We start from the raw sequence: 54,387 nt of genomic DNA on the forward strand, positions 1-54,387 counted from the left end.
CTCAGGCCGGTTTTTCGTTCGATCTCGGAACCGATGTCCTCGAACGAGAGCCCTTGGGCGAGAAGCGCGTCGTGAATCTGGACGGCTTGGGGATTCTCCCTGGCCTTCTTGGTGAGGACCTTGATGCCAGGGCGGATCTTTCCAATGACGGGCGGCCGCAGGGGCCGCTCCTCAATTATGCTGCGCGGGGTCGCGAAGCCTGGGTGGGTTGGGATTGCGTGCATGAAACGCTCCTGTTGTTCAGGTACTGAACGACTTTGGAACGAAGGGTCTCAGCACGGTCCCCAAGATGCAGGGCGGCGTCGGCCCCGCGTTGGGTCGTTACTTCGTTGAGATATGCCGCTCGCGCGGCGTCGGAAAGGCTGGCAACGTGCGCCGCCTCGCAAAAATTTTTCCAGCTGTACGGCTGGTCCTTGTACTTCGGTCGACGGGCGTGGATCAGTTCGGCGATCTGCGCCTTGATCTGGGATTGCAACGTCATTTCGAGTGCCATGGTCAGCTCCTCCGTGTGGGGTCTCTCACTTAAAAGCAAAAAAAGCCCGCTCCGGTAACCGGAAGCGGGCTTCTTGTGAGAAACCTGCTGCCACGCCCCTTTCGGGGGCGTGGCTCACAGGGAGCGTCGTGCCAATGCACTTCGCTCAGGGGGGAGAACGTAAAGTCGTTCTCGTGCAGCATGTTCACGCCGCACAACAACCCATTTAGGACTTTCGTCCACCGCAGGTTCACGGATCAGTCGACGACAACCGTCCTGCACCCGGAGGCGCTGGAGAGAGAGACCACACATTTCCGGGGCTCAGACGGTGTTCACAGGCATGACCTAGGGTCATACACACGGGAACGCGTATTACGGCTGATAGATGGGGAGTGTCTGGCTAAGCACTCATCACAAGGGGGGATTTCCACACCAGTTGCCAACTGGTCGGCGCATGCGCAAGGCACGACTTTTTTAAGGAGATGGACTCGCTAGGGAGTCAGTTCGATGCGTCGATGACGCGAGGAGTGATTGCAGTATGCACCAGACAATCCATTAGGAATCCCGGAAAGCTCGCCAAAATAGCGTGGCTTTTGTAAGCAGCCACCGTGTTCACGTGCCGGAAAATTTCGAGTGAGAGATGAGATACCACACATGAACCATGGTCGCTGCCCAACACCCCCAGGAACTTGAGGCGCCATTAGGCGCGCCACAGCCGAGTACATCCAACTCCGGACTCAAGCCGATCGCGCGGCTGGTCGGAGAAAACAGGATTAAGCGGATCGTCCCCGAGACGGCCGCCAGTGCTCAAGTCACCTATTCCTCTGTGTACGTTCGCGATTTCCTGCGCTCCGCGTACAACTTCTGCTCTTCCAAGTTCTCAGTCGCCAGGTCAGGCAAGACCCGAGCGCTCGACGAAAAATTCCGCGAAGCCGAGCTTTGGTTCGAAAAAGCCATCGCGTGGCACGCGAACAAAAGCCAAACCCCCATCCCCATCGAGACCGATACCGTTGAGGTCCAGGTCACACATCCGCTGTCTGGGCGCCTCATTCGCCTCCTGAACCAGCACGACAGGCTGTTCGCGCTCGCCATCTTCGCCCGCGTCGCCAACTCCATATCGGCGCTCGAATTCGAGGGCACGATGAAAGTGGCCGGCAGCAAGATCGCTTCAATCCACCAGAGCTGCATCCCCGACAACGACCGTTTCGCTGCTGACGGCGCACAAGACGGCGACACCCCTGCGGGATAGCCAACCACACCACCCAACGCACCCATCGGGATGGCAGCCGGCATGGCGCCATATCCGACCTAGCAGCCAACACGGCGCCCGAAACAGTGGCCGGTACGAAGGCCAGAGGGGATTGTCGTCCCGCGCGAAGGCATCGCGGACCGAATAAACGACCTCTCAGGCGCCCCCCTCACCCCAACCGCTGGAGAGAGCCATGGATATTCGCGAAATCTACCGATTGCACCAGCAGTACTCGCACTCCCCTGTCACGATCGACATGGGCACGGCGGAAGATCATGCGGCCGCACCGGCCCTTACCTACGCCGCCGGCGGCAAGCGCCGGTGGGACCAGCACAAGCCTGCCTTGAAGGTTACTGCGATCTGCTGCGCGTTCATCGTGCTGGCCACGATTGCTGGCCTGGGGCTTGGGGACCTGTACGCCAAGAAGGGCCGGGCGGGTTCGGCGGCAGCGGCCGGGCCCGAGCAAGTCACGCACGCAGTACAGACGCAAGCGCCGGCCGCCCCTGCCTCGGCGCCGGAACCTGCAGTCGCCGCAAACCAAGCCACGCCGGCAGCCATCGGAAGCTCGACGCCCTCAGCGCCGGTTGCAGCATCTGTCACGGCCGCGCCCACTGCACCGGTGGCTCAACCACAGCGAGCCGCCCTTTCCGCAGCCGAGGTGGCGCCCCGCGAGCGCGTTCCTGCGCCGGAGAAGGTCGAAACAGCCCCGGCTCAGCCCGCTGCTCGGCGTACCGAGCGCACCGCACCCGATCAAGCCCCTGTTACGCGGCCCGCGCCGGCACCCCAACCAACCGCCACGGCACCGCGCGCCGCTACACCACCGGCACGCACCACGGAAGCGAATCGTCCGTCCGGCGACGTGAAGATGTTCTGAGGAGCAAACCATGAAAGAGCAGATGGAAATCAGCATCATCAACGAGGGCATGGCGATTCACGGCAATGTCGACATGGACCATGGCGGCTCCATCCTGGGTCTCGTCAATGGCAACGTCGTCTCGTCAGGCGGCCTTCTCCACATCGGCCCGGCCGCCGTCATCAAGGGGTCGGTCACCGGGCAGTTCGTATTGATCCAGGGCGCAGTCGAAGGCGACGTCAATGCCCAGGTCTCTCTCAAGGTGGAAGGTGCGGTCAAAGGCGAGATCCGCTACGCCGGCACGATTCGGCTCGGCCCGCACGCCAACCTGGAGGGTCGCATCACGCGCATTCCGCGCCTTTCAGCGGCGGCGCCCGCGCCTCCTGTCGAAGATGCGCTCGAATCGAGTACCTGACGCTGGCCTCTCGCCACAGCATGGCGGCAATGCGAAATCGACACGACGCAAACACCATGAAAATCACCGACGGCGTGATGGATCGACACGAGATGCCGCGCTTCCAGCTCTTTGGCTGTCTGACCAGCCGCACCAACAAACCCAACTGACAGGTCGATCATGCACCTTGCATCCAGATACGCCGCCCTCATTCCGGTCGCCGCACTCTGCCTTGGCTTGGCCGCCTGCAGCGACAAGACAACCGATACAGCCAAGCAGATCAACCGGGAGATCGAGACAACCAAGACCATCTCCGACCCGGTTTCTGCTCTGGCCAAGCTCGATCCGCTGCAGGGTAGTGGTCGAGATGCCCTGACTGGTTGCGAAGTCGTCTGTGGCGATATTGTGCAAGCCATGGCCAACCTGGACGACGCACGCACGGCGCGGATCAAGCAAGCGATGGACCGGCTCACGCCGGCAAAGCTGGCGGAATACTTCGAGGGCGACTCGATGCTGCCCCTACGCGACGACATGGCGCCCCGCATTCTCGCGGCGGCCCAGGCTTCCACGGGTACCGCAGTCAATAGTCGGCTCCTGCGTGTTGCTGGCCAGATCGTGCGCGATGGAAAATACGTGATTCGTAGCTCCGACAAGGCGGCAGAGTTGTTCGCGCGCGCCTGGTTGGCGGGCGACCCGACCGCAGCGGCGAACAACGCGCAGCTCTACGATTCGTTGCATGACCTGAACAACGCCTACCTTTGGGCGTTACGCTGCCGAGCCGAGTGCCATCCTGATGACGGCTACCGCCCGGTCAACGCGGAATCGCTACGCAGCCGCCTATCCACGGCGGCGATCCGGCAGGCCGAACAGGCGGCACTCGACCCCACCGTGCTGTCTCTCGCTGGGCGCTAGGGGAACCACCATGCGCAAGATCTCGACCCTGACCGTTGCCCTCGTGCTTTTGAGCGCGGCACAGGTCGCAGACGCCGGCCGCGGTGGCGCTGGCGGTAGCTCGACAGCAAGTCGTAGTGCCGGAGGCATTTCGCGGTCTGCCGGCGCCAGCAAGCCCGGCACCTACCGACCAGCGACCAACAGCCTTGCGCAGACTAGCACGCCAGGCGCGCGGGCGCGCGGCACACGCCGCAGTCTGCTGGAAGGTGGCGCACAGCCCTCCGCTCATTTGGCGCAGGTTATCCGCGAGCGTGAAAGCAGCGGCCCGGGATGGCTTGGCACCGCGTTCCTGGTGGCGCTGCTCAGCCGCCACGATCTCTCCGACAGTGACCGCCACTGGCTGCAGGCCAAGATCGACGCGCTCGCCGACGACGAGGCTGATGACCAATCTGGTCTCGAACCCCCGCTCGTACCCACTGTCACGTTCCTGTATGCCGGCCTGCAGGGCAATTTCATGACCGGTCGCGGGTCTACGATCCGCGTGACTGCGCACGGGACGCCTGTGAATCCGATTCCGGTGAGTTGCACCATGCCCGAGGCACGCATCAGCACGGAAGGACCCGCTGCGGTGATCGTCTGGGAACCGCGCGCGCCAGCGGCCTATGTGCTCACATGCCAAGCGGGCGGGCAGCGCGATCGACGCCTGCTCAAGGCCGGGTAGCAACCTGGCGCCGGATGGACTCGTCCTACAAGACACACCGTACATCGCTCCGTGCATCGTTTTTTGCTCGGAAAACAGGGCCAGTCGGAATATCGTGTTGAACAAATCATTGGAGACGCCGTGGAACCCGTGAGCACCTTGATCGACTGGATTGATTGTCGTGAACGCAAGCCTTCCCCGCCTGAAACACCCTATAAGGAGTACCTGGTCTGGGTGGTGCAGTTGCTACCGAATGCCGCCGGCGGCATGTACTTGCTGCAATTCAGCCGTGAACGCAACGACTGGATGCCGCTACCGTATGGTCCTGCCGGTGCACCCATGGTCGTCACGCACTACAGTGAAGTTCTTGACGTATTGGGTTCCCCTGACCCCAAACCCTATGGCCCTCGAGGGCGTGAGTACCTTTGAGGCGGGCGCTGCCGCACTTGCTCTTCAGGATAGAAAAAGAAAAAGGGGGCACTTGGCCCCCTTGGTTTGCACCCCCACCATCGGGTGGGTTCTGACACACGCGTTTACCGCGTTCAGGATAAATCCACAGAAAGCCGCTTCGCGCATCAGCCCTTTCGCCATGCCTAGCGCAAATCAGGCCGCTGGTCCGGGCACCAGGATGAGCGTGTGCAACTCTTCAGCCGTGAACAGCCGGCTGATCGAGATCCAGGGCCGGCGCTCTGCGTCGCCATCACCATAGAAGGACACAAACGGTACGTGTCCATCCATGAGGCAGTGGAAGCGCCGCTTCGCGCTGCCGCCCTGCTCGATCTCGAAATCCGCGCCGTGCTGCAGTTCGAAGATCACTGATCCCTGTCGATACTGCACCGGCTGGCCATCGCGGCCACCGGCCGCGCCGATCAGTGCGGATTCGAACCAGTCGTCAAACCCGAGATCCGTACCACCCTCTTCTACAGCCTGTTTCCAGCGGCCAATCCACCCGAGGTCGGCCGCGCGAGGAAGAGACTCGATGTCGATCGGCTCTTCTTTGTCCATCATGATGTTGCTCCTCCGGGCACAGGACTAGATATGTCGAGTGCCACAAAAATTTTGATCGATTTCGGCACGCGGTCAAATTGGGCGGAACACCCACCAACCGATGCCGGAGCAAAGAAATGCCCCGGGATGGCCCGGGGCAATGGTCAGACGATGACCTCGATGCAATCGCCGAATGGCGGGGTATGGATTCTGCGCAACGGTGTGGTTGAGGCCCACAGCACCGGATACTCCGGCGGCACTTCGGGGAACGTGCCATACATGTCCGTCAGATAGGCGAGAAACGCCGGCCGAAAGCCCTGTTCCTCCACCCACTCGAACGGCGGTGCGAAGCAGGTACCGCCGCCGCCTTTCACAGGCGCCAGTTCAAGCGCATCACCGGGCTCGAACACCTGCACCTGCGTGACACGCGCGTCACAGTCGATGACGATCAGCCGCGATGGCTTCACTTCATCGAAAACGCGGTGGATCTCGGATGCGAACTGGCGTTGCGTTTCATCGAACACCGAGCCACTCGAATCGCGCACAAACACGGCGTCCCCCACCCGCCGGCTATGAAGCGCCGGCAAATAGAGACCAAGGTGCGTGAAGCGGCGGTTCGGTATCGACCAGCTGTAGTCGGCTTGGGCCGACTCGCTTGCAAAGCGCGCGAGGGCCGCACGCCAATCGACCGCCGGCGTAACCAGTTGGTCAACCACGGTCTGCAGATCCGCACCGAACTTGCCGCGCATCTTGGCCACCTGCGCAGCCTTCATCGCCGCGACTTTCCACTGCGTCTCCGTCGAGGCCTGGTCATTGCCGCGATCCTTGCGGATGTCGCCGGGCTCATACGTCGGGCTGCCGTCGGCGTTGCCACCTTCGGCAGCGCCCTGCCCTTGTGCCGCATCGGATGCGTTCGGGTCGCGCGATGGCAGCCCAGCGCCCGTACCGCGAGCGCCCTGGGCCTGAGGCTCTTGGGGAGCCTCAGGTGGCCGTTCCTGGCGGAGCACCGCATAAATCTCCTCTGCTGACTTGCCAGTGAAGCGTTCCTCCAGCAGTGCGCCTTTCGGGAGCTTCAAGTTGGCAGCGAGCACAACCGGATTGACCGCATAGTCACAGGCCGCGTTCCACAGCTTCTGATCGCGATTGCCACGCCGCCAGCAATGCCCGCTGGCGGGGTGCAGCACCTCATGAGCGAGACACCCACGCAGTTCAAGATCGTCCAAGGTGGCCACGAACTGCGCGTTGTAGCCAAGCGCCCGGCCGTCAACCCAGAACGTGTGGCACGTGGGGTCTTCGACAGGCTTCAGACGAAGCGCCAGCGCCCCGAAGAAAGGGTGGTTCAGCACCAGTTGACCACGCTGCTTGATGATCCGTTCGAGCATGGCCACACCTCACGAGGCAAGGAGGAAACTGAGCGCAGACGAATCGCCAAGTGCCGGTGCTGCCGGCGTGCTGAGCGCGCCGGTCATGTACACCGCCATCTGCGCCTCGATCTCCATCGCCTTCTCCGCCACCTTCTGGCGAAGATCGGCCGAATCCTTCAATTCGGCGCCCGTGTAGCAAGCCAGGTGATTGCGCGTCTCGTTCAGGATGTCCGTCAATGCCGGATCCTGTGTGAAGTTCAACGTCGGAAGCAGGTCACACAGTTCGCGCACCTTGTCGACAACGCCCAGCCGGACGTTGCGTCCCGCGTACAGACGGTTGGCGAAGTGCTGCACAGCGTCGTAGAGGCGGCCGACGATGTCTTCGTTGGCCGTCTTGACCGCGCTGAACACCCGCTCGTCCATATCCGCCTTGATGCCGTCCAGCACGTTGGCCGGCAAGTTGATGCCGAACTGGCTTGCGTCCGGAAACGGCAAGGGAGACAGGCGTATACCGAACTTGGTCGACAGCGCTTCGAGGGTCGGGTAGTCCGCCTCGGTATAGAGCCCGTTGAGAGCACCCTTGGCCTGCTCCTTCAACGCTGGGTATTCGGCGAGAAAGGCTGACGTGGCTTCACGGAACTCGTCTTGAAACTCGCGCAGCCGGTCAGCGACCTTTAGGTAAACAGCCGTGGGCAGCAAACGCACGCCAAGCTGGTCGTATTCGAGGGTGTGCGCATTGAAGAAGGCACGTGCTTGCGTGGCGATGCTGCACACGCTCTTGTAAGAAATGGCATCGTCGGTCAGGAGCTTCTTGTTGAAGCGCCCGATGTCTTTGGTGGCGTGGTTCTTTTCCACCTCTTCCGTGGCGCGGGTATCGAAGCGACGTGCGCGCCAAACGGAGATGCCAAGGGATGCGAGCATGACACGCTCGTGAACGTTGAGGATGTTCATGGAAATAGCCTCTTGAAATGAAAAGCGGCGAGCCAAAGCTCGCCGCATGGGATGTACTGCTTGAAAGGGAACCGGTTTACCGGCCGTCCATCGCGGCACCGATCCAGCCGGATTGCGCTGCAATGAAAGCCGGCACGGAAACGATAGACTCGTCACGGCGGATCGCGTCGCTGATCATCATCGTTGCGCAGTCACCGTCACCGCCCGCTTGCATGCGGTCGGCGTAGACGAGGACGCGATCGATGTTCGCGACCGTGGTTTGACTCGCAACTGCCGTCGCAATCCCGATGCGCGCCGAGGGCTCCTCCGGGATGGAGGCAGTGTCCGGCGCAAACAGAACGCTTGCCACAGAGGGGAGACTGCGAAAGGTCTCGCGAAACGCCTGGAACTCGGTCGCGGCACCAGCGCCGACAGCACCGGTGAACACGATTGCTTCCAAGCCAGCTGGCACCACGGGCATCTGCTTCCCAACCGCGCCCCAGCCTCGCGGCGACGGCAGGTTCTCGATATCACGCGTGCGCTCCTTCGCCACCAGCAGATCCGGCTTGAAGCGCAGGAACGCGATCAGTTCAGCGGGAAGCTGCGACTTCACAGCCCATGCCGCCCAGGCATCAACGTTTGGCACAAGCTCGACGATGGTCGCAAACCGCGACTTCACCGGATCGAGAATGCCAGACACGCCGGCGTTGTCGGTCCGGCGATTCGTCGCCGCCAAGAACGTCACATGCTCGGGAAGCTTGTGCTCGCCGATGCGGCGCGCGAGCAGCAGTTGCATCTTGGCGGCTTGAACCGCCTGAGACGCTTGACCGAGGTCGTCGAAGAACCAGACCAACGGCTCTTTCGCGTGTAACACCCTCTCCAGATCCCCGAACGGCAGGAACCTGGCGGATTGGCCATCCGCGCCGGGGAACGGCAGGCCCTTGGAGTCTGTCGGGTCCTCGACCACCGGATGCGAGATCAGCAGGTCGTAGCCGGCGCGCTCTGCAGCCGCGGCTGCGATGTCGGATTTCCCGACACCTGGCGCGCCAGTCACGAGCACGGGCAGGTGTGCCGGAATGTAGGCAGCCAACAGGGTCTCCAGTTGCGACGGGGAAACCTGATTGGTGAGGGGCGTAACTTGATCGGTAAGGGTATTGTCCATGGGGTATCACTTGACGAAAACCCACGGAATCCACGCCCACAGGGAGTAGACCCCTGTGGGATGGTTGAAGAAACGGCCGATGCTGCCGGCGTTGGATCGATGCGTCGGAGACGCGAGGAAAAACAGTGTTTGGGTTGGCTCAGGCCAGTCCGAACAGCGCTTTTCAGCAAGGAGAGGTTAGCAGGTTGCGCGGCGCGGCGCCACACGCGCAAGGGGGTAGAAACGGCCGCCCTGCCCCCGTGATGGAGGGGCAGGGACTGGCGCGTGAAAGAGATTGGCGTCAGGCGTACGCCGGCACACGCTCTGCCGGTGTACTCAAGCAAGCGCGTGCATAGTCCAGGGTGCCGTCCTTCACCTTCAGTGGCCTGCCCAGGTCGCGCTTCGGATCGACGAAGAGGTAGCTGACAGCATTGCCGCGCCGCGAAGGAACAATCTGCGAGAAGCCTTCCGCGATGCACAGGTCGACGTACTGCTTGCCGGTCATGACCTGCCCACCGCCGACGGAATAGCGTACCGACTCAGCAGTCTTCTTTGCCTGCTCCATGGCCTCAATGCGGCGCTTCTCCGCCTTGGCCTCGGCCGCATGCTGCTCCCACACGTCCTGCTCCTGCTGGGCGAACCCGCACATGCTGAAGATGGCGCGCCGGCGCGCTGCTCCCGTTACCGTCAGCAGGTTGACCCCGATGACTTCACGAATGGCGCGCTTGCTCGATTTGTTGTTGGGCTGGTCCAGAATCTCGAGCAGCCCAGCGACATTACGCTCCAACAACAGCGAGGCAATCATGTTGCCGTAGTGGTAGTTTCTGCAATTGCGTTGGCGCTCGGCCATCATCATCTGCAGCTCGAAACGGCGCTTCGAAAGGTTACCGTCCTCCCGCTCCTGCCGAAGCCGCGCCACCGTCTTCTCATACACGCTCTCGTTGACGCACTCCGTCACGCGCTTGGCCAACGGCGAAAGCGGCTCTGCGTCAGGCCCCTCTGCGAGCTGAAGTGTCGGCGCCGTGAGTGGGCCGAGGATCTTCGCGTCGTAGAACGCGTCGTCGATGTCGATATAGGAGCTACCGACCGGCAAGGCCCGAACGATGGCGAGCAGCTTCGACACGTTTTGCTCGGTCATCGCCATCTTCTCGCGTCTGAGCACATCACACAGGTCCCGCAGCGTCTCCGCCGGCAGCGCGCCGCGTAGCACTGGGAACTCAATGAGAGCGTTCAGCCATTCCAAGCCGTGAGGGATCGCCGTGCTCGTGTGACGGTAGAAGTTGAGGATGCAATCCTTGACGCGCTCGCCACGTTGTAGCGCGTAGGCGACGTGCCATTCATGCCCCTTGCACGCCCCTCCGCCCGGATAGGCGTGTGGCCCGCCTGTTCCGAAGCCAAACCGGCGAAGTAGCTCGTCCGTGATGAAGCGCTGCGGACTCTCGACTTGGAACTCCGAGAAAAGCGAGCCCTCCTTCAGGCGTTCAGGATCGATCAGGTATTCGCTCTCGTAGGCCAGCGCGCTTGCGGCAAGGACAGCTTCCCAGGATTCAAAGCTGACCTCGTAGGGCCGCAGCAGCTTGCCGTCCGGTTTCAGGATGATCCGCTCGACTTCGGTGATCACGTGCAAGAGGATCTCGTGCACCGTGCCGTCGGGACGCAGCCCGATTCGGCCGCGTGGCAGACCAACGACGGGGATTGGACCATTTTCGACGGTATGTACAGTGAACGAGTCCGCGGTGAATTTGCGCGGAATCGATTTGTCGGCGTTCAGGAGGGCCAAGACGCCGGCCATCGTTGTGCGGGTCTCGGTCTTCGTATGGTTGATGGTGATGATGTACATGAACGTTGCTCCAATAAGGACTGGGGCAACGCGCCCCACCGGGGCGATTGCCCCTGGTGGGATGGAAGGAATTGAAGGCCGCGCGTCAGTGCGACTTGCGGCGCCTCTTTGTCGCGGCAGCAGCGTCGACACGCATCGCGACGACTTGGCCGATCAGTTGCTCGTCGGCAATGCGCCAGATGGGGAACGTCGCATAGCCGCTGCGAATGACGCGCCCGGTATCAGCAAACGCGCCCGTGTGCAGCAGTGCTTGGCACATATCCTGCGGCACCAGCCCCGAAGAAAATGCAAACTCGTCGTCTGCGAGCGGAGCGTGCCGGATGTTGGTGGACAACGAGGCATAGCGCAGACCGTCGTCCGCCGCGTGCAGATGAACTGCGACGTGCATATCCGTGTAGAGCTGCACGGCGATCGTCACGCCCGCTGGGAATGATGCCAAGCCGGCACCGACGACTTGATGGCCCATGGAGAACTCCTTGTTGTACGCGGAGTGCCCCATCGGGGACGCACCCCGCGTGGGTTGTTGGATGAAATGGTGATGCGGCGGCGTCAATGACTGACGACCATCCTGCGACTTGAGGTGGAGATTTAATCGTCAGCCTGGTGCCAATTGCTCTCGCGCTCCTTTGCGACTGCAACAGCCTCTTCAAGCGTCGGCACGGCTTCACCGTAATGCACGTCGCAATCTCCGCCTTGGTACGAGACTTCCAGCCCCGGGAGGTAGCCTGCTGGCGACTGCGCAACGCTCGCGCGTGTTTCGCGCAGACCGTCAAAGTCCATTCGCCACCTGCCAAACCAAACGGTCGGTGGGTGACGCTCGGCGTATTCGTCATCTTCCTTTCCCTGCCGGCGGCCATCGCGAAAGTGCATCTCAAGCGAGCCGCCATCGGCTACAAAGACCGGAATGCGGTCGCTATCGATGGCCTGCATTCCTGCAAGTTCTGCCGCCCATTCGGCACGCTCCTGCAGCTCCCGGCTGCCGATCGGGTCAACCGACGACAAGACGCGCGAGAGCGACATGAGAACGCTTGCCCCGAGGGGGTCAAGCTTACAGTTGTATGCCAACGCCTGGCATTCGGGTGAACGGATTGAAATCATGGTTGAGCCTCCTTAAGAGGGCTTTTGCCGCTTCGGCCAAAGCCGAAACGGCAAAAAAAACGCACCCACGAATGGGTGCGTCATTTGGTGTGGCTGGCTGGGCCAGCGTCGAGCAATCGCTAGTCGTTGTTGAGCTGACGACCACGTCGGTCGGCCCACAGCAGATATGCCGCGATCAATGTCGTGACGACAGCGGCGAACATTCCGAGCGTCATGGTCAGTCTCCTTTGGACAAAACAGCGCCTACTACAAATAGTACAACAGTGACGGCGATCAACGTAGCGACATCGGACACGGCACCCAGCGTCCAAGCGCGACTGCCACTGAAATAGCTGGCAGCACCGATCAGCGCCGCGGCCGACAGCGTATGAGCGAAACGACCGTACTGCTGGCGCTGATCGCGCGTTGGCGCGAGAAGTGCGCTTCGCACCACGCTCCACAACGACTTGCGCGCCCGGCCCTTGCGGTTCAAGCGAAACGTCGCCGCTTCGACGTGCACGAGCGGCATTTCGTAGCCATCCTCGGCAGCAACGAGGACGTACGCCTCGCCTGCGGCCTTGGCCGACTCGATCTGCTGCACCAACCGGTTGGGCAACACGACAACATCGGTGTCAGCCTGGATGGCTGCCCTTCCAGATGTCTCGTCCCCGCTGGTCGAGCGCAGAATGACCTTGATGAGTTTGGACATGGCGGCCTCGCTTTAGCCACGGCGGCCGGCAACGAATCGCAGGTTGGCCAGAAGCTGGCTGTAACCTTCCGGCGATGCCAGCGACTCCAGGCAGACGGCGTTGTTGCGGCCGCCGCCAAGATCGTGACGGCCGGCGCAGGTGCGATAGCGGACCAACACCTTCGGGTCCGCCGGCGCGTGCGAGATTTCGAAGTACAGCGCGTCGGTGTGCAGCGCGAAGACGTCGACCAGGCGGCGACGCTGGCGACGCGTGCGGATCGAATATTCCCGTTGACGCAGCGCCAGGTCATTGGCGACGCGACGCAGAACGCGTGAAGCATCACGTTGCAGGATTGCGCCGGCGGCCGTGTTCGACGGGCAGCGGCTTCGGGTAAAGGATTGAGGAATCTTCATCGTTGGTGTCCTATGAAAGAGTGCGGTACACCAACCCCAGCGGGACGGTGTCCCGCGATGGGTATGGTCTGGGCATGCCAGACAAAGCTCGATGCGTCGGTGACGCGATCAAAAGCGCTTGCCCAACTGTTGGCAGTTGGGCAAGCCCTCTCGGGCTTGCTATGGGATGGAGCGCCGCGGACTAGCGCTGGAGCTGCGGCAGCGGAACACGCGCGGTGACGCGCAACAGCCCCTTGCGTTCGGGCAGAGGTTTCTCCGGGTGTGCGTCATCGAAGAACACCACCACTCGGTGATCCTGATCGACATACCCGAAGCGAAAGCCCGGGACGCAGCTGGAACCCGAGAGAGCGTCGCTCGCCTCGCCGGGATTTGGGTACTTCGAGGAAGTGCAGCGGATGAGATTTTGTTCGCTCATGATGGGTCGGCTAGACGGGCAGTACTGCCGCCTCGCGTTGCAAGAATTGTTGGCCCGCCTCCCGGATCAACTCCGTCGTGATGCCCTGCATGTAGCTGGGAATCAGGAACGGAACGATCGAGGGATGCGAACTGAATTCGAAGAAGAAGACGGTGGAACAGCGGCCACGCGTCAGGTGGCTGAAGACTTCCAGCGTCCGGTGATCCCGACGATAGACAGCCAGATCGTCTGTGGTTGGGGTGGCCATTGAGTGGAGGGGGAGCAGCGTTGGCAGCGCCAACAGGGCGGTGACCGCCTTGCGGCGGCCACCAAGAGGATCAGCGGGTCAGGCGAAAGCCCGCCGCGCTGGAGATCATGTACAGACGCTCCCGAGCCACAAACTGCTGCGTGGCATCCTGGGTAACGACCAACGTTCGCCCAGCATCCGTGCGAACGATGACTTCTACGCCCGGGCGCTTGTTCAGCACCTGGGAGACTTGCTGCGTGATCACACCGCCCACGGCGCCGGAGACTGCGCCGGCGACATAGCGGCCATTGCCGTTACCGATGGAACGGCCACCGAGGAATGCGCTGATGCCTGCCCCGATGAGACCGGGCATGCCGCTTGATGCGGACATGTAGCCATCGTCACCAGTGATCGTGACATTGCGAACGCGAACAACAGTGACCTGCTCGGCATCACCGCGGCGCATGACTTCCATGCCGCGGTAGACGTCGGGCGAGCTCTATTGAAGAGCGCATCCAGATGCTAGAACGCAGAAGGCGACGAGAGCAGCGGAGAAAAAGGACTTGAACATGATGGGCCTCGAAAAAAACGGGCCCATCACACCTACGGGCGTGAGGGCCCGTAAGGGGGGGAGAAGAGATACCAGCCAAAGACTGGTGTGAATCGATGCGCCTAAGACGCGGAAAGCAAGGGCATCGTAGCAGCTTGCTTTGGCGCCGGAAAGGGGCCGTCGACACGCATTTTGAAAAACTCGCAGCATCCCCGAAAAGGCACCGGCCGGCTACCCCCTTTCGGGTCCGACTGTTGCCTTCACAGCGGCAACGATCAGATCAGGCGTCCGAGGCTTTCCCTCTATCGCTCTTGATTCGGGTCCTGTCGAAGCCCTTTCAACGGCTCCATGCCGAAGGCATGGAGAAGCGATCCGTCCACGGCCAAAGCGAGTGGAGTGAGTCCGTACAGCACTGCGACACACGCGATGGCTGCGCACGCGGTCTCGACGTACCTGCCATCATCCAGCAGCGGCAGGATGGTCCGCATCCCGATAATCGCGAAGCCACCAGCCCCGCATATCGCGGCGCCGAGTGCGATCAGCTTGCAGAACAAGCGCACGAACCACTCGCCGAGCTGCATTTCAACGTGCTCACGCATTATCCGTTCTTCCGATCAACCTTCCGCCTTACCGTCTGCCACCATCCAGGCCATGGCAACCAGCAAAGCGATCAGCGTTGAAACCCACCAGTACGAACTAAACGAATAGCGATCAACCTGCATCCACAAAAGACTACCAACCGCATCAACTAACCCCGGCAGCGCATATTTTGCATTCATCGTCGTTGTCCTATTTCGTCAGCCCGCGCGGTGCCGGCGTCTTTCCTTCGCACTTATCACTGGTCCTGTAGGCCGCCACCTTGCGAATGTGCTTGCTCCCGCTGGGGCGATGCCCGGTCTGGTGAGGCAACGGCTCTGTCGGGAAAGGAAGCACTTCGCGGCAATGCTTGCAGCTATAGCCGTTGCCGTGTTCACACAGCGGCGAGAGTGGTTCGTCCCAGTGTGGCGGCCGGCGACTCGGCATGTTTCTTTCTACCGCCCAATGAGAAGGTCACGCAGATGCTGTTCCTGCTCTTGCCGGTCGAGCACGGACTGCGGAAAGTTCTCTTTCAGCCCCAGCCAGATCCGGCCAAGGTCGTCTGCGTAGGAATGGAGTCCTTCGGAACGAACCTGTTCAATGAACATCATCAGGTCCATCATCGACTTTCCAACCTTGGGGCCCTGCGCGACCAGCACCTTGCCTGCCTTCATCGCCTGCACCGCAGACGCCCAGTCCGCACACCCTGCCCGGCGCGCAAATGCATCGCACGGATGCACGATCTTGGCGCCTGGCCCGAACATCGCTTCAACCAAGTCGGTCGGCTTCGACAAATCCACTTTGAACGGTGCTGCGACAGGCTGGCTGGCCAGGTGCCCCAGCAGGTGCTGCGGATCGGTACTGTTGTTCGCAATTGACATGGTCTGTTTCCTTCTACCGGCGCAGCCGGCGTTTTTCCTATCCCGGTATGACGAACGATGCGACTGCCGCCGCAATGCACAGGGCGATCACGCCCAATGAAACCGATCGATTGAATGGTGCAATCACCCCCAGGCTGAAAGCCGACATGAAGAGCACTCCGATGAGTGCCAATCCGATTTGGCCAAGTAGTGTTGTTGGCATAGCCTGCGCCCTTGTTTTATTCACCCTTTCCTTCTACCTGCGTAGCCGACGCGCGAAGCGCACACACGCCGAAAGAAGTTCCTAGCCGGTCTACGTAGTCGCAAACTGTTGGCAGTGTTAGTTTGATTCGCCTTTCACAAGGCGCAGAAGGCGCGCTCGCTCGGTTTCGCGCGGCCCAATAGCAGCGGGCACGCCATATCCAACCGGCGCGGCCTTGGCCCACATGCCCATCAGCCGCTCCCGATCAGCGAGCATGATCGCCCCACGCTCTTTCACCGCATCACGAACGGCTGCGCGGTACACGGGTGAGCCCGCCGTATAGCCGTCCGCCAGGATGCGGTACGTCACGGCATCAACTTCGCGGCGTTGCTCTGCGGGATTCGAGATGACGCCAAATAGCACCAGCACCGCATTCAGTGCGATCGCCACGGCGGCGCATTGCACCATGAGGGCGAGAATCCGCCACCTGAGTGGCTTTTTGGGCTTGGGTTCGGGGTTCATTGTGTGCACCAGACATTCCGAATGGTCGTTCGTACGCTCTCACAACGCAGACGCGCGACTTCGCACGGCAAAGGCCGTGGGCGCACTGGTGGCACGCCCACGACCTCAACTCGACACGGCGCCGCCATCACCGGGAGCTTAAGCACGGCGAGGCTCATCTGCTCGCTTGCGAGGACCGCGCCAGACCTGGAAGACACCCACCGCCCCCAAGCCTGTGGCCACGACAAGAGCCGCAAACATCGACCGCTGCAGCACGCGAATGGTGCTCTCGGCACCGGCGATCGCTCGATAGACCTCCTCCGCGATCGGGCCCGGCGTGCTGGCAAGCAGCGTATTGAAGGGCACCAGCTCCAGTTCGTGCGTGGCCGAAACCAGTTGATCCGCCAACACGAGCGCAACGCTTGGAGCTGACATCAGGGCCGTCAGTAACAGTCGGCCCAATCCCCGCTTCGCGCGCTGACGCAGAAAAGGCGCCCCGGCACCACGCCAATGCTCCGTCCCGATGTTATGTCTCCCCGCGTTCATCGCGCTGGCTTAGGGGGCCGGGAGGGCTTCGGGCTTGACCGCTGACTCGCCATTCAAGGGCAGACCACTTCCCTTGTGCATGCCATCGCGAATCAGATTGGCCAGCAGCACTTCCACGAGAGTACCGCCACCACTACCGCTGCCGCCGGTTGCAACGACATCCGGCACCAGCTTCATCCCGGAGCCGGCAAGCGCCTCCGCGACCTGGACGACGGCGTAGTTGCCGCTCTCCATCGAGTCGATCTTCTGCTTGATGACGCTGGCCTCCGCGGTACCGATGGCCTCGACCTTCGCGGCCTCCGCTTCACCCACCAGCCTGACCACCTTGGCGTCCGCTTCCGCGTTGATCGTCTTAGCTTGCGCTTCACCCTCGGCCTGCTTCACCGCCGCCCGAGCGTTGAACTCCGAGATGGACACCTGACGCTCTGCGTCGACCACCTTCGCCTGGGTATTGGCCAGGGCCGTCGCTTGCTCCAGCTCCTGACGGACGGCTTGGGCTTGCTTCTGGGTTTCGAACGTGACTCTCTCCTGCTCGGCCTGCTTCCGGTCGGTCAGGGTCTGCATCAGCTGCTCGGGTGGCACGATGTCGCCGATCAGCGTGTCAACCGCGCCGACGTTGTACTCAGCCAGCGCGTCACCGATGGCCTTTCGGGCGTCGTCCTGACGCTTCGACCGCTCACGCAGGAAGTCGATGATGTCGGAGGCCTGGGCGCTGTTACGGAAGTAGTTGCCAATGGTCGGTTCAAGGACCTGCGTCACCAGCGCGGACATATCACCGAATCGGGCAATGACCTTCGGAGCATCGTTGCGCGGAATGTGGATGATCTGGCTGACATCGAGGTTGAACTTGAAGCCATCTGCCGAGCGTACCGTGATGGTCGACAGATTGGCGTCGAGCTTGTGGGCCTCCGATTTCCCTGCCGCCCAGTTCAGCACGACGTTTGCGGTCGGCACATTGCGGATCTTGTGGGTGTAGGGATTGATCGGATACTTGCCCGGATCGAGCGGCTCGGCCCATACTCCCTTCTCACCACGCGAGACGAGGTTGGCATGCTTGAAGGAATCGCCGGAAACGTCCCGTCCCTCGTTGCCGACATAGGCGATCACCACGCCGACGTGGGCAATCGGTACCTCGGTCATATCGACGACGTCAACGGTGGCGAAGCGCGGGTTGATGAAGTAGCGGCCGGCGAGGAGCACCTGTTCCTGCAAACCCTTGCAGCCCCCGTTCTGGATGAACGCCTGCGGATTCTGGAACATGTTGTGGTCAGGCACTTCCGGGCCAGCGATTTCGCCCCGCCCCAAGGGCTTGCCTTCGCGCGTAGTCACGATGCCGACTTTGTTGTCGGGAATGTCCACCACTTCGGCCACATTGACATCGAAGAGTACCGGGTTGATGCGATAGGAACCCGGGGCGATGATGCCACTCTGCGGCCCACGCTCACCACCGTTTTCCAGGAACGAAGCGCCATCCTGGTAGGAGTCACACACTACCTGCTTGGCGATTACGCGGCCCGCCGGCAACGGTGAGCCGTCACGGGCTTCCACGACGCCGATCTGGCTGGGCGGGATCGTGATGGTATCCGCGAGCGTGACCTTGAACAGCAGGGGATTGACCCGATACGTGCCCGGCGGAATTACATCGATCTGCGGGCCACGTTGGCCATCTCCCTCGAGGAACTGCCGCGCGTCCTGAAACATGTCGCAGTTGATGCGTTTCGCAAGAATGCGGCCGCTCGGCAGAGGATGGCCGTCACAGGCTTCGACGACCCCAACCTTCCCCACCGGGATCGTCACGAACTTCTTCAGCTCAACTGCGTACTGCCACGGCCAGAGCGCCCAATGGAGGCCCGGGGCGAGCGTGTCCGCCTGGTAACCAGCTTCGCCGGTCAGCGCCAAGATGCGCCCGTCGGGGAGACTGCGGTTTGAGCCGAAGAGAACGAATTTCTTCGTCACGACGCCAATGCTGTCATCGGGGACGATGATGACGCCAAACAGCCAGAGCACTTGGCGGTAGGCTGCTGCGATACTGATCACTGCGATTGCACCCACAATCTGCCAAATATGACCGAGGAGGTAATCCATAGAGAAATCCAGGTTCTTGTGTGTTCTGCACTGCCAGGAACATGTTCCTGGTCAGGAGTTGCAAACCCTTTGGGGGCAACGGCGTTGTGCGCGCAAACCTTGGCACCGCCGCAACACGATTATGTCTGTCGCGCAGAACAGAATGATCGACAAGAGCCCTGTTTTTTCTGCCGCCTTTCTTCGGATTCAATGGCTGGCATCGGGTATGGGCTTGGCCGGCCCACTATCCGAACACTGGCACTGCGAGCACTTCACCGAGGACGCGTCCGGCAGTAGCTGCTCCCCCCAGGCGGCAGGAAGAAGCTCGGTGCGTTCTCGCTCTTCGCCTCTTCGATCATCTCGCGTCCCCGCTTGCTCAAGATTTCGAACGTGTCAGGAGTAGCGCCCGAGACTGTCATCTGTCGAGATAGCCAGCGCTTCGAGCCCCATGGCAGCTGCAGCAGCATCCGAGGCTCTCTGATCCGGAGCGTCATCGCCCCAGTTCCCGGACGTCCCAGCGCCCGAGAATTGTCCATGTGAATCAGTCGGCATGCCATGATGATACGAGTTGAGCGCACTGAGTAGCAGCGTTCTCAGGCTGGTCGGAACATCTGTCGCCATGTACAGCCAGAGATCAAAATCATCGCTGTCGCTGGACAGCTTGTCGCTTCCGACGAACTGCTGTCTGGAAGGCATTGAACTGGTCTGCTGACGACGAGAATTCAATGCTGTCCTCTCGCGAGCAACATCGGCAATCTTCCTGATCTGTGCCTCTGCCTGGGCGGGCAACGGCACCTTCTTGGCTTTCACCTGCCCAAGCAGGGCGAGCAGATCCGCGCTCTGCTCGGCGGAAGCCGTGGACTGGGCAATGTGCGCATCCAGCTCCGCGTTGGTGCGCTCTATCTCGGCGTCAATGCGAGGCAACCCATGCCCGCACCGGGAATGAGTTCCCGGTGGGATGAAAGCCAAGATGCCCCGAAGAACGTGGCAAGGCCTGTTGGTAGCACCGTGTGGCGCGGAATCGATGCGCGAGAAGCGCGAGATAAGAAGGCAGGATATTCGATGCAAAGGAACACGCACCAGAGGCACGTTCTGCGCACTCCTAGGCAACCTCGCGCAGCGGCTGCAGCACAACATCCCGGTCGACTCTCAATGCCGCTCAGAAAGAAAAAAGGCCATCCTTCGGAGGATGGCCATGTTCAATCAAGCAGCAATTCGCGGCGGCTTCTGCGCCTTGCGCATACTCGGCACGTACCCGAATCGCGCCCATGCCTCCGGGTCTACCGGGAGCGGACTCGTGCGCCCCGCTTCGAGATTTACAAACACACCGCTGTACTGCAGCGTCCCGGTGCGGAACAATGTCCAAAGCAAATTGAAGGCTTGCACTGCAATCGCCTGGTTGATGACCAGCGACTGCTTGCGCAGCGCATCCTCCATCGAACAAGACGGCGCCGTGTCCTTTGCATCGCGCTTCGGATCAATCAGCTCAGGAAACAGGTCGCCGACGTGAGGTAGGCGATGTTCAGCCCGGCCGCGAACTTGGCCAAGGATGACTTGACCACGATCGGTCTCATTGCCGCAATCGAGATAGTAGCCGCCCGTGCCGCGTTGCATGGCCTTGAGGATGGCCTTTCGCGCCGCCCTCGTATCCACACATCCAACGACCAAATCACAGCAGAACCGATCATTGGCATTGATACGCTGCACTTCCGCCTGCCAGTTGGTGCCCATGAGCACATTCAACCGATTGACCAGAAGAGCAGCCTTGTGCCGACCGACATCCGCTGGATAGAAGCCCTGGCGGCCGACGTTGCTCTCACTGACCGTGTCATCGTCATAGACGACACAGTCGATACCACCGGGATGGCCAAGTTCGAGCATGGCGTGATGGAGCCGCGCCAGACTTGGGATAACCGCACTCCCCGTTCCGCCGGCGCCTACTACAGCAATGCGCCATGCCCGCTCTGTCATCGCGCGAGGGATGCTATGCGTCATTTTGGTCACACAACCTCCCGAATGCCGAACTTCTGCCTCCAGGCGGCCGGTATGTCGTGGACACGTTCGAAGATGCCCTTGACGCACAACCTTAACGCCATGGACGGGCGAATGCTTGCGCAGTTGCCCAGCACGAACGCAAATTTCACGTCGTGCCTGTCGTCCTGATTGTCGGTTCCCGAGAAGAAGGCTTCAAACGTGCCATGGGAATGGCAGTCCATGACCAAGTGCTCGTTTTCCTGCAGCACCGGCCGGTCGTAACGCAGATGTCCGGAGCCGTGATCCAAGATTGCGACAGGGACGAGCCGGAACTCGCACGAGACGCCATTCCAGACGATCCAAGCACCGGTTTCGTTCGGCATCGACGCACGCGCCATCTCGCCAAACTGGCCAACCAGTTCAGCTGGAAGTTGACCGCATGGCAACTCGGTCTCCTCATTGACAGTCCCGTAGGGGACGGCAGTTTCGACTTCGTAGCTTGCGATCTTGCGAACTACCCGCAGCCACGGGCGAACCACTTCGAGGAACACGCCGTTGGTTCCCACCAGCAGGCGTTCACCACTACCAGACAATGGTGTCAGGCTACCGAATTTCGGCACCATGATCGTCGGGAAAGACGCTTGCAGCGTCATGTCCATCGGATGCATTTCAACCTCCAACTTTGCCGGCGATGAGATCACCGAGCGATTTCTTCAACGGAATGAGCACTTCCTTCGGGTACTCGGCAAAGTTGCCATCGAGCATCTCCTTCCAGAAGGCGTACACACCTCTTTCGAACTTGACGCGTTGGGCGCCGCGGTTTGGATGCGTGAAGGCCGACGAGAAGAAGGCTTCTTCCCAACCGGCAATCGAAGCGACATCGATCTGCTTCGGAACCTGCGCAGAGCCGATGCAAATCCTTCCCACGTCCCACGTATTGAAGTACGGCGGCTCGTGCAGCATGGATTCCGGCGTCGGCCTGACGTCCTCCATCAAGGCAAACACGCTGAACCCGTCATTGGCCGCCTGGAACACCAAGCCCGGGTGCGGCACTACCGCACTGCGCGTACCCAATTCTTTGCATTGAAAGAACACCCGGCGAATCGCCGGCGGGCACCACCACGTTACGGCGCGCGTGCTCACGGACAGTACGTTCGGCGTCAGGAACTCGCCCTTCGGCAACGCTGACAAAGCAACCTGGGTCACAGCGTGAATGAGTGCTCGCCGATTGAGCGGAACACCCGGGCCGATTGCAGGCTTTCGAGTCCCCGCCTCGTGAGTGATGCGGTGTGCCGTCGAGTATGTGAACTGCCCCTCGGCCGGCCCATACAGCAAAATGGCCCCTTGCAGGGCCACGTCATGAGACCGACTGGCGGTCAAGATCTTGGCCATGGGGCCTCCTATCGTGAAATGATGGTCAGTAATTGGTCGAGAGCCTTTACGATCTCGAACATGCGCGACAGGTCCTCATACTGCTTGGGCACCTGTTGCGGGTCGCTCGCCAGCGGAATCAGCACCTGGTACATCGTCGCCTCTCCGCTATTGCTAATGCATTCGAAATGGTCATCCAGCAGTTCGCCGATCCACTCTTCGGAAAACACCGCAATGGAAGCGGCCGAATATGCAGGTTCGGCCCATTGCGAATGTTCGAAGAGCTTCGAGCCCTTGGCGCGCTGCAGTGCATCTTCCAGCTGCAGCATCGCGCGGCATACCCGCTGAATCCAGCGACTTGACGAACGCGCCAGCTCCAGCACCTCCGACCTCTTGAGAACGGACCGCCGAGGGCCTTTCCGGCCCTTGCGCTTGCCGCGCTCGGGGAACATTTCTTCCGGCGCCAGGACCGGACGAACATTGGAAGGCAGGTAGCGCTCGATGTCCTCACTGTCAGCCCCAAGGCGATCAGCAAGACTCTCCCTCGCGTTCTCGTCGGACACACCCTCATCCCAATCCCACCACCACCTGGCGAACATCTCCAGGAAGTAACTCGGTGTGCGCAAGAAGAGCGAGTTGCAGGACGCTTCGTTGATCAGCGCCATCACAGAGCACAAGAGCCCGGGGTGGGCGCGCTGCAGTGGGTGCATCCGTGCGCCAATCTCGAAGATCTGCTCATGAGGCAACTCGATCGCCAAGTACAACGGCGCCGAGAGGTCCGTCTCCCATCCAAACTGATCGACCTGATCGCGTGCTGCCGCCTGGTCGAGCAAAGCGAACCCAAACAGAAGCCGCTTGCACGTCGGTGTGCGTCGCCGCAGCCACGCGAACATCGCCTCTGCGAACATGTCACCAGCATTGCCGCTGGAGCGAGCGTCGCGCGGCGAGAGCGGACCAGCCTCGAAATGCGCCCGTATCAGACCGGTAAGGTCTCCCTCGTCGGTATGCCGAAGGCGTGCAATCGCTGGAACGCATTGTGAAATGGCCGGGAGTGTTAGAAAACCATCGGCAGCTCTATGTCCGGCAGGGGAATCGAATCGACATGCCGCCCCGCCGGTGAGGCTTTCACTGAAGCCTGATAAACCTTGGCAAGAATCGAACAACACGATTCCACCTCCTCATCATGTAGAAAAACCGCCCTATCGGGCGGTTTCTCAGTTCCATTGATGCTGACCGGATCGGCCAACGCATTCATCAGATCGCGCTTACGCATGGTTGCCCTTTGCGCCCGCGGCACGCACGAACTTGTACACAGCGTTTTCCCCCTTGTACTCCGGACCCTCCACGGCTGCCGTGGTGAGTTCGGGATACTGGGCGGTGTACATGTCGCGCACTTGGTCCGGAGTGAACTGCGTTCCCGGATCGGCAAGCGTCATGCCGTTGTAGGAAAACTCGCGCTTGACCGTGTTGATGGTGATAGCCATGGCTTCTCCTTAACCGAGCAGATCAGCGAGGGAGGTGCCAGACGATTTTTTGTCGCCTTGCGCATCTTTAGCTGACGAACTCGTGCTACCGGACGTCGTTTCAGTGACCTCAACATCGACCACACCATCGTCATCGTCGTCGTCCATGCCTTTCGACTTGGGCGCCGGCAACTTCGGATTGGCGCGATTGGATGTCGCGAGGGCCTTGGTCGCCTTGTTCGACTGAGCAGCGGTAGCCGCTTGAATCACCGCCTTCGTGGACTCGACCTGTTCGGCGAGACCCTGGCGGGCCTGCGTCACACCACCGATCGCATTGGCAAACTCAGCATCCAACTCCGCCGGCGTGGCCGTCAGAGCAATCGGCGCAACCAGGGCTGCGTCGTCCGGCTTGCTGACGGTCGGCGCGACGACCACGGTCATCTCGTCACCCTGCATTGAAAGGGTGATAACAACCTTGTCGCTCGCCTTCACGAGCGGCACCAGTTCTTGAAACATAGGGATTTCCTTGAAAATGAATGGGATGGGGAAGCGAGGCGTGGTCGGAACTTCAAGACCTTGGGCACCTTGCCCGTGTAGTCAAACCCGTCTACCTTGAGGAGGGCCTCAATGACTTCGAGCTTCGATTGGTTGAACAGCTTGGAAAAGCGATCGCCGAGCGCGTTGCGCATGCCCAGCTCGTCGGCGAGAGCCTTCAACTCCGATTTGGTCAGGAGTTCCAGAAAATCCTTGGATTTCTGAAGGTTCCAGTGCTTGGTCAGGTCGAGCGCGTGGTACTTGCAGAGCGACGTCAAGACAGGCACATCGATTCCTTCGATCGCGGCAAGCGCGAGCGAGATCGTCAGATTGAGCCGCTTGTCAGTAGCCAGGCCGGCCACAGAGATAAGGTTCTTCGAGAGATCGGTGGGAGAGCTGGTCTCGTCCGCGATCCGTTCAAAGAGCGTCCCCATCTTGTCGCTGGTGATGGTGCGTGCATGACCGGACAGCGAAAGTGCGAGGAGATAGTGGTTGGCCGTTGCTTCGTTGGCCGCCACCTCCCGGCGTAGCGCCTTGCGCCACACCCCTTGTCGGTAGGTCTTCACCTTGTCCGACTCGGCAATCGACGTGGCCGCGTGTTCGGCCTTTCCGCCCTTGTCCGCGCCCTCCTTGGCCGGCGCGGCTTTGGGGCCCTTAACAGTAGACGGCGCTTCAGCGCGCTCGGCCTTGATCCTCGCTGCAACCTTCTTGGCATTGCAGGACGGATCAAAACACTGACCACGGAAGACCTTGCCCAGGCTGTCCGGCAGACCACTCACCGCGGCGCCGAAATTCTGGCAGCCGTGACATGCTTTCGCCTGTTCGGCACCGACTCCCGTCGGTCCCTCCACCTGCAATTGCACGCGCGTGTGGTTGTCGCCAGCGCGGACGATACGGATAACCGGGTATTCGTCCTTCAGGCCGTACGAGATACCTTCCAGCTGCGTCTCGGTCTTGCCCTTGTAGCAGGTCGGGTTGGTACAGCTACCGGAGGAAATCGCCTCGGAAAACATCACCGACTGCAATTCCGAGTTGTGCGCGCATGTCGCACACTCGCTCTTGTCGAAGATCGCGTCCTTCAGGTTGCAGGCAGCTTGTTCGATGGCCTTCTTGAGGTCCGCCACCGTCTTTTTCTCTTGCAGAATGATCGGCAAGAACAGGTCCTGCTTTTCCTTCGTCAGGGTCGCAAGCAGCTCGGCATGCCCAAGCTGGATGGAACGCGTGTTCAGCGCGTCCAGCACCGCAGGACTGCAGTTCATTAGCGCCAGCCGGCGGTCGAGGGTCGATCGCGGCCAGCCGAGTTGGCGGGCAGCTTCATCGCGGTCACCTTTCAGGTCCCCAACGATGTCCGCGGCCGCAACGGCTTCTTCAGACGGCGCCATGTCGGCGCGCTGAACGTTCTCGATGAGCGCCAGCCGGCGCGCTTCCCCTTCCGTCATCTCACGGATGACAACGGGCATGTCGTAATCGTCACCGCAGGCAGCTTTCGCCCCACGGTACCGGCGCTCGCCAGCGACCAGTTCGTAGGTGCCGTCCTCAAGAGGGCGCACCAGTACAGGTTGAATTACGCCATCCTCACGGATGGACTCCGTGATCTCCGCCATTTTCGCGGGATCGAAGTACTTCCGGGGGTTCTTGCCCGGCCGGATTTGGCCGAGTTTGACGGTGACGCTCTGTTGGTTTTCTTGCATTTGTGGGTTCTCCAGGGATGGAAAAGGGGAACCCGTTGCCGCACCGGGAACAGGTTCCCGATGGGATGGAAAATGAAAGCGAGGGCCACCGAACCGCTGGCCCTCGGACAACCGCGAGACGCTGCGCGTCCTGCGATCAGGAGATCGATGCGTCAAAGACGCGGAGTGAGCTTTGAGAATACCGGAAACACGTCTGCGGTGCCAGACAGCGGATCCCCCTCCGCAGATGGGGACCCGCTCTTGCGCGAGGCCGGCCAGTGGCCAACCTAGAACAACGACAATTGCTCACGTTGCCGGGCAATTTCAGCGTGCTGTTGCGGCACCGCTTCAATGATGGCCGGCGCTTGCGGCGGTTCAATCGCCTCCAGAATCGACAGGACCGTACCCATTTCTGCGGGCACGAAATTGCGTTCGGAATCAACGGGCGGGGAGGTTTCCTGGCTACGCTCACGCGCAGCCAGTTTCCGGTTCCACCCGCCAAGCACGTGCGCTGGTGTGTACCAAACCTCGCGCTCCTCAAGCATCAATGAGTTGCCAAGGATGACAACCGCAGGGATATGGAGCAAGGCCAGCTGCACATACGTCATGTGTACGCACCGTGGATCGATATCGATGCACGTTGCATGCATGGCCGTCTGGTAGTTGTGGCCCGCCTGATGCATAGCCTCCGCCATTGCGATCACCATGCCACCAGCGCCGCAGGTTGGCTCCATCACGGTGATGAAGCCATGTTCCGCGACGTCCGGATCATGGTCATTGACCTGCATCGCAGCCATCATGCTGGATACCGAATAGGGCGTGAAAAACTGCCCCGCCCTATCGTTGCCCAGCTCAAGCAGCATGTAGGTGTGACCAAGCACATCGCCAAAGCCACCGGCGACTCTGACCGGCGCCGGCGACCCGGGAAGGACATCAGTCATCCGGCGCTCGTAAGTGAGCACGAGGTGGCCAAGCATCTTCGGGAACTGGTCCACTTCTTCTTTGGTGTACTTCTTGACGATCTCCATGTACCGAGCCTCTCGGCCGTCTCGCTGAGCGAGATCGACCGCATTGCTGAGGCTCAGTGCGGACATCTCAACGAAGTCGGAGAACACATCGCTTGCGCGGTGACGGTACCCGAAGGCCTTGATCAAATCGACCAAGGCCTTTTGGTGTTCGTCGGCGGTCTCCAGGTGCCGGCGTTGTGCTGCCCTGCTCATTGCAGAGCCCCAACTCGCACATTGAAGCGCTGGTTCAGCGATGCGCAAAAGGCATCCATGTCGGGGACCGCGCCAATAGCCAGAGCGGCTTTGATGTCGGCTTCAGCGACCCGGAGTTCCGATTCCACATCGATAGTCGATGCCACACTAGTCGAAGCATTGCTGCGCACAGTCTCCACAACAGCACGTGCAATTCGCACACAGAACAGCTCGAACTCGTGTGTTACCTCAGCTTCTTTCCTGATCCGCGTTGCACGCAACGATGGATCGAGGATTGGCAAGGCCTCCTGTTCGAAACGAGCCACCACCAGGTAGCTTTCGAAGGCTTTGAGCTGTGCTTCTTTGAAACGCTGAATAACGGCGTTGAACATGGAACGTCTCCAGAAAATGGACGAGAGACGTCCCTGCTGGGACGGCTCCCAGCGGGGAAGAAGATGGAACGACCTGACCGACCAGCGCTAACGAATCGGCGTGCGTAGGCACACCGCGACGTAGCGAAGTTCGCTCAGGTGTTCAAGGGAAAGACCGGCCGCAGAATGCGAACGATAGGCCGACACGTGCAGTGTCGGAGATGAAACCGGACCCTACAGCTGTGGGGGAAACAAGATGTAGGCCGCCCAGATGGCGGTCAAAATCGATGCGTCGTAGACGCGGCAAACCGTTTCAGAATATCGCAGTTGCTCTGCATTTTCCAGCAGCTGCGCGCACGCGCGCCCAGCCCGCTACCACCTTCCTGGCATCGGCCGCGTCATTGCAGCGCTCCGCAAGCGATTGACGACGGCCCAGCGATAGTGGTCCTTCTCCTCTGGTTCTTGCATCCCTGAGAAGTCTGGCATCAACCCCGCCAGCAGGCCCGGTGCGTCCTCACGAAGCACGCCGTCAGCGATGAGCTTGTTGCGTAGTAGCTTGGAGACGCTCCAGCCAATCTCCTTGAACGCCACATAGTCCCAACGAGCTGGAATGAGGTCCTCGCTGAACCACGCTTCGCCGCCGTGCCCAACAACCCCCACCACAGTGTGGTGTATGCCTTGCGAATCCGAATGCACGCGCGCCTCGAACCGCAGCACATGCGGCTCCGGGAACCAGAAGACGCGATCCAGCATGCGCGCGAAGGCCTGCGCCTCAATGCTGGCCAGTGCCTGGTCTTCAGCCTCCCCAAACTGGGAGCAGGGTTCGGCCTTTGGGCGGCCGCCTATTTCAACTTCTCGCATGTCGTGTGCTGTGGTGTGGGAATGCGGCGAAAGCCCACGCGAATATCGAGCTTTTGCTTGATTCGATCGTCGTTGCCCGCCCCAAAATCGTACCGGCCAGTTCGCTCAACCGGCGCCATTGACTTCGCAGCCATGCCGGTAACTTGGAACCATATCCCGATGGTTTTCCGACATGCGCTTCACACGTTATCTCCGTTACTACCCGATCGATTTTACCTCGCGCCGCGAGGCCGCTTTCGCTCGCAAGCAGGCCCGCGAGCGTGCGCGCTATCCCCTGTTTCCCGAGCACATAGCCGAGTCACAACGCACCGTCGCTGACGAAATCGCCCTGCGCCAGCGTCGTTCCGACAGTCTGGAGCTGCGTATGCGCGCGCTCCAGGCCAAACACTGGCGCAAAGGTCGCAGCATGTACTTCGCCCAACCGGCGGCCGTTCGTGCCCACATCCAGGAAGCGTGGCGAGCATGGCGTGGCCCCACCACTCCCAACAACTTCATCTATGTAGTTGAGCAGCAAACCGGCGAGGGCGAGCGCCGCCGTGCGGCGATCCGGGAGAGGGATGCGGCGTTTCGCGCGTCTCTCGTTGACACACAACTGACCCTCGCCTGACATGCAGCCTACCGAAGAGCAAACCGCTGTCGTTGATGCGTCCTTGGATGGCGAACCGTTGAAGGTTGACGCTCGTGCGGGCGCCGGCAAGACCTCCACCCTAGGCCTCGTCTCGACCGCCAAAGGGCGGGCTCGTGGTGTCTATTTGGCCTTCAATCGCCTCATTGCGGAGGAGGCCAAGCGCAAGTTCCCTTTGTCCGTGCGGTGCGGAACGGTCAACTCCCAGGCATACAGATCCGTATCGGCCGACATCACCCGGAAGCTCCGTAATCCGTTGGAGCCCAACTACCTCCTCGCAGAGCGATTCGGCCTACAGCCTATCAAGGTCCCGACAACGATCGGGAAGAACCTTGAACTGACCTCCGCCAAGCTTGGCCGGATGGTGCGAGACGGCTTGGCCAGGTTCTGTGGCTCTGCCAAGCCGACGCCGCTCGATTGGCACATCCCGGTCGATCCGCTGATCACCGAGCAAGCGGCTGAAGCGCTACGCCATGCGCTGCTGCCTTCGGTCGTCAAGCTCTGGGAGGAATCACAAAACCCCCAATCCCCGGGCGCTATCTCCCACGACGTGTACGTCAAGCTGTGGCAGTTGAGCCGGCCGACCATCCCTGCCGACTACATCCTATTCGATGAGTCGCAAGACGCAAACGGCCTGATGCTTTCGGTGCTTCGACGCCAATCGGCCCAGGTGATCTATGTCGGCGACCCGTACCAACAGATCTACGAGTGGCGCGGTGCCGTCAACGCGATGGACCACATCAAGGCGCAGAAGCGTGCGCTGACGCTGTCCTTCCGCTTTGGCGAGCCGATCGCTGCGCTGGCGACCCGCATCCTGCGCACGATGGACGAGGAAGTGCCCGTCAGGGGCCAGGCCAGCATTGCATCGCGTATCCACAAGGACATCTCGCCGAGCGAGCTGAAGGTCAACGCCGTGCTTTGCCGCAAGAATGCAACGGTGCTGTCCTATGTCGCCGATGGTCTCCAACGCGGCGAAAAGGTCGCGATCCGCGCCAATATCCGCGACATCATGGCCTTCCTGGACGGCGCCGAACGGCTGATGTGCGGCCAGCGGACCGACTATCCGACCGCGCTATCCCTGTTCGCCAACTGGTCGGAGGTGCAGGACTACGCCGACTCGTTTGCCGGGCGAGACCTGAAGCCGTTCGTCAAGCTGATCGACGATGAAGGCATCCCCTACGTCCGCCAGCTGCTTAGCACTGTCAGCCCAGAGTCCGAAGCCGATTACGTGGTCTCGACCATCCATCAGGTCAAGGGCCTTGAGTACGACTCGGTCCGCATTGCCGGCGACTTCAGGTTCAAGACGGACGACGACGGCAAGTACACGATGGACACGGAAGAGAAGCGCCTCCTCTATGTCGCACTCACGCGCGCCAAGCGCAACCTGGACATCACTGCCATCCAAGTTGACATGCACAGAATGTTCCGGGATGCCGGGGTGTAAAGGGGCACACCATGATCAAGATCCGGATCGGCCCGTCCGACTTCGACCTTGCTGAGGTGCTGGAGAACCCGGGCCGCTACACAACCCAGCTCGAGCGCGCCAAGCGAATTCAAGGGTTCGCCGAGTGCGGCTGCACAGAGCATGCCCCTCGGCCGAAGCTCGTCATCCGGCGCCTCCGGTCGGCGTTCATCCTGGCGCGCTGGCCAGATGCCAACTACAAGCATCGTCAGGGGTGCCCGTTTCAGGAACGCAAAGGCCACGCCACGGCGACGGCAAGAACCAAGGGCCCATTCCAAACCCGGAACGGCAAGCACCTCATTCAGCTTGATCTGTCCTTGGAGGTTACACAGCCCGGCACCGGCCAGCCTGGCCCGCGATCACCCCAGGCCTCCAGTGCGCCGCGAGCGCATCGCCGATCGGCACCTCTCCTCGCATTTCTCGAATACGCCTGGGAGGCGGCTGGATTGCACGCGTGGGCCGATCAGGGATACCGCGGTTGGAATGCATGCTGGTCCATGCTCAGTGCCGAGTTCGCCGACGCGAAAATCAACGGCCGCCCGGCAGCCGATGTGCTGCACATCATGCGCAGGTGGGACCCGGAACATAAGGCCGAGATCCTTGCCGAGTTCGATGCATTCGTCGCGCGGCTGACCACTGCTGGCACCACGACGCACCGGGGGCTGATCATCGGCGAGGTCGGCGAGTTCAAACCGAGCGCTCACGGCGGCATGCTGGTGCTGCGCCAAAGCCACCAGCGGTATTTCATGTCCAATGCGCTGTTTCAGAAGGTCTCACGCTCCTACGCGACTGCGCTGGCCGGTCTCGGCCGCAAGGATTTGCGGAGCGTGGCGGTCCTGGCCGTCGAGAAGACCGCCAATGGCTACTTGCACGTCGCCGACATGGCAGCCATGTTGACCAACTCGTCCTTCCTGCCATGCGACTCGTCGCACGAGGCAGTCATGGCCGACCACCTGATTCGCCTGCAGCGCAGGTTCGAGAAGCCACTGCGCCATGTGGGCGCCGCCGCAGTCCACCCGGACTTCGAGTTAAAGGATGTCGACCAGCGCACCGTTATCGAAGTGCTCGGCATGACCGGCAACCGCGAGTACGACCGGCGGATGCAGGAAAAGCGCGAGTACTACGCGACCAACGGTATCCGGTTGGTCGAATGGAACCCGAACAAACACCCCGTAGCGGACACCCGCCTCCCGCCGACACATCGAGACCGGTGATGAAGACTCCACTGAACCGCTCTGCCGATGGCGCACGCATGCAACCAGGCGCCCCGCTCAGCTCACTCAAGTCGCCGGCGATGACCGGTAACATCGTCAACAAGGAACCCCCCATGCAAGACACGCAATGCTTGGCAATTCGTGATTGGCTGTTTGACCAGCATGACAGGGTGACCGGCACCGCACGCCTGTTCCGTTACGTGGCCGTTGTTCCGAACGACAGCGATGTCAAAAGCGCGACGGTCCACTATGCATTGGCGCGCCCGGTTCCGATTACCGGCACGTTCGCTGCCGAGCCCGACGACATCGTGCGCGAGCTGCTGGCCCAATCGCCTTTCCGGTCCGCCGAATTGCACCTTGCAGAGCACGACGTGCTCAAGGACAGCTGGCCGGTCAAGTGGGGCCTGACTGCCAAGGACAGCCTCTCGAACTGGCCGGTGCTGGTGCTGAGCGAGCGGGACGACAAGAGCGTGTACGGGGTCGTCATGCGCTCGCCCAACCTCGAAAGCAATGCTCTTCGTTTTGCGTCGCTCTATTGCGACCCGGAAGAGGTAGGGCTGATCCTGGATCTCTTGATGCTCATGCAGCCCGACGATGCGTTCCTGGGCTGGTTCAAGGAGTCAGAGATTGCGGCAAGCGACCTCGAACAGGCGCTCGCGGCCACTCCGCAAACGGATGCAGGCCAAAAATTCGTTTTGCTGTATCGCACGGACGAATGGCTGTCCGGCATCTGGAATGCAGATCGGCCCATCGTCGAGCGCATCAACCTGACGAGCCTGGCTGATTTCCACGGCATTCCGGTCTCACTGGCCAAGAAGCGCCGGCGCGCTGACCTCGAGCAGGCCTGCGACAACCAGACGGTCACGGGTGACTATGACGCACTGGTGAAGGCACTCACAGCCGCCGGCGGCGAGATGCCCAGTCGTGGCAGCGACTACGAGGCTGACCCGGCCGTGCGCGTTCTATGCGATTGGTGGAACGGCGCGGCACCCGACGGCATGCGCCACGCCGGCGCGCTTCGCATCTACGTCTGGTCCGACGAGCGGCGCGTTTTCCTCCCAGGCGATCCCGAGGAGCCGGGCCTGCCGGCCGATGTGCTGGCGACTCAACCCACCTATGCACTGTTTCAGGAGCCCGGCAAACCCACCGTGGCAGTCGTCTTTTTGCGTGGGCGCGAGCACAACGTGGCGCTGCCCAACGGGTCGACCCAGATCCAGTTTGCCAACGGCAATCCCTGCTACGTAATTGCGCTTCCGATATCCGTGGCCAATGAGGCCTTCTACTCGGCTCAGGGGTTGCGCGCGGTGCGCCGCTTCATGGTGACACGCGTGCCAGCGCTGGCCGCCGGCGACCTGCAGGTGGCCTGAACGACTGACTCCCGGGCGTACACGACATCGGAGGATGGAATGGCAGAGCAATTGATCGACGCAGCGCAAAGCACGCTGGCCAAGGCGCTGTCGGCACTGAGCCGTCGTGCCGACCGGGTGCACTCACAGCTCTGTGCTGCGCAGCGTATTCGCACGGCCTATCTCGCCGCGCAGGTCGGCATATTGGTGCCGGCCGTCTCTCGGTCGGTTGTTCGTTCGCTTCAGGTCAGGCTCCCCGCATTCATGACCTCCGACGTCATCGCGGAATTCCACCGCGGGCGCAAATTCCTTGCGGTGTTTCCCCGCAAGCAAACCCGTGAGTCGCTGTCGATCCTCCAATACGCGCTTACGGCGTATCTCAGTCAGATCCGCTACCAGGAATTGAAGGAATTCGACGCTGAAATTGCCCACCTGCGGGCCTACCTCACTGACTTGGAACGCGCACGTGAGCAAGCGTCAGACCTTCTGCGGGTGCTCCAGGTGGTGCAGGATCGCGCCGCACCGGTTCCCTCCGAAGCGCAGCCGCTACTGGCTCGGATGGCTGGCGCTGGGGATCGACATTGCCGGCGCTCGAACGCCGGCACCGACGGTCGGCGCCGCGCGGCCAGTGCATTGGATGATCAAGACACGAACCTATGCGCGTTCGTGTTGGCAGAACTTCCCTCTCGTTTGGGGGAGCTTCTGACGCGCGACAAATCGGCGGCCTTCGACGCGTCGACCGAACGCCCTCGCGCTGGGCCGACCACTGGCTCGCCACGTTTGCCTGTTCCGGCACTCGACACGCTTGACGCGCAACTCGCGACGGCATGACCACCGAGCGGCTGGTGCCATCCCTTGACTTTGTACTGGGCTGGCTACGCTGATCTGAATCCATTGCCACCCGAGGCCAGCCGCCTCGCACACAATTGACGATGAACACCTCCGCATCCTCCAGCCCTGCAGTCGCATGCGGTCCCGATGGCCGCGCCCGCGCGAACGCCACGCTCACCATGGCGAAATGGATTCTGCTCAGCAGAGACCGCACCCTCGATCATGCTTGCGTCGAATGCGTGCCAGATGGCGCACTCGTTGTGCCAGGCTTTCGTTGCGGCTACCACTCCGCGCTGAATGCGGTGACCGCCGTAGATGATGCTGACCGACAGGAACCAGCGTACGCGCCGGTGCAAGCGGTGGTCGACCAGTTTGTGTCCGGATACCAGCTACACGGCACGCTGGGGTCCCATGTCCCGACTCCACGGGAACGCGGGCTGATTGCCAACGCAATCGCTGGCCTGCTCGCCGACACGGTCTTCCTTCGAGAGTTCGACAAATGGCGGCGTGCCGACGCCCCGCAAGCCAGCATGCCACCCGCGGCAGCAGTTCCCGCGGACTGTGCCGGTGCCGGTGAACCCTCCACCCTTCGCAACATGTTGGCCGCCATCAGGGTCGTCGGCCAGATTGACGGCCACGATGTGATACGTCGCCTGTCCATGCTGGACCTTGTGGACCGCGAGAGGCGCGCAGCCGAGGAAGAGGCGCCAGCTGGCGCCATCGCCTTGTCCGATGCGCATGCGAAAGGCGTCATGGACGCGCTGCGCGGCGTTCACGAGCTGTTTGTCCATGAGGACGGTTGCGGTGCCTTGCCTCCTGACAGCCCATTTCAGAATGGGGACCAGCCGTTCGGCCGGACCTCAAGAAAACCACAGCGAACAAGCGCAATGCTGAGCGAAAAACATCACAACCCGCATAGGAGCGGCACGGAAGCCTATCTTGCAACCGAGCACCACAACGAAGGCTGGAACGGAGCATTGGCCGCCGTCCGCAAAGTCCTGGGCAGTAGTCTGGCGGCGGCGATCCACTACCCGGGCTGCTGGGACACAGCGGCATATCCGACGATCGAAAGCGCACTGGCCGAGATGGGCGAGGAGTTTCAGTGCACGAACGATGATTGCCCCCACCACTCCGACCTACAGCAGGGCGAGCCGAGGGCGTTCGACGTGGCTGTGAGCGGATACAAAGTATTGCTGGTACGCACGCGCAGTGAAGCAGACGACACCGCGAAGCATTTCCGAGGCCGTGGCTGTGAAGTCGAGGTGTACCCCTTGTACGGTGGCCAGCGGTTCCATACCTTGAAGGCCACCGACTTCTACGAGCTTGATCCGGACCGCAACGGCGAGCCCGGTACCGAGCCGGCACGCAACGTCACGCACCTAATGCCGGAGCCGTGGCCACCGGCGTTGAGTGGCGCCCCTGTCGTTCCGGCGACGCTGGAGGTTGACAATGCCGCGCTGGCTGCCGAGATCGACTGGTGTCTCGACGAAGGCCATTGCGGACCCCGCACCCGCGCTGTGCTGCAGCGAATCCGCGATCATCAAACTGCGGGCATTACACCGGCGCGGCGCCCCATGCTGCTCATCACCCTCCGCCAGGCCGAGAGCCTGCAGCAGTTCTTCGGTGGTCACGACGCAGAGGTCGCCGTTGTGCCCTACAAGGACGGACTGCTCGCCTGGGACGTCGAGTGCCCCGGCGAGGGCTCTCAGTGGCTGGGGCCAACGGCGGTGGATGACGAGCTGGCCGACAAGGGCCGGCCGGACACGTCACGGCCCGCGATCTGGAAAACGACGCATCCCGCTGTGTGCGTGCCCATCACCGACAGCAAGGCGATCGCCGACGACTGGAAGGAGCATGGCTACGACGTGGTCGAGTTCTACCCAGGACCCCAGGAGCTGCGATTGTGCGCTGACGGAGTCGGCACGGCCAACGCTGACGCCGATGGCCACACAGTTTTGCGCGATACGCCCGGTGCTGCGTCGATTGACGCAGACGAGGGCCCACGCTGATGTGGGGGTTCCATATACACCTGGACATCGAGGGCTTCGTGCGGAGCAGCACGTACCCGGACGACTACATTGGCCTCTTCCGTGATGCCACCGGGCGCTCGCTCACGCCAGCCGAGGCGCGCACCAAGCTGACGATCGACAAGGCAAGGGGCCACAAGGTACTCCCGATGAGCAAGGAATGCGGCGCCGCGCTGTGCCCACACGCAACCGATGGTTGCTCCGGCTTCGACTATTCGGGCGGTGGGTGTCCAGGCTACCAACGAGGCAATGGCAAGGCCGCTCCACACAGCACAGCAACGACGACGGAGGTCAACGATGCAGCAGACGAATGAGAACGCTTCCCCGGCAACAACTCAACACGAAGCCATGACGCTGCTTGCCGACCTCGTTCTTTCAGTGCAATGGTGGGCGGGCCAGGAAGACGGCATTCCGGATACCGTCCGCCCCGCCTTTGACCGGGCTCAGAAGGCTCTTGGCTGGCCACAAGGGGAATCGACCACCACGCCGGCGGCAACGGCAATGCCCGAGGCGCCATGTGCGAGTTGCCACGGCTTCGGTAGCGAGCTGACGGTGTACAAAGGCAAGGTTCCCTGCCGGGCATGCCAGAAATCCAACAATGCCGCGCCATGGCTACCTCCCGGCTGGGAAATCAGTGTGGCCGATGACGACGGCTCCACCTGGGTGACACTGCGCCGCTGCACTTCGGATCGCAAGGTGCTCGCCCAGTCGGTCTACGCGCACAAGCGGGGATCTCTGGATTCGCATGTTTGGCATGCACTGCGCCATTCTCTCGACATCACGCGCCCTCAGATCGCAGAGCTCGACCACTGGCGAGCCCGGGCACTGAATGCAGAGCAACTGCTCAACAGCCCCGAGCTGCATGACTTTGCCCGCGGGGTCGTGCAAGAAGCCGCCCACCAGCGCCAGCGTTGGGGAACTGCCAAGGACGCCGACAAGTCGCCAGCGGACTGGGTCTTTCTCGTTGGCCACCTCGAAACCCGCTCCATGATGTACCTGCAGGCCGGCAACGTTGACAAGGCGCTGCATCACACGATCACGACCGCTGCGGCACTCGCCAACTGGCACACGAACATTTCCGGAGCGGATAGCAGCATGTGGCCCAGCCTTCCCGGCCAGCCACATGCCAGCGCCCCGGTGGGCGGCGGCGGCCATGCGTGAGCACGTCAACCTCCGCAGCATCTTCAGTGGTCGCAGCCCGACGACCGGCCTTCCCTTCGCCGAACGCCACAGGTAGAGCGGTAGCGCCTGGGGCAAAGCAGCCTGCGAGCTTCGCTGCCGGATGCTCGACCAGTTGCTCAAACCCGCGGCGCCGTCCACGTCGCCTCGCTGACTTGATCCCGCACAACAGCAACAATCGGCACGCACAATGAACATACATTCTGGTGCCGCCCAGCTATTCTCCGCATTATCTCCAGCCATTCCTCAAAAGCGCAGTGAGGAAGTTGGCCTTTACCAAATAACGTAGTACATGCCCCCAGCAGATCTCTCCTCCGAATTTCCCCACCCTGAAACGATCATCGCCGTGCGCGGCGCCCTGTCCATCGGCCTCCAGCAGGGGCCAGACAGCCCAGGAGGCCACTGGCTGCACGAGTTCTGGGCGTTCGGCCGCGCCCGCGCCGAGGCTGAAGCCATCATCCAAGGCTTCATGGAAAGCGCCGCCATCAGGATTTTGGCGACGTCTCACGCATATTTTGGAGCCGCTGCAACATAAACCCGTCTGCAGTGGTGGTTCAACAAACTCGGCGACAGGCATAATCCGGACTTAAAATCCAATCATCGAGACCCAACGGTATGTTTGACGATCTGATCGGCTGTGGTCACTGCGGCGGACGGGCCAGGTTCTTCGCTGGCCGAAAGGAGGCCGTCATTGTGTGTACACAGTGCGGCATTGGCACGCCGCCCGTGCAAATCGGAACCTCCAAAGAAGCGGCCTACGACGAGCTGGCTTTGATCTGGAACCGACGCGTCGAGTATCGCCCAACCGATCAACACGAGCTGGCCTCGATCGCGCGTCGCCAATTGACGCCGGTGGACATCCCAATGCTGCTGGACGCGATCGCCCGCAATGCCATGGATTGGGAAACCCGCGGACCGATATTCGCGGCAATGGCCGCCCAGCTCAGCAGGCCCGCTTCCCCCGCCGCCGCGGAAGTACCAATGGCCACCGTCCTTGAAGACGCCGGCCGGTATCGCAAGCTCGTGCGATTGGCCAAGGTCATCTACGTCGATGGCCGTCCCTGGATCCGCTTCGAACCACTCGACGCGTTCGACGCCGAACTGGTTGAAGGCGAAGAAAATGCCTTCGCGCGCATGGACGTATTCGTCGCGCGTGCGGTGGATGCCCTGGAGCCTCAGCTCGACTAGCGCCCCTCGCCACCATGATCGCGCGATCGGCGAGGCGCTGACCTTCCAACTGACGATGGCGTCGACGCGCGGTAGATGACCGTGCGGTAACGGCCATGCTTTGGCCGGCCGGATCTCGTTCCGTGCCCAGCACTCCCAAACCCTTCACGCAAATCGGCCCGCAGAAGCTCTCGCTTTCGGGTACTTGACATTGCCCGTTACAAGGCACGATGGATCTAGGTCAACCCGGATCCCAACTGCCGTGCTCAAAAAAACCCTGCTCTTCGTTGCCCTCTCTGCATTCCTCCAGGTCGCCGGCGCCTCTCCCGATCACTGCGGCGCATCGGTCGCGGACGGCGCGCAACCGAAGGTGCTGTCCAGCAAGCACGCTGGCGCCAGCCACCTGCTCTGCTACCGCGCCTACGCGGTGCTCGTGTCCTCGGCGACCCGGACACCGCTGTGGTCAGCCGAACACCTGACCGCGCAGGCGGTGAACCAGGCGCGTGAGCTGCCGCGCGAAAGCGATTTCTTCGAAGAGACGTCTTTGCCGGCAACCGCCCGCGCCACCCTGCAGGACTACCACGGTAGCTCGCACGTCCAGATTGACCGTGGCCACATGTCGCCAAGCGGGGACTTCGGCGACCTGGCATCGCAACAGGAAAGTTTCAGCTTGGCCAACGTCGTCCCGCAGAACTCGGTCAGCAACCGCCGCATGTGGAGCCACCTGGAGACGTCGACCCGCCGCCTGGTACGGCAGACCGGCGAAGCCTACGTGGTGACCGGCCCAGCATTCACGGACGGCAAGGCCCGTTACCTCAACGAACATGTACGGGTACCCGACTATCTGTGGAAAGCGATCTACGTCCCGGGCGTCGGCGCAGCAGCCTACATCGCACCCAACGATGCCACGCCGAAATATGCGGTGGTCAGCATCGCCAAACTCGCACAATTCACCGGCGTCGACCCGTTCCCCCGGCTGCCGGCCGCGACGCGCGATCAGGCGATGGAGTTGCCGCCGCCCACCCCGCATCCGCACGAGAAGGCTGGTCGGCAGACCACCCTCAACGATCTCTTGAGCCGCGCGCCGGCAGCGGAGGTGGAAGATGTCGGACCGACTGCCGTGGCCCGCGTTCCCAACGTATGGCGGCTGGCCCGCGCAATCAGCGCCGCCGTTCGCTAAGATGGAATCTAAATGGAGGCATCCCATGAAAGCCCAACAACCGTACGGATCTCCCCAAACCCTGGGCCGTCGTGTCAGCTTCTGGCTGATCGCTGTGGCCGTCGCGCTGTACCTTTCCTACATCGCCGGGACCAGCCCGCCGTTCTAACCCGCCGACCAATCCCGCAAAAGCCGCCACACCGTTGGCGGCTTTTGCGTTATTTGTCCTGAACGCGTCTAGCGCGCGATCAGTTCTTCGTTGGGTCGGCCGCGCCCGATGAGCACGAACGCCCAAGCATTCCGCAAACCCGGGCGAGCAGCTCTGCGAGTCGCGATCGCACAACCGGGGCCGGGCCGGCACCGGCACCGGCACCGGCATGTGCGTCCATAGCAGCTCTGGCCGAGATCTTGTAGGCGAGTATCTCGCCCGACGTGATCAACCGCTGAGCCTCTCGGTCAGCCTCTTCGGCGCACTCGATGTACCGGAGCTCTCCTGCAGCCCATTCCACTCTCACTTCGTCGCGCTCCCAGCAATTGCCGTGCACCCGACGATGAAAGCGCACCCAAGGGAGGTCGACGTAACCAAGATGCCCATACAGGCGCCGCCACGCAGGTGCGCTGCCCGGCCAACACGCATCGAGTGGCCAGTGCCAGAAGAACTCGGGGTCGCCAAGTTCTGGCCGGTACATCCAGACGTGTGGCGCGTGGCTGAACCGCCCTTCCTTCCACCATTGCTTCAGCAGATCCCACCCGGCACGATTCGTCGGCACACTGAAGTTGAGAGACCACTCCGGCGTAGGCGCCTCCTCGAATGGAATCCCATCTTGGGACGCGCCGTGGATCTGACAGTGGCAGCACCCCGCTGCGGCAAGTGCGTCCCGCATACGCACAACTTCGGCCCCACTGGGGCTGATGCTCCTGCGCTCACCATCCGATGTCCGCAGGCCCCAGCCAATGCTGACAGTCACCCCCTCTAACGAGAGGGAGAGCGGTAGCCGGCCGCCGTCCATCACCGTCCGAATTGCCTGGAGGATGTCCACCCCGAGTTTCGCGGCGTGCGCCCGCCGAAGCCGATCCTCCTCGATCTCGCGAAGCCGCCGAGCTTGGTTGGCCGTGACTTCCGCTGGGCTCAGCGGCCACCGCAGGAAGCGGAGCGCTGCGCGCCATTGCGGCGAGATAGCAGCCCCACGAGCCAGCAGCAAATCGCGGGCCTGCTCGATCAGGTCTTGAGCGTGATCGATGGCCACGTCCGTCAACAGGTCGGTGCCGTCAGTCTCCGCGGTCGCGTTTGGCAGGTTCTCTCGGATGAGTGTGTACAGTTCTTCGTCTGTGCACGCCCGCAGCTCTGGCTCTGGAAACAGGTAGGTATCCCAATCGCCATCGGCCATTGCGTCATCTTCAGTCATCGCACGACCTCATCCCGTGAAGTGCCGATGGCCGGCCGCAGTACCCGCCTCGGCGGGCTTGGCAAGCAGGCGATACAGTGCGGGGCGCGAAATGCCCAGGGCCTCTGCCGCCTTCAGCTTGACCCCATTGGCCGCGGCAACCGCCGCGACGGCCATCTCACGTGTGACGACGGGCCGGCTCCGGGCTGCGATCGCGGAATGCGTCGACAGGTAGGCGTTGGCCTTCTCCTTGCGGCTGTGGCCGGCGGCTTCCACCACCCGCGTCATGGCGTCCTTGTGCGCTTCACGGTCGAGAACGCGTGCGCCCCCCTTGATGGCCGCTTGCTCACCGGTCAGCCGTTGGTACATCTGCTGCAGGAACTGGTGTCGTAGACCGTGGGCGGTGACACCGTCGCCGCGCTTGGTCACGGCGTGCTTTTCCAGCACGGTATAGAAGCGCCTGCGCCACTGCACCTGCGTATAGGTCGCCGGGATCAGGGAGCCCCGTTCGGGATTCGTGCACGCGGCCAACTCAGCCGCCTCCGCAAGCAGGTCGTACTGCCAATCGAACTCGATCAGCACCTGTCGCGGCCGGCCTCCCTTGGTGCCGTCCTGCACGTGCAGATAGCCCGATGGAAGTAGGTCGCGCGCTGGGCGCAGTCGCCAGCTTTCCTTCGCGCGCAACCCGAACGCTGCCTCAAGCTTCAGTTGAATTGCGACGTGGGCATCCGTCTGGGCGATCTCCTCGATCTTGGCTAGCGCGTCGATGTTGTTGCCGTCCCAAGAACGGTCGGTCTCGGCGGCGTAGCTGCGCGTGTAGCCTGCCGGCCTCTCCACGTAGTCATCGATGCCGCCCACCATGTTGGTCTTGCCCATCCACGAGCACAGCGCGCGCAGGTGTGAGAGGCGCAGTTCAACGCTGCCCACCGCGAGGTTTCGTTCTGTCACCCAACGCTGCACCAACCATCGCAGGTGCTTCTCCGCCAGGTTGTAGGGCGACATGATGGTGAAGCCGCCCTCACGCAGCTCCACTGCGAGACTGAGCAACATCTGCGCGCGCTGTTTCTGCGAGATCGACGACAGCGCGCGACCGCTGACGCGGGTCTGGCTGTGCGGCTTGTGCAGGTTCTCGCCCGCCAAGACCGCGAATTCCGACTTGAACCGTTCCGGCAGCGAGTAGTTCGCCAGGATCGGCTTGAGATTGATGCGCGTCTGCACCGTGACTCCGAGTATTGGTTGCGCAGCGCGCACGTCCTCGACGCAGGTTTCCCCGCCGGCAACCGCGCCGCACTCACGGAATCCGCACCCCCGTGCTGGCTTCCCCTTTACCCGACCCACCACGGTCGGCTGCCGGTTCCCCCGGCCAGGCCCAACTTCCCCGCCTTTAGCGATTCCAATCGATCAGCCCGACGCATGGAAGCAATGCGTTCTGACTGTCCGTCCTGCAGCGAGCCTGCGCTTGCGCGCTGACTCACCGCTTCGCGGCCTACACACCGGCCGGCATCTTGCGACGCCTTCCTGCCGACACGAGCAAGGCACGCGACTCCGCGGCCTTCACTCGCCCACAGGCTTTTGCCCTGGTGTGAGATTCTCCTTGCGCATTTCTGGTGCCGGCTGCGCCTACCGGTCGTCACGTTCAGATACGTGCGGTCACCCTTGCTCGGGTCGCTCTCGTATCCCACCCACAAGCCGAACCATCTCCGCCGCTGTGTATCGGGCCTTGTGATTCGTGCCCAGCCCTCTGGCTGAACGGGTGCGTCTTATCGCGTTCCATCCACAAACACTGTTCGGTGTTCGGCTTCGGATTTGTACGCACTGCGGTCTAGCTTCACAGCCAGCGCGCTGATCGTTTTGGTATCGCGGTGTCCGGTGGCCTCACTCTCCGGCCCCATCCACTTGATTTGCTTGAAAAAAATGCCGGATGACTATCCGGCACGAACATTGGTGCCCAACAACCTCTTGGTCGCCGGCTCACCCTGAGTTTCCGCGGTCTTCGCGGAGCTATCGATGCGTCGGGGGACGCGTGTGGTGACTCAAGGATAGGGCAGCCCAGTGAATTGCGCCGCACGAAAGCTACGCAAGATTGACGGGCTTTCTTCCATCAAACAGCCGGCGCAGCCTCGTACAGTCCCAACGTAAGGCGACGTGACACGTACATACCCCGTAAGGGGAAGCTACGTGTCACCGGCGGGCACCGATCGGTTATGCGCTGAACCACGTGACACTCACGTGCACCGCACGGTGCAGCTACGTGTCACTAGCAGAGGCTGACCAATCTCGCCCAGCTCGTCGTGACATCTACGTCTCCCGCAAGGGGGAGCTACGTGTCATGTCGCCCTCACGCGTCATTCCACTGCCCCGGCGGAAGCTGCTCCGCCCCAACACAAGGTCTGCACCATGAAAGCCGCCACCGTTGCCGTCGACGTCGGATACGGAAACACCAAGTTCGCGTTCCCGATGGGCTCCGAGACCAAGCTGAACATGTTCCCGTCCCTCGCGCCGCAAGCCGCGCCACGCGCGCTTGCCAACCACGGGAACGGCTTCTTCAAAGCGCGCGACGTAATCACCATTGCCATTGACGGCGTGGAATACGAAGTCGGCCCCGGTGTGTCGCTCTCCTCGGCATATGGTCAGACCGGCCGCACGCTGTCGGAGGACTTTGTGACCAAAGACGAGTACGCCGCGCTGCTGGGTGGCGCCCTGCGCCTCGCCCAGGTATCGGAGGTGGGCCAACTGATCCTAGGCCTGCCCGTTCACACGACCCAGAAATACGCTTCCTACTTGCGCGATCGCTTCACAGGAACGCTTGATTTCGGGGGCGAACCCGTTGAGATCGGATCGGTCATCTGCTTGCCGCAACCGCTCGGCGCGCTGGTGACGTTTATGCGCCAACAGAACACCAAGTTCGATGCCGACAACGCGCACCTGGTCATCGATGTCGGCTACTTCACCACCGATTGGGTGGTCGCCCAGGGCTTCACGATGGACGACAATCGCAGCGGCGGCGTACCGGGCGGCTCGTCCAAGATCTATCAGCAGATCGCATCGCTGATTGAGCAGGACGAGGGTGAGCCTGTCACCGGCATTGAGCGCATCGACAAGTGCCTGCGCGACAAAAAGCCGATGCTGTTCTTCGACAAGGAGATCGATCTCACGCCGTATCTGGAAAAAGCGCGCAGCGTCTGCCAGCTCGCCGTCAAGGAAATCCAGACCCGCGTCGGCCGAACCGAAGACATCCGCGCGATCATCCTCGCCGGCGGCGGCAGCGCACTCTATGTGCCTGCCATTCGTGCCGCGTTCCCGCGCACCCCCATCCATGCCCTTTCCTCCCCGTGCTTCGCTAATGTGAGCGGCTTCTACGACATTGGTAGCACGCGCCCGGTGAAGCAGAAGTAATCGGGGGCGCCATTCCACCATGGACAAGCTCTCGATCAAGGTCACGCTGACGCCCGTCACCGCGCCGACTCTCTTCCCCTATCTGGCCGGCATCCTGGATTCCAAACAACGCGCGCACGCGCTGCGGCACATGGCAGAACTCGGCTACACCGCGTTCCTGGCTAGGCAAGCGGTGCAGACAAATCTGGTGCCGGCACAGGCCATTGCACCGGCTGTCGCCACACTCGTGTCTGCAGCACCAGCGCCGTTCGCTCTCGCGGAGTCTGTGGCACGGCCAAATCCTTCGCCCGCCCCCGCTTTCGATCCGGCCGCCTTGTCCGAGTCCGACTCGCCTTCGCCTGATGGACTGCCAACGGCGATGGCCGAGCACCTCGGTGAAGCCATGGCGCGATTCTTTCCAAACTAACCCTGCAGCGTAGCGGCGCCAAAGGTTGACATGGCGACAGCCCGGGTATCCTGAAGACATCAAGCGGTCAAAGGCAACCGCGTTCGTGTAACCTCACACCCTTCAGGAGGCATTGAAATGGCTGACTTCTTCGCTCACCTCAACTACGTCAATACCGCCAAATTCTGGTTGATCGCCGGCACCGGCATGGCAATTCTGGAAGCCGCGCGCGTCGTGCTCGGCCGGTTTGCCCAGCGGCCCGTCGGCCACGAGTAACGGCCCGGCGAATCACGAATCGAAGGCGAAAAAAAACGCCCGGCAGTGCCGGGCGTTTTTCGTTAGGGTTGGGTACTTCAATCAGTGCAGCGATGCACGTTGCAGACAGAACGTCTCGACGAAATCGAGATCGCTGTCCTTGCCAACGAACTCCATGCTGCCGCCGTCGCTGCGGCGAAAGACGTGGTAGCACTGCGCATCAGACTTGCCCGCTGGAACCTCCAGCGAATCGACAATGCGCATCGCGTGGATCTGCAGTTTTCCGACCACTTGAATGAATCCCTTCATGGGCATAGCGAACTCCAGAATGCGCCCAGGGAATTCGCCCTGTGGGACGAACCCACAGGGCAGAAGTAAAGAGAAAATGCCACCCGAAGGCGGCAACGAACTTAGGCGGCAACCGCCTCGTGATGCACAGCGCGCGACTGATATTCAGCACACCACTCGTCACAGAAATCTGTACCGCGCAGCTTCGGCCGATGGATGACAACCGTGAAGCCTTCCGCACGCAAGCGCTTGGCGAGCGTCAAGGCATCGGACATTCCCGGCGACTTTCCCGTCTTTGGATCCACTGCATCAAAGTCGGCAAAGATGTGCACGGTGTGGATGCCAAGACCTTCTGGCACAACGAACTGGCTGACCAGCACGCGATTGAGGCAATACCACATCGGCACACCGAAGAGCATGTAGGCAGCGTAGGAAGTCTCCAGCCCTTCCGCGATCCCGATCTCACCGTTACGAGGCGTCATCAGCCGCACCGCGCCGCCGGCGAGCGGCAACGCCGACACGTCATTGCGCTTGGCGGGCAATACCTCCCCGTCCTTGCTGATGATGGTCGCCTTCATCGGCTTGACGGGGTCCAACGAGGTTCGATGCACGGTCGCCATCTGGCCATCGGGCAAGGTGAATTTGGCGATGATGGTTAGATAACGGCCGATCACCTCGTCCTCAAACAGGTAGTCCTGCATCGCAACCCGCAACGATTGCGGACGCGGCGCCCGGAGCCCCGGAACCCGTGCGGCCAAGTAGTGCATCACGTGGTCGCCTGGCGTGAGAGACACTGCTTCATCCCACTGCTTATGGATGCGGCGCTTCTTCCAGACGGGATCGGCTGACTTCTTTTGCCGACAGGCGACCGGCCGATTGACCAAGGGACCGATTGGATGAACGGGTTCGCCGTTCAATCTGCAGGTCAATTCGTGATACGACATACCAGTCGCGCGACACACGAGCTCAATGCCGTCTCCGGCTTTGGGGCTACCAGCGTTGCATTTGCGGCAGACCCAATCGCCGCGACCACGTTTGTTGTCGTAGGTAAATCGATCGTGCCCACCACAGATCGGGCACGGGCCAGGCCTACCCTTCCAGAAGCTCTCCGTGAGGAAAGCCGCCGGCAGGTATTGGTTCACCAGAGCATCCCATTGAGTGGGCGTCCAGTTTTGCACTATTTCACTCAGTTTCTTCATGGGATGACTCCAGGTGGAGTGTTGGTCGATGCCTGAGACAGGCGAGGGAACGCTTGCTCAAAGGACGGCCCGCACGGGCAGACCGTCTTTTCAGCACGACGTCTTGGGGGTGAGATTCGAAGGGGGATGCGCCAAGCGACCGCCGGCGCAGGAGAGGAAGTTGCCCCTCCAGGTTCCACTTTCGTGGAAGCCCAGAGGCGCTTGAGAAGAACTACAAATGAGCCCTGTCGATCAGGACTAGAACGGGATGTCCGGGTCGTCAAAATCCTCGAAGCCGTTGGACGGCGCGGGTTGACGACGTGCACTACTGCCCTGGCCACTGCCGCCTGCGCTGCGGCTCATTCCTCCAGCCTGGCTGCGGCTACCGCCATGGCCACCGCTAGTATCATCGCCACCGCGCGAGTAACCACCACCGCCTTCACTTTCACCACCGGCGCCCTGTCGGCCGCCAAGCATCTGCATCTGCTCCGCGACAATCTCGGTGCTGTATTGCTTCTGGCCGTCTTTCTCCCATTGACGGGTTTTCAGACGACCCTCGATGTAGACCGACGATCCCTTCTTCAGATACTCGCCAGCGATTTCCGCCAAGCGACCGAAGAACGCGATGCGATGCCATTCGGTGGCTTCGCGCATCTCACCGCTACCCTTGTCCTTAAAGCGATCGGTGGTTGCCACGCGGATGTTGGTGACCGCGTCGCCACTGGGCATGTAACGTGTTTCCGGATCAGCACCGAGGTTGCCCACGATGATGACCTTGTTGACTGAAGCCATACGGAATTACCTTTTGGTTAATGGGCTACGGAGATGGACCACAGCCACTTGTCATGAACCTTTTGGTTGCCGTTCTCATCGAGAACGGGGTCACCACTCTTTTCATCGAAGGCCGGGACCTTGATCTTGCGAAGGCGTTTGACCTCAACTGCGTCGCCGAGCTTGCAGCCCGCCTCCGAGATTGCGTCCTTCAGGCCTTCGCCCTGCAGCGTCTCCATGCCTGAGGCCATTTCGAGCTTCAACGCAAAATTCTTGTAGGACTTACCGGGACGTTTGCGATCAGGGAACCGCTCTTCGCCCCACGACTTGATGCGACCGTGATAGGTGGCACGCGAGCGCGCTTCAGGGGCACGTGCGCGGCGGGCCTGCGCATCGGCCTCAACCGGTGCTTCCTCCGTCGTTTCGGGCACTGCCCGTCTAGGGGCAGCCGCACTGCGAGTCGGCTCCTGCTTGACTGAGGAAGGCTGGACGCCGCCCTGAATGACCTGTGCCACCACCTCCGTCACCTTCAAGCCCTCGTGGACTGCTTTGAGAGACCAATGGGGGATTAAGGCAGGCAGCAGCTTGGGACCGAACGGGGTCTCGGTGAGACGGCTCTCGAAGAGCGCAACGAAATGCGCGACTCGATCACCTTCATCGCGAAACAGGTGCGGCTCACCGCTGATGGTCATCTGTGTTTCGTTGTTGCCGCCAGCACCAACCTTGATGGGTTCGGCGTCTGCGTGACGCTGAGGGTTGTCGGCTTTGGGAAGGAGCACCTTCACGAGCGATTCGAGGAACGTCATGCGGCCTCCTACAACAGCGTGCCGCAGAACGAATGCCTCAGTTCGTCGAGATCCTTCTTCAGCCTAGGCTGGTTCAGGATGACGTCCTGCAGGACTTCGGGGTTCACCCCGGTCACTGCGCACACGTACAGGTACGGCAGCGCACCGTCCCAGTAGTGAAAGATCCAGCCGAGCGTCATGCGGTAATCCTCCAAGTCATAGAGGGTTCCGCGCATCCGCGCGCGAAGCATGTCGGCGCAGTCGATAAGGGACTCGGGCATGTTGTCGCCTCGGCGGCTGTCGCATGCGAGGCTGATGAGAGCGTCGACCATCTTCTCCTTGACCGAGTCGGACCAGTAGGCCGGATCCGGGAGAGGGTCTTGCTTGTGTTGCGTGGGGGTTACGGCAGCAGCATCCCCGAAGAAATCGAGTTGCCACGCGACTGCATTGGTATTCATGGTGACTTCTCCATGGGGCAGCCTCCCCCCACCTGCTGGCGGGAGAAGACTCCCACCAACAGGGGGTTAAAGGCGCCTTCCAAGGGAAGGCCTGAGGTCAAGGGCGCGTGGCGGCCTTGGGGCGAAGCATGGGCGTGACAACCGCGGACTTCGCATAGCGTGCCGTGTTGGCAGCCGGGCGCACCGCGGGAGCGGCCTTGTCCGCCTCGGCTTGTGCAGGCTTCGGCGGGATGATGACGGGTGCAGCAGGGATCGGTGCAGCCTTCTCGCTCTTCAGGCTATGCCAGATGACCGAGAGGAACACGATGCCTACGACAACGGCGATGGCATGCGAATGCGCGGCCATGTACAGCACCAGCATCGTGCAGAACAGACGAAAGGGGGTATTGACGAACTTGAGCAGGGATTCCATGGTTCTCTCTCCAGAAAACGCGGCAAGGGATTTCCTGGCGGCTGCCAGGCGATCATTCGATGCTCGGATGAGCAAGGAATCCCGCAAGCAACAACGTGCTTGCCTCACGCGCGAGCGTCAGGCAAACAAGCTGAGCCGGGACAAATCAGAAAGGGAGAATGGCGCTGAGCGGCTGTGAAGCCAGATGGAGTTGCTCCATCAAGCGCAAGTTCGATGCGTCAACGACGCGGAGATGTCACGAACTTTAGCGGATGCAGTGGATCCGCGCAAGCTCGCACGCGCGAGCCTATCCGCTGCAAGGCAGTGGATGACGCGACGCTCATGCCATCGGATGCCCCCCTTTTGTGGGGCATTTGAAGATGCATTCAGAAAATCTTAATTCGCTTTGACGACTGATATTAGCTTCATTTAATTCACGCACCCCTCCAAATACTGCACCCACACCCCACCTCATTGGGGTTAAGTATTGCGATTCGGCGAACGATACAACGATAGAGTCGCGTCTTCCTTTAGCAATTCGTAATAGGCCGTTCGTATGTAGCCGCTTTCCGACCCGCCCCAACCGATGACCTTCGATTTTGCTCTCGCACATCGCAGGCCACGCGTTCACTTGACTTCTCCCTGACCGCCTTACGATGGCTCGAAGAGGAGGTGCATTCGCGGTAACCATCCGCATCGCACCGCCCGTTTGGCGCCTGAGCACATCTGGCTCCGGTCACGAGAACACTCCACTGGCTTACATCGACATGACTCATACGGACTTCCAGCTTGCGCAAACGATCACGGACGACGGTTCTGTCTCCGCCATGACATTCGCGAGGACCCAGTTCATGGACCTGGACGAATCGTCGATTGGCCGAATCGCACAGGCGACCGAGGAAATCTGGCAGTCGCAAAACCGTGTCGTGGCCGAGTTCATCGCAATTGGGGCACGGCTGGTCCACATTGACGGCATCATCATGGGGAGCCTCACGCGCACCCTCGGTGATGAGACCGTGGCCAGGAAGCGCGGGAGTGCCATGCTGTCCAGCTACGCAAGCACCGTCCTTCGGATGACCGATTCACGCGTGGCTCTCTACATCAACATCTACAGGAAGTTTGCGAACAACAGCCGGGCCATCACCAACCTGACCTTGGGTGAGATGAAGATCTTGGCCCGCAAGGACATCACCGATGACGAAGTCGACAAGGTCATCGAGCACAAGTTGAAGACGGATAGCTTTAAACGCGAGGACATCCGGCCGATCATCGAGAAGCTTCGGAAGACAGAAGAGGATCTGACCAATACCGGCCTGCAGCTCCAAGTCACGCAGGAAGAGCTGAACGAAAACCTGAACAACAACCGCGATCTTGAAGCACAGATTCGAACTCTGGCTGCCCAACTCACGGTGTCCCAGGAGGAGGTGGCCAATCGGCAGCGTGCCATGGACGAAGCACAACTCCAGGTCACCCGCAGCTCTTCGACCGTCAGCACGCTACAGCAAGAGATCGACCGTCTCACGCGCGAACGCAACGCGCTAGCAGCAAGGGCAGAGAGCGGCCAACCGGCGGCTGTGAAAGAGACAGTCGAAGTGCACGTTCTGCCGCCAGGACTCCAGACCCTGGACGATGCGCTCCAAGAAGCCAACCGTCGCCTCGAAGCGGCCAATGAGGACGTTAAGCGCAAGCAGGACGAGCTTGATCGACTCAACCTGGAAATCGCACAACAGCAGGACGACATCAACTCGTCTGCTGACGCCAGAGCGAAGATGATCACGCTGGTTGCCGACATCGAATCCGTCGCACACAAATACCAGTCTGCGCAACTCACGGCCATCTTTGCCAACGCATCGGCCGAATGCCGTCCCATTCTCGAAGGCCTCGCTGGCGTCCTGACCAAATTCCTCGGTGAAGTGAACGCTGCGCTCGCGACCACCGAGACCACAAACCGCGTGTCCCGCCGGACACGCACGTAAACCGCCTGATTCAAGCGCCGGTCCCAAAAACAACAACTGACTCTCTCGCCATGACTCGTTCGACTGCTCTTTCTGCCAAAGACTCGCTCATCCTTCCCGACCGGATTACCGACCGGATCCGTTCCATCAACTACCAGCTTGCGGATTTCATGGGCACCTGCATGCTTCGGCACCGGGAAGTGGCGCCAGTATTTGGAGTGCGGCCGGAAGAGCTGGCCATGCTCGCGCAGAACGCTGCAGGGCAGCGGCAGTTGATGGGAACACCGTTCCTGGTCGTGACACCGATGTTCAAGAACGTCGAAGATTGGCGCAGCCTCATCAAGAAGACGACACCAACCCTGGCCATTGACAAGGTGAAGGCGGAATTCGGCAACCTTGATCCCAGCCTGAAGATGAGCTTGTTCCACCAGAACAAGGATTACGTCTGGATGGTAGTCGACCTACTCCACTCCACGCCCGTTGCCGCTCAACTGCTGGGCATGCCGCAAGACCTGGCTGACTATCTCGTGACCGTGTCTCAGCACGAGCTGGAGCTTGCCATCTTCGGCGCCAACTTCCCGATGTTCCGTTGGCGTTTTGAGAATCCGATGTTCTGGCTTGAGTATTCGGCCAACCTCATCTCGGAAGAGACGATCTGCCACCACGTGATGAACGCCGGCGACTCACGTGCCCCGCGGCCCCTGCAACGTGAACGCTGGGGAAATTTCCGCGTCGGCCGCGCGCAGATGGAACGCTATACCGAGGCGCTCATTGGCCTGCGTTGCCGCGCATCCAGCGTGGCCTCGATGTTCCCTGGCACCGCGGCTACGGCGCGCGCTCTCTATCGACAAATCCACGGCGAATCGTCTCCCTGCGGCCTGATGCCCTCCTCGTCATCCTGGTACGTGGAGTCGGTGTCGAGCCGCATTCAGTCGACGACGCTGATTTGGCTGTACTGGAGCGCCCTTGCCGCACGTGCGAACGAGCCAGAGGCGTTCATCACCGCACTCGACACCGTCGGGCGTCTGTTCGGCGATGCCGCGCGGCTGACCCCGGACCGGGCGTTCCATTTGGCCCGATCAGTGTCCACCGGCAGCGATTTGTCCATGTCCAGTTGCCGCACCTGTTCCACGCACTATCTGACGTGCAATACCACGCCAAAAATCGAACTGGCGGCGTCCTTCTATTGCCCGTCATGCACAGGTGCGTTGACGGCGCCACGCAAGGGCAAACCGCGCAAACAACTCGCATAGCTGGATCGGGCCCCGAATGGTGGATGGGCTGGCGATGCCGCCCGAGCTTGACTCTGATTCTCTCGGCGTACGCTCAAGACGTAGAAGCCTCTGCCGCGGCGTCACGACTGGCGGCGGGTGCCTCCCCATCCACAAAGGACAACGATATGCGCCATCTTGCTTCCCGCTTCGTTTCTGGTACCGCATCGCTGTTTGGTACCGCACTGACTGGCGCGTCCCTAGTCGGGAAATCGCACGCCGGCACCGCTCCTGCGCTGGTCCTCGGTCTCGCGCTCATGATCTTCTTCGCACCGCGCTGGTACCGGCTCTACCGGTTTCGAACACATACGTTTTTCTGGTATCGAAAGAAGCATCCGGGGTTGGTATCTGACGCTGGCACGATCACGTGTGATCGCTGCTCGTCCAAGCATCTCAGCGTGCACGCGCTTCGACGTGCGCCCGGCACACGCGCCCATTTTTGCAAGACCTGCGGCAAGACGCTCTATTTCTCGGCAGAGGGGTGCTAGGAGCGCGCAACTCTTCGGCACCGGCAAGCGAGAAAGCGCGCTTACCCATAATGCATTCACCACGATCAGCACGACGGCCCCAGCCGACACAACTCACAGCCCACAATCACATGACCACATTCTGCAAGTTCGACATCCCGGCGTTTACCGCAACCGTGCGCAAGAAGGCAAAGCTCCTGCTGGCCATCGCCGCCACCGCCATCATCACGGCATGTGGCTCGTCGACGAGCGACATCGTCGGCGAATACTCCGTCCAGGGAAAGAACGGGCTCGAGCCAACGCTTCGGATCGAGAAGGCAGACGGCAAACTCGCCGTTCAGGAGTTCCACAACGGCAATTGGCGAGCCATCCAGGGCCCGGTCAATGATCTGACCAAAGAGCAAGCTCAAGCGCTCTTCGGCCGCGCCGTTAGTGAATCAGTCAGCGGGATATCCACGAAGGACTTTGCGCTCGTCCATGTCCCTTCGAACTGGAGCAACAAGGACTTCCCAACGACGACGGGGTATCTGCTCGTTTCGATGCTCGGGCCCGTGGAACTGCACAAGGTCAAGTAGCAACGCGTTGCTGCCGACCGCCCCCGCACACGTTGAGCGCGGCATCTGAAGTACCTGGAGTGCATCCTTGACTTCTTGAGCCGCACGCTACGATTAAATCAAGTGGTCGCATATCGATCACCGACCTCAAAATCACCGGAGAAAATCAATGACGAACAAACTCTCTCTCCTCGCAATTGCTGCTGCATCGACTCTCGCACTGACCGCATGCGGCGGTGGCGGTGACGGTGGCACGTCCACGACTGGCGGTTCGACCGGCGGCACTACGACTCCGCCGGCACAGACTGTCACCGGCACCCAGACGACACCGCAGTACGGCAGCACGAGCGCACAACTGGCAGCGTTCAACACGCTGAACCAGTACCGTACGCAGTGTGGCTTTCCGGCACTGTCCGAAAACACTGTGCTGGACACTGCCGCCCAAGCACACGCTGCCTACATGAGCACGAATGGCGTAGTTGCGGATAGCGAGACGGCGGGCAAAACTGGCTTCACCGGTGTCACCTATCAGGATCGCGCGGTGGCGGCTGGCTTCCCCAATCAGTACGTCGGCGGCGTGAGCGGGGGCTACTACACCAATGCGACATTGACCGACGCCCAATACGGTCAGCAACACATTATCGGCTGGCTGTCCGGCGTCTACCACATCGCTGCGGGCGTGTGGCCGTCGAGCATTGTTGGCATCGGCGTCTCCAAGACGCTGTTCAACGGTTTCCCCGACGTGCGCGCCTCGATGAGCTTCGATGCGCCTAAGACGATGCCGGGCAACATGCCCTTGACCTTCCCGTGCCAAGGCACCACCGGTGTGGCCTACTCGTCGAACGGTGAAACGCCGGCGCCGCCGAACACCAGCGGTTCGTGGGGCATTCCTGTCGCGGTTGCGGCCAACCCGAGCGACACCGTTGTGCTGACTTCCGGCACGATGACCGACAACGCCTCGCACACGGTGACGTTGCAACTGCTCAACTCGTCAACTGATCCGAACAAGTTGGTCCCCGCGTTCGAAGCCGTCGCCTACCCGACCGCACCGCTGCAACCGAACACGCCGTACACGGTGAACCTGTCCGGTACGATCAACGGCACGCCGTTCACGCGCAGCTTCACATTCACGACCGGCAACGTGGTGGGCTAAACAGTCTAGCCATCAAAAAGAAAGCCCCACAGTCACCGTGGGGCTTTTTCTTTGTGTCGCCGATCTCTCAATAACTTGCCTGCGGTCAGGACAAACGCCATTTTGCTTTAGCCAACACCGCCGCCGCATGCCCACGGGTTGTAGACAAAGAACACTCGCGACAAATATTGTGTAGCCGTCGCTGGGTCCGAAGGCTGGGAGATGTAAGCTGGAGCAATGTAACGAGCATAGTTCGAGTTCATATACGCTACCCCGTTGTAATACATCTGGTCCCAAGTACCAGAGAAAGTCTGCCCTCCCCA

Annotated in this window: 66 protein-coding genes (1 of these 66 cut by a window edge); 27 read left to right on the forward strand and 39 right to left on the reverse strand. The window is 61.4% G+C overall.

Annotated elements, in window-relative coordinates:
* Positions 1-224, reverse strand: the start of a protein-coding gene (locus tag R2N11_RS16325) for a recombination directionality factor (protein ID WP_012435714.1). 1,054 nt of this gene lie to the left of the window's left edge; only the first 224 of its 1,278 coding nucleotides appear in the window; it begins with the start codon at positions 222-224; the stop codon falls past the left edge of the window.
* Positions 176-493, reverse strand: a complete 318-nt coding sequence (locus R2N11_RS16330) for a DUF7696 family protein (protein ID WP_012435713.1) — start codon at positions 491-493, stop codon at positions 176-178. The genes R2N11_RS16325 and R2N11_RS16330 overlap by 49 nt, the downstream gene beginning before the upstream one ends.
* Before the next feature lie 640 nt (positions 494-1,133).
* On the opposite strand from R2N11_RS16330, the gene R2N11_RS16335 reads away from it, so the two are divergent.
* From R2N11_RS16335 to R2N11_RS16360, 6 genes are all read left to right on the forward strand, one after another.
* Positions 1,134-1,721 carry a hypothetical protein gene (locus R2N11_RS16335; protein WP_012435712.1) on the forward strand — a complete coding sequence of 196 codons (588 nt, stop codon included), beginning with the start codon at positions 1,134-1,136 and terminating at the stop codon, positions 1,719-1,721.
* 193 nt (positions 1,722-1,914) lie between these two features.
* On the forward strand, positions 1,915-2,595 hold the full coding sequence (locus tag R2N11_RS16340; protein ID WP_012435711.1) for a hypothetical protein: 681 nt from the start codon (positions 1,915-1,917) through the stop codon (positions 2,593-2,595).
* A 10-nt stretch (positions 2,596-2,605) separates the two neighbouring features.
* Complete coding sequence (locus tag R2N11_RS16345) at positions 2,606-2,989, forward strand: bactofilin family protein (protein WP_012435710.1); 384 nt, start codon at positions 2,606-2,608, stop codon at positions 2,987-2,989.
* Between the two features lie 159 nt (positions 2,990-3,148).
* Positions 3,149-3,880 carry a hypothetical protein gene (locus tag R2N11_RS16350; protein ID WP_012435708.1) on the forward strand — a complete coding sequence of 244 codons (732 nt, stop codon included), beginning with the start codon at positions 3,149-3,151 and terminating at the stop codon, positions 3,878-3,880.
* 10 nt (positions 3,881-3,890) lie between these two features.
* Positions 3,891-4,580, forward strand: coding sequence for a hypothetical protein (locus R2N11_RS16355; protein ID WP_012435707.1), 690 nt, complete (start codon positions 3,891-3,893; stop codon positions 4,578-4,580).
* A 129-nt stretch (positions 4,581-4,709) separates the two neighbouring features.
* Complete coding sequence (locus R2N11_RS16360; protein ID WP_231887671.1) at positions 4,710-4,988, forward strand: hypothetical protein; 279 nt, start codon at positions 4,710-4,712, stop codon at positions 4,986-4,988.
* 174 nt (positions 4,989-5,162) lie between these two features.
* Here the strand turns inward: R2N11_RS16360 and R2N11_RS16365 are convergent, their stop codons facing one another.
* From R2N11_RS16365 to R2N11_RS16410, 10 genes are all read right to left on the reverse strand, one after another.
* Positions 5,163-5,567, reverse strand: a complete 405-nt coding sequence (locus R2N11_RS16365) for a hypothetical protein (protein ID WP_021197377.1) — start codon at positions 5,565-5,567, stop codon at positions 5,163-5,165.
* A gap of 143 nt (positions 5,568-5,710) precedes the next feature.
* Positions 5,711-6,928 (reverse strand): vWA domain-containing protein, encoded by a 1,218-nt coding sequence (locus R2N11_RS16370; RefSeq protein WP_012435703.1) that lies wholly within the window; start codon positions 6,926-6,928, stop codon positions 5,711-5,713.
* Between the two features lie 9 nt (positions 6,929-6,937).
* Positions 6,938-7,861: a hypothetical protein gene (locus tag R2N11_RS16375; RefSeq protein WP_012435702.1), complete on the reverse strand. Its 924-nt coding sequence runs from the start codon at positions 7,859-7,861 to the stop codon at positions 6,938-6,940.
* A gap of 76 nt (positions 7,862-7,937) precedes the next feature.
* The gene (locus R2N11_RS16380; protein WP_012435701.1) at positions 7,938-9,002 is read right to left on the reverse strand and encodes an ATP-binding protein; all 1,065 of its coding nucleotides are present in this window, start codon (positions 9,000-9,002) and stop codon (positions 7,938-7,940) included.
* 280 nt (positions 9,003-9,282) lie between these two features.
* Positions 9,283-10,821: a hypothetical protein gene (locus R2N11_RS16385; protein ID WP_012435700.1), complete on the reverse strand. Its 1,539-nt coding sequence runs from the start codon at positions 10,819-10,821 to the stop codon at positions 9,283-9,285.
* Positions 10,822-10,906: 85 nt separating this feature from the next.
* Positions 10,907-11,287, reverse strand: a complete 381-nt coding sequence (locus tag R2N11_RS16390; protein ID WP_012435699.1) for a hypothetical protein — start codon at positions 11,285-11,287, stop codon at positions 10,907-10,909.
* Between the two features lie 122 nt (positions 11,288-11,409).
* Positions 11,410-11,919 (reverse strand): hypothetical protein, encoded by a 510-nt coding sequence (locus R2N11_RS16395; RefSeq protein WP_012435698.1) that lies wholly within the window; start codon positions 11,917-11,919, stop codon positions 11,410-11,412.
* Between the two features lie 217 nt (positions 11,920-12,136).
* Positions 12,137-12,607, reverse strand: coding sequence for a hypothetical protein (locus R2N11_RS16400; protein ID WP_012435696.1), 471 nt, complete (start codon positions 12,605-12,607; stop codon positions 12,137-12,139).
* A 12-nt stretch (positions 12,608-12,619) separates the two neighbouring features.
* The gene (locus tag R2N11_RS16405) at positions 12,620-13,000 is read right to left on the reverse strand and encodes a hypothetical protein (RefSeq protein WP_012435695.1); all 381 of its coding nucleotides are present in this window, start codon (positions 12,998-13,000) and stop codon (positions 12,620-12,622) included.
* A 181-nt stretch (positions 13,001-13,181) separates the two neighbouring features.
* Positions 13,182-13,415 carry a hypothetical protein gene (locus R2N11_RS16410; protein ID WP_012435694.1) on the reverse strand — a complete coding sequence of 78 codons (234 nt, stop codon included), beginning with the start codon at positions 13,413-13,415 and terminating at the stop codon, positions 13,182-13,184.
* A 124-nt stretch (positions 13,416-13,539) separates the two neighbouring features.
* On the opposite strand from R2N11_RS16410, the gene R2N11_RS16415 reads away from it, so the two are divergent.
* Positions 13,540-13,665 (forward strand): hypothetical protein, encoded by a 126-nt coding sequence (locus tag R2N11_RS16415; protein ID WP_257019857.1) that lies wholly within the window; start codon positions 13,540-13,542, stop codon positions 13,663-13,665.
* 67 nt (positions 13,666-13,732) lie between these two features.
* Here R2N11_RS16415 and R2N11_RS16420 read toward each other — a convergent pair whose 3' ends face one another.
* From R2N11_RS16420 to R2N11_RS16510, 19 genes are all read right to left on the reverse strand, one after another.
* Entirely contained in the window at positions 13,733-14,116 is a 384-nt protein-coding gene (locus R2N11_RS16420; protein ID WP_012435692.1) for a glycine zipper 2TM domain-containing protein, read from the reverse strand.
* Positions 14,117-14,493: 377 nt separating this feature from the next.
* The gene (locus R2N11_RS16425; RefSeq protein WP_012435691.1) at positions 14,494-14,790 is read right to left on the reverse strand and encodes a hypothetical protein; all 297 of its coding nucleotides are present in this window, start codon (positions 14,788-14,790) and stop codon (positions 14,494-14,496) included.
* Between the two features lie 15 nt (positions 14,791-14,805).
* The gene (locus R2N11_RS16430; RefSeq protein WP_012435690.1) at positions 14,806-14,970 is read right to left on the reverse strand and encodes a hypothetical protein; all 165 of its coding nucleotides are present in this window, start codon (positions 14,968-14,970) and stop codon (positions 14,806-14,808) included.
* 252 nt (positions 14,971-15,222) lie between these two features.
* Entirely contained in the window at positions 15,223-15,648 is a 426-nt protein-coding gene (locus R2N11_RS16435) for a hypothetical protein (protein ID WP_012435688.1), read from the reverse strand.
* Positions 15,649-15,967: 319 nt separating this feature from the next.
* Entirely contained in the window at positions 15,968-16,297 is a 330-nt protein-coding gene (locus R2N11_RS16440; protein WP_021197373.1) for a hypothetical protein, read from the reverse strand.
* A 192-nt stretch (positions 16,298-16,489) separates the two neighbouring features.
* Complete coding sequence (locus tag R2N11_RS16445; protein ID WP_316681675.1) at positions 16,490-16,765, reverse strand: hypothetical protein; 276 nt, start codon at positions 16,763-16,765, stop codon at positions 16,490-16,492.
* Between the two features lie 120 nt (positions 16,766-16,885).
* The gene (locus R2N11_RS16450) at positions 16,886-18,961 is read right to left on the reverse strand and encodes an SPFH domain-containing protein (protein WP_012435685.1); all 2,076 of its coding nucleotides are present in this window, start codon (positions 18,959-18,961) and stop codon (positions 16,886-16,888) included.
* Positions 18,962-19,333: 372 nt separating this feature from the next.
* A complete protein-coding gene (locus tag R2N11_RS16455) occupies positions 19,334-19,864 on the reverse strand; it encodes a hypothetical protein (RefSeq protein ID WP_021197371.1) in 531 nt (176 codons plus the stop codon).
* 279 nt (positions 19,865-20,143) lie between these two features.
* Positions 20,144-20,935: a PRTRC system ThiF family protein gene (locus tag R2N11_RS16460; RefSeq protein ID WP_029674028.1), complete on the reverse strand. Its 792-nt coding sequence runs from the start codon at positions 20,933-20,935 to the stop codon at positions 20,144-20,146.
* Between the two features lie 5 nt (positions 20,936-20,940).
* Complete coding sequence (locus R2N11_RS16465; protein WP_012435682.1) at positions 20,941-21,582, reverse strand: PRTRC system protein A; 642 nt, start codon at positions 21,580-21,582, stop codon at positions 20,941-20,943.
* A gap of 1 nt (position 21,583) precedes the next feature.
* Positions 21,584-22,306 carry a PRTRC system protein B gene (locus R2N11_RS16470; protein ID WP_012435681.1) on the reverse strand — a complete coding sequence of 241 codons (723 nt, stop codon included), beginning with the start codon at positions 22,304-22,306 and terminating at the stop codon, positions 21,584-21,586.
* 8 nt (positions 22,307-22,314) lie between these two features.
* A complete protein-coding gene (locus R2N11_RS16475) occupies positions 22,315-23,328 on the reverse strand; it encodes a PRTRC system protein F (RefSeq protein WP_225694731.1) in 1,014 nt (337 codons plus the stop codon).
* Between the two features lie 11 nt (positions 23,329-23,339).
* Entirely contained in the window at positions 23,340-23,558 is a 219-nt protein-coding gene (locus tag R2N11_RS16480) for a hypothetical protein (RefSeq protein WP_012435679.1), read from the reverse strand.
* Positions 23,551-23,769 (reverse strand): PRTRC system protein C, encoded by a 219-nt coding sequence (locus tag R2N11_RS16485; RefSeq protein ID WP_012435678.1) that lies wholly within the window; start codon positions 23,767-23,769, stop codon positions 23,551-23,553. The genes R2N11_RS16480 and R2N11_RS16485 overlap by 8 nt, the downstream gene beginning before the upstream one ends.
* 9 nt (positions 23,770-23,778) lie before the next feature.
* The gene (locus R2N11_RS16490) at positions 23,779-24,264 is read right to left on the reverse strand and encodes a PRTRC system protein E (protein WP_012435677.1); all 486 of its coding nucleotides are present in this window, start codon (positions 24,262-24,264) and stop codon (positions 23,779-23,781) included.
* On the reverse strand, positions 24,237-25,973 hold the full coding sequence (locus R2N11_RS16495; protein WP_316681676.1) for a PRTRC system ParB family protein: 1,737 nt from the start codon (positions 25,971-25,973) through the stop codon (positions 24,237-24,239). Before R2N11_RS16495 ends, R2N11_RS16490 begins: the two co-directional genes overlap by 28 nt.
* Positions 25,974-26,239: 266 nt before the next feature.
* Complete coding sequence (locus R2N11_RS16500) at positions 26,240-27,172, reverse strand: N-6 DNA methylase (protein ID WP_012435675.1); 933 nt, start codon at positions 27,170-27,172, stop codon at positions 26,240-26,242.
* Positions 27,169-27,543, reverse strand: coding sequence for a hypothetical protein (locus R2N11_RS16505; protein ID WP_012435674.1), 375 nt, complete (start codon positions 27,541-27,543; stop codon positions 27,169-27,171). Before R2N11_RS16505 ends, R2N11_RS16500 begins: the two co-directional genes overlap by 4 nt.
* Before the next feature lie 351 nt (positions 27,544-27,894).
* Positions 27,895-28,383 (reverse strand): hypothetical protein, encoded by a 489-nt coding sequence (locus R2N11_RS16510; protein WP_012435671.1) that lies wholly within the window; start codon positions 28,381-28,383, stop codon positions 27,895-27,897.
* 172 nt (positions 28,384-28,555) lie between these two features.
* Here R2N11_RS16510 and R2N11_RS16515 point away from each other — a divergent pair, with 172 nt between their 5' ends.
* The 12 genes from R2N11_RS16515 to R2N11_RS16570 all read left to right on the forward strand — a co-directional run bounded on the left by R2N11_RS16515 (position 28,556) and on the right by R2N11_RS16570 (position 39,562).
* Positions 28,556-28,990 carry a hypothetical protein gene (locus R2N11_RS16515; RefSeq protein ID WP_012435670.1) on the forward strand — a complete coding sequence of 145 codons (435 nt, stop codon included), beginning with the start codon at positions 28,556-28,558 and terminating at the stop codon, positions 28,988-28,990.
* A gap of 1 nt (position 28,991) precedes the next feature.
* Entirely contained in the window at positions 28,992-30,452 is a 1,461-nt protein-coding gene (locus tag R2N11_RS16520) for a 3'-5' exonuclease (RefSeq protein ID WP_012435669.1), read from the forward strand.
* Between the two features lie 11 nt (positions 30,453-30,463).
* The gene (locus tag R2N11_RS16525) at positions 30,464-31,684 is read left to right on the forward strand and encodes a DUF1173 family protein (protein WP_012435668.1); all 1,221 of its coding nucleotides are present in this window, start codon (positions 30,464-30,466) and stop codon (positions 31,682-31,684) included.
* Complete coding sequence (locus tag R2N11_RS16530) at positions 31,684-33,051, forward strand: hypothetical protein (RefSeq protein ID WP_012755744.1); 1,368 nt, start codon at positions 31,684-31,686, stop codon at positions 33,049-33,051. Before R2N11_RS16525 ends, R2N11_RS16530 begins: the two co-directional genes overlap by 1 nt.
* Before the next feature lie 39 nt (positions 33,052-33,090).
* Positions 33,091-33,861, forward strand: coding sequence for a hypothetical protein (locus R2N11_RS16535; protein ID WP_012435666.1), 771 nt, complete (start codon positions 33,091-33,093; stop codon positions 33,859-33,861).
* 179 nt (positions 33,862-34,040) lie between these two features.
* Positions 34,041-35,870 (forward strand): hypothetical protein, encoded by a 1,830-nt coding sequence (locus R2N11_RS16540; RefSeq protein WP_021197368.1) that lies wholly within the window; start codon positions 34,041-34,043, stop codon positions 35,868-35,870.
* A gap of 38 nt (positions 35,871-35,908) precedes the next feature.
* Entirely contained in the window at positions 35,909-36,202 is a 294-nt protein-coding gene (locus tag R2N11_RS16545) for a hypothetical protein (RefSeq protein WP_225694719.1), read from the forward strand.
* Complete coding sequence (locus R2N11_RS16550) at positions 36,186-37,049, forward strand: hypothetical protein (RefSeq protein ID WP_012435663.1); 864 nt, start codon at positions 36,186-36,188, stop codon at positions 37,047-37,049. Before R2N11_RS16545 ends, R2N11_RS16550 begins: the two co-directional genes overlap by 17 nt.
* A gap of 310 nt (positions 37,050-37,359) precedes the next feature.
* Positions 37,360-37,602 carry a hypothetical protein gene (locus R2N11_RS16555; RefSeq protein WP_012435662.1) on the forward strand — a complete coding sequence of 81 codons (243 nt, stop codon included), beginning with the start codon at positions 37,360-37,362 and terminating at the stop codon, positions 37,600-37,602.
* Between the two features lie 80 nt (positions 37,603-37,682).
* Complete coding sequence (locus R2N11_RS16560) at positions 37,683-38,255, forward strand: Lar family restriction alleviation protein (protein ID WP_021197366.1); 573 nt, start codon at positions 37,683-37,685, stop codon at positions 38,253-38,255.
* A gap of 241 nt (positions 38,256-38,496) precedes the next feature.
* Positions 38,497-39,414 carry a DNA/RNA non-specific endonuclease gene (locus R2N11_RS16565; RefSeq protein WP_012435660.1) on the forward strand — a complete coding sequence of 306 codons (918 nt, stop codon included), beginning with the start codon at positions 38,497-38,499 and terminating at the stop codon, positions 39,412-39,414.
* 25 nt (positions 39,415-39,439) lie between these two features.
* Entirely contained in the window at positions 39,440-39,562 is a 123-nt protein-coding gene (locus R2N11_RS16570; protein WP_012435659.1) for a hypothetical protein, read from the forward strand.
* Positions 39,563-39,641: 79 nt separating this feature from the next.
* Here the strand turns inward: R2N11_RS16570 and R2N11_RS16575 are convergent, their stop codons facing one another.
* Both R2N11_RS16575 and R2N11_RS16580 read right to left on the reverse strand, forming a co-directional pair.
* The gene (locus R2N11_RS16575; RefSeq protein ID WP_012435658.1) at positions 39,642-40,799 is read right to left on the reverse strand and encodes a hypothetical protein; all 1,158 of its coding nucleotides are present in this window, start codon (positions 40,797-40,799) and stop codon (positions 39,642-39,644) included.
* Positions 40,800-40,808: 9 nt separating this feature from the next.
* Positions 40,809-41,996: an integrase domain-containing protein gene (locus R2N11_RS16580; protein ID WP_012435657.1), complete on the reverse strand. Its 1,188-nt coding sequence runs from the start codon at positions 41,994-41,996 to the stop codon at positions 40,809-40,811.
* Between the two features lie 1,179 nt (positions 41,997-43,175).
* Here R2N11_RS16580 and R2N11_RS16585 point away from each other — a divergent pair.
* The 3 genes from R2N11_RS16585 to R2N11_RS16595 all read left to right on the forward strand — a co-directional run bounded on the left by R2N11_RS16585 (position 43,176) and on the right by R2N11_RS16595 (position 44,835).
* Positions 43,176-44,174 carry a PRTRC system protein D gene (locus R2N11_RS16585; protein WP_012435655.1) on the forward strand — a complete coding sequence of 333 codons (999 nt, stop codon included), beginning with the start codon at positions 43,176-43,178 and terminating at the stop codon, positions 44,172-44,174.
* Between the two features lie 19 nt (positions 44,175-44,193).
* Positions 44,194-44,580, forward strand: a complete 387-nt coding sequence (locus tag R2N11_RS16590) for a hypothetical protein (RefSeq protein ID WP_012435654.1) — start codon at positions 44,194-44,196, stop codon at positions 44,578-44,580.
* 117 nt (positions 44,581-44,697) lie between these two features.
* A complete protein-coding gene (locus R2N11_RS16595; protein ID WP_012435653.1) occupies positions 44,698-44,835 on the forward strand; it encodes a hypothetical protein in 138 nt (45 codons plus the stop codon).
* An 81-nt stretch (positions 44,836-44,916) separates the two neighbouring features.
* On the opposite strand, the gene R2N11_RS16600 is transcribed toward R2N11_RS16595, so the two are convergent.
* From R2N11_RS16600 to R2N11_RS16625, 6 genes are all read right to left on the reverse strand, one after another.
* On the reverse strand, positions 44,917-45,129 hold the full coding sequence (locus R2N11_RS16600) for a hypothetical protein (RefSeq protein ID WP_012435652.1): 213 nt from the start codon (positions 45,127-45,129) through the stop codon (positions 44,917-44,919).
* A gap of 95 nt (positions 45,130-45,224) precedes the next feature.
* Positions 45,225-46,301 carry a primase-helicase zinc-binding domain-containing protein gene (locus R2N11_RS16605; RefSeq protein ID WP_012435651.1) on the reverse strand — a complete coding sequence of 359 codons (1,077 nt, stop codon included), beginning with the start codon at positions 46,299-46,301 and terminating at the stop codon, positions 45,225-45,227.
* A gap of 237 nt (positions 46,302-46,538) precedes the next feature.
* A complete protein-coding gene (locus R2N11_RS16610) occupies positions 46,539-47,072 on the reverse strand; it encodes a single-stranded DNA-binding protein (RefSeq protein WP_012435650.1) in 534 nt (177 codons plus the stop codon).
* Between the two features lie 17 nt (positions 47,073-47,089).
* Positions 47,090-47,857: a hypothetical protein gene (locus R2N11_RS16615; protein ID WP_012435649.1), complete on the reverse strand. Its 768-nt coding sequence runs from the start codon at positions 47,855-47,857 to the stop codon at positions 47,090-47,092.
* A gap of 8 nt (positions 47,858-47,865) precedes the next feature.
* Positions 47,866-48,294: a hypothetical protein gene (locus tag R2N11_RS16620; RefSeq protein WP_012435648.1), complete on the reverse strand. Its 429-nt coding sequence runs from the start codon at positions 48,292-48,294 to the stop codon at positions 47,866-47,868.
* A gap of 97 nt (positions 48,295-48,391) precedes the next feature.
* Complete coding sequence (locus R2N11_RS16625; RefSeq protein ID WP_012435647.1) at positions 48,392-48,706, reverse strand: hypothetical protein; 315 nt, start codon at positions 48,704-48,706, stop codon at positions 48,392-48,394.
* 830 nt (positions 48,707-49,536) lie between these two features.
* On the opposite strand from R2N11_RS16625, the gene R2N11_RS16630 reads away from it, so the two are divergent.
* The 5 genes from R2N11_RS16630 (at position 49,537) to R2N11_RS16650 (ending at position 54,085) form a co-directional block, all read left to right on the forward strand.
* Positions 49,537-50,661 carry a hypothetical protein gene (locus R2N11_RS16630; RefSeq protein ID WP_012755742.1) on the forward strand — a complete coding sequence of 375 codons (1,125 nt, stop codon included), beginning with the start codon at positions 49,537-49,539 and terminating at the stop codon, positions 50,659-50,661.
* Between the two features lie 50 nt (positions 50,662-50,711).
* Entirely contained in the window at positions 50,712-51,893 is a 1,182-nt protein-coding gene (locus R2N11_RS16635) for a FlhC family transcriptional regulator (RefSeq protein WP_012435645.1), read from the forward strand.
* 146 nt (positions 51,894-52,039) lie between these two features.
* Positions 52,040-52,399 (forward strand): hypothetical protein, encoded by a 360-nt coding sequence (locus R2N11_RS16640; protein ID WP_012435644.1) that lies wholly within the window; start codon positions 52,040-52,042, stop codon positions 52,397-52,399.
* A 110-nt stretch (positions 52,400-52,509) separates the two neighbouring features.
* A complete protein-coding gene (locus R2N11_RS16645; protein ID WP_012435643.1) occupies positions 52,510-52,953 on the forward strand; it encodes a hypothetical protein in 444 nt (147 codons plus the stop codon).
* A 148-nt stretch (positions 52,954-53,101) separates the two neighbouring features.
* Positions 53,102-54,085 carry a CAP domain-containing protein gene (locus R2N11_RS16650; RefSeq protein ID WP_012435642.1) on the forward strand — a complete coding sequence of 328 codons (984 nt, stop codon included), beginning with the start codon at positions 53,102-53,104 and terminating at the stop codon, positions 54,083-54,085.
* Positions 54,086-54,387: the final 302 nt, after the last annotated feature.

The organism is Ralstonia flaminis (genome assembly GCF_958415495.1).
Taxonomy (GTDB): Bacteria; Pseudomonadota; Gammaproteobacteria; order Burkholderiales; family Burkholderiaceae; genus Ralstonia; species Ralstonia flaminis.

Bases quoted from the DNA above. Each gene is read 5' to 3' on its own strand.
- R2N11_RS16330 (WP_012435713.1), bottom strand. From the start codon at position 493: ATGGCACTCGAAATGACGTTGCAATCCCAGATCAAGGCGCAGATCGCC.
- R2N11_RS16335 (WP_012435712.1), top strand. From the start codon at position 1,134: ATGGTCGCTGCCCAACACCCCCAGGAACTTGAGGCGCCATTAGGCGCG.
- R2N11_RS16340 (WP_012435711.1), top strand. From the start codon at position 1,915: ATGGATATTCGCGAAATCTACCGATTGCACCAGCAGTACTCGCACTCC.
- R2N11_RS16345 (WP_012435710.1), top strand. From the start codon at position 2,606: ATGAAAGAGCAGATGGAAATCAGCATCATCAACGAGGGCATGGCGATT.
- R2N11_RS16350 (WP_012435708.1), top strand. From the start codon at position 3,149: ATGCACCTTGCATCCAGATACGCCGCCCTCATTCCGGTCGCCGCACTC.
- R2N11_RS16355 (WP_012435707.1), top strand. From the start codon at position 3,891: ATGCGCAAGATCTCGACCCTGACCGTTGCCCTCGTGCTTTTGAGCGCG.
- R2N11_RS16365 (WP_021197377.1), bottom strand. From the start codon at position 5,567: ATGATGGACAAAGAAGAGCCGATCGACATCGAGTCTCTTCCTCGCGCG.
- R2N11_RS16370 (WP_012435703.1), bottom strand. From the start codon at position 6,928: ATGCTCGAACGGATCATCAAGCAGCGTGGTCAACTGGTGCTGAACCAC.
- R2N11_RS16375 (WP_012435702.1), bottom strand. From the start codon at position 7,861: ATGAACATCCTCAACGTTCACGAGCGTGTCATGCTCGCATCCCTTGGC.
- R2N11_RS16380 (WP_012435701.1), bottom strand. From the start codon at position 9,002: ATGGACAATACCCTTACCGATCAAGTTACGCCCCTCACCAATCAGGTT.
- R2N11_RS16385 (WP_012435700.1), bottom strand. From the start codon at position 10,821: ATGTACATCATCACCATCAACCATACGAAGACCGAGACCCGCACAACG.
- R2N11_RS16390 (WP_012435699.1), bottom strand. From the start codon at position 11,287: ATGGGCCATCAAGTCGTCGGTGCCGGCTTGGCATCATTCCCAGCGGGC.
- R2N11_RS16395 (WP_012435698.1), bottom strand. From the start codon at position 11,919: ATGATTTCAATCCGTTCACCCGAATGCCAGGCGTTGGCATACAACTGT.
- R2N11_RS16400 (WP_012435696.1), bottom strand. From the start codon at position 12,607: ATGTCCAAACTCATCAAGGTCATTCTGCGCTCGACCAGCGGGGACGAG.
- R2N11_RS16405 (WP_012435695.1), bottom strand. From the start codon at position 13,000: ATGAAGATTCCTCAATCCTTTACCCGAAGCCGCTGCCCGTCGAACACG.
- R2N11_RS16410 (WP_012435694.1), bottom strand. From the start codon at position 13,415: ATGAGCGAACAAAATCTCATCCGCTGCACTTCCTCGAAGTACCCAAAT.
- R2N11_RS16415 (WP_257019857.1), top strand. From the start codon at position 13,540: ATGCGAACTGAATTCGAAGAAGAAGACGGTGGAACAGCGGCCACGCGT.
- R2N11_RS16420 (WP_012435692.1), bottom strand. From the start codon at position 14,116: ATGGAAGTCATGCGCCGCGGTGATGCCGAGCAGGTCACTGTTGTTCGC.
- R2N11_RS16425 (WP_012435691.1), bottom strand. From the start codon at position 14,790: ATGCGTGAGCACGTTGAAATGCAGCTCGGCGAGTGGTTCGTGCGCTTG.
- R2N11_RS16430 (WP_012435690.1), bottom strand. From the start codon at position 14,970: ATGAATGCAAAATATGCGCTGCCGGGGTTAGTTGATGCGGTTGGTAGT.
- R2N11_RS16435 (WP_012435688.1), bottom strand. From the start codon at position 15,648: ATGTCAATTGCGAACAACAGTACCGATCCGCAGCACCTGCTGGGGCAC.
- R2N11_RS16440 (WP_021197373.1), bottom strand. From the start codon at position 16,297: ATGGTGCAATGCGCCGCCGTGGCGATCGCACTGAATGCGGTGCTGGTG.
- R2N11_RS16445 (WP_316681675.1), bottom strand. From the start codon at position 16,765: ATGTCAGCTCCAAGCGTTGCGCTCGTGTTGGCGGATCAACTGGTTTCG.
- R2N11_RS16450 (WP_012435685.1), bottom strand. From the start codon at position 18,961: ATGGATTACCTCCTCGGTCATATTTGGCAGATTGTGGGTGCAATCGCA.
- R2N11_RS16460 (WP_029674028.1), bottom strand. From the start codon at position 20,935: ATGACGCATAGCATCCCTCGCGCGATGACAGAGCGGGCATGGCGCATT.
- R2N11_RS16465 (WP_012435682.1), bottom strand. From the start codon at position 21,582: ATGCATCCGATGGACATGACGCTGCAAGCGTCTTTCCCGACGATCATG.
- R2N11_RS16470 (WP_012435681.1), bottom strand. From the start codon at position 22,306: ATGGCCAAGATCTTGACCGCCAGTCGGTCTCATGACGTGGCCCTGCAA.
- R2N11_RS16480 (WP_012435679.1), bottom strand. From the start codon at position 23,558: ATGCGTAAGCGCGATCTGATGAATGCGTTGGCCGATCCGGTCAGCATC.
- R2N11_RS16485 (WP_012435678.1), bottom strand. From the start codon at position 23,769: ATGGCTATCACCATCAACACGGTCAAGCGCGAGTTTTCCTACAACGGC.
- R2N11_RS16490 (WP_012435677.1), bottom strand. From the start codon at position 24,264: ATGTTTCAAGAACTGGTGCCGCTCGTGAAGGCGAGCGACAAGGTTGTT.
- R2N11_RS16495 (WP_316681676.1), bottom strand. From the start codon at position 25,973: ATGCAAGAAAACCAACAGAGCGTCACCGTCAAACTCGGCCAAATCCGG.
- R2N11_RS16500 (WP_012435675.1), bottom strand. From the start codon at position 27,172: ATGAGCAGGGCAGCACAACGCCGGCACCTGGAGACCGCCGACGAACAC.
- R2N11_RS16505 (WP_012435674.1), bottom strand. From the start codon at position 27,543: ATGTTCAACGCCGTTATTCAGCGTTTCAAAGAAGCACAGCTCAAAGCC.
- R2N11_RS16510 (WP_012435671.1), bottom strand. From the start codon at position 28,383: ATGCGAGAAGTTGAAATAGGCGGCCGCCCAAAGGCCGAACCCTGCTCC.
- R2N11_RS16515 (WP_012435670.1), top strand. From the start codon at position 28,556: ATGCGCTTCACACGTTATCTCCGTTACTACCCGATCGATTTTACCTCG.
- R2N11_RS16520 (WP_012435669.1), top strand. From the start codon at position 28,992: ATGCAGCCTACCGAAGAGCAAACCGCTGTCGTTGATGCGTCCTTGGAT.
- R2N11_RS16525 (WP_012435668.1), top strand. From the start codon at position 30,464: ATGATCAAGATCCGGATCGGCCCGTCCGACTTCGACCTTGCTGAGGTG.
- R2N11_RS16530 (WP_012755744.1), top strand. From the start codon at position 31,684: ATGAAGACTCCACTGAACCGCTCTGCCGATGGCGCACGCATGCAACCA.
- R2N11_RS16535 (WP_012435666.1), top strand. From the start codon at position 33,091: ATGGCAGAGCAATTGATCGACGCAGCGCAAAGCACGCTGGCCAAGGCG.
- R2N11_RS16540 (WP_021197368.1), top strand. From the start codon at position 34,041: ATGGCGAAATGGATTCTGCTCAGCAGAGACCGCACCCTCGATCATGCT.
- R2N11_RS16550 (WP_012435663.1), top strand. From the start codon at position 36,186: ATGCAGCAGACGAATGAGAACGCTTCCCCGGCAACAACTCAACACGAA.
- R2N11_RS16555 (WP_012435662.1), top strand. From the start codon at position 37,360: ATGCCCCCAGCAGATCTCTCCTCCGAATTTCCCCACCCTGAAACGATC.
- R2N11_RS16560 (WP_021197366.1), top strand. From the start codon at position 37,683: ATGTTTGACGATCTGATCGGCTGTGGTCACTGCGGCGGACGGGCCAGG.
- R2N11_RS16570 (WP_012435659.1), top strand. From the start codon at position 39,440: ATGAAAGCCCAACAACCGTACGGATCTCCCCAAACCCTGGGCCGTCGT.
- R2N11_RS16575 (WP_012435658.1), bottom strand. From the start codon at position 40,799: ATGACTGAAGATGACGCAATGGCCGATGGCGATTGGGATACCTACCTG.
- R2N11_RS16585 (WP_012435655.1), top strand. From the start codon at position 43,176: ATGAAAGCCGCCACCGTTGCCGTCGACGTCGGATACGGAAACACCAAG.
- R2N11_RS16590 (WP_012435654.1), top strand. From the start codon at position 44,194: ATGGACAAGCTCTCGATCAAGGTCACGCTGACGCCCGTCACCGCGCCG.
- R2N11_RS16595 (WP_012435653.1), top strand. From the start codon at position 44,698: ATGGCTGACTTCTTCGCTCACCTCAACTACGTCAATACCGCCAAATTC.
- R2N11_RS16600 (WP_012435652.1), bottom strand. From the start codon at position 45,129: ATGCCCATGAAGGGATTCATTCAAGTGGTCGGAAAACTGCAGATCCAC.
- R2N11_RS16605 (WP_012435651.1), bottom strand. From the start codon at position 46,301: ATGAAGAAACTGAGTGAAATAGTGCAAAACTGGACGCCCACTCAATGG.
- R2N11_RS16610 (WP_012435650.1), bottom strand. From the start codon at position 47,072: ATGGCTTCAGTCAACAAGGTCATCATCGTGGGCAACCTCGGTGCTGAT.
- R2N11_RS16615 (WP_012435649.1), bottom strand. From the start codon at position 47,857: ATGACGTTCCTCGAATCGCTCGTGAAGGTGCTCCTTCCCAAAGCCGAC.
- R2N11_RS16620 (WP_012435648.1), bottom strand. From the start codon at position 48,294: ATGAATACCAATGCAGTCGCGTGGCAACTCGATTTCTTCGGGGATGCT.
- R2N11_RS16625 (WP_012435647.1), bottom strand. From the start codon at position 48,706: ATGGAATCCCTGCTCAAGTTCGTCAATACCCCCTTTCGTCTGTTCTGC.
- R2N11_RS16630 (WP_012755742.1), top strand. From the start codon at position 49,537: ATGGACCTGGACGAATCGTCGATTGGCCGAATCGCACAGGCGACCGAG.
- R2N11_RS16635 (WP_012435645.1), top strand. From the start codon at position 50,712: ATGACTCGTTCGACTGCTCTTTCTGCCAAAGACTCGCTCATCCTTCCC.
- R2N11_RS16640 (WP_012435644.1), top strand. From the start codon at position 52,040: ATGCGCCATCTTGCTTCCCGCTTCGTTTCTGGTACCGCATCGCTGTTT.
- R2N11_RS16645 (WP_012435643.1), top strand. From the start codon at position 52,510: ATGACCACATTCTGCAAGTTCGACATCCCGGCGTTTACCGCAACCGTG.
- R2N11_RS16650 (WP_012435642.1), top strand. From the start codon at position 53,102: ATGACGAACAAACTCTCTCTCCTCGCAATTGCTGCTGCATCGACTCTC.